The organism is Nocardia sp. NPDC051832 (assembly GCF_040681285.1).
Taxonomy (GTDB): Bacteria; Actinomycetota; Actinomycetes; order Mycobacteriales; family Mycobacteriaceae; genus Nocardia.
Genome location: NZ_JBFAYL010000004.1, coordinates 53,872 through 109,166, shown reverse-complemented (window position 1 = coordinate 109,166; position 55,295 = coordinate 53,872). Strand labels below are relative to the sequence as shown.

57 protein-coding genes (2 of these 57 only partly in view) are annotated in these 55,295 nt (G+C 68.2%); 29 read left to right on the top strand and 28 right to left on the bottom strand.

All coding sequences use genetic code 11. The features are described 5' to 3' along the window. Positions 1-783 carry the 3' portion of an acyl-CoA dehydrogenase family protein gene (locus AB0M14_RS26115; RefSeq protein ID WP_364999291.1) on the top strand. The gene continues 480 nt to the left of window position 1, outside the view, so 783 of the gene's 1,263 nt are visible here — the last part of the coding sequence; its start codon lies off the left edge, out of view; it ends in the stop codon at positions 781-783. Between the two features lie 326 nt (positions 784-1,109). After that, positions 1,110-1,772, top strand: a complete 663-nt coding sequence (locus tag AB0M14_RS26110; protein WP_365000482.1) for a cutinase family protein — start codon at positions 1,110-1,112, stop codon at positions 1,770-1,772. 58 nt (positions 1,773-1,830) lie between these two features. Here the strand turns inward: AB0M14_RS26110 and AB0M14_RS26105 are convergent, their stop codons facing one another. Continuing rightward, on the bottom strand, positions 1,831-3,855 hold the full coding sequence (locus tag AB0M14_RS26105) for an SDR family oxidoreductase (RefSeq protein ID WP_364999289.1): 2,025 nt from the start codon (positions 3,853-3,855) through the stop codon (positions 1,831-1,833). A 313-nt stretch (positions 3,856-4,168) separates the two neighbouring features. On the opposite strand from AB0M14_RS26105, the gene AB0M14_RS26100 reads away from it, so the two are divergent. Then, a complete protein-coding gene (locus tag AB0M14_RS26100; RefSeq protein WP_364999287.1) occupies positions 4,169-4,648 on the top strand; it encodes a hypothetical protein in 480 nt (159 codons plus the stop codon). A gap of 5 nt (positions 4,649-4,653) precedes the next feature. On the opposite strand, the gene AB0M14_RS26095 is transcribed toward AB0M14_RS26100, so the two are convergent. From AB0M14_RS26095 to AB0M14_RS26050, 10 genes are all read right to left on the bottom strand, one after another. Next, on the bottom strand, positions 4,654-5,760 hold the full coding sequence (locus tag AB0M14_RS26095) for a glycosyltransferase (protein WP_364999285.1): 1,107 nt from the start codon (positions 5,758-5,760) through the stop codon (positions 4,654-4,656). Continuing rightward, a complete protein-coding gene (locus AB0M14_RS26090; protein WP_364999284.1) occupies positions 5,760-7,118 on the bottom strand; it encodes a glutamate-1-semialdehyde 2,1-aminomutase in 1,359 nt (452 codons plus the stop codon). The genes AB0M14_RS26095 and AB0M14_RS26090 overlap by 1 nt, the downstream gene beginning before the upstream one ends. A gap of 179 nt (positions 7,119-7,297) precedes the next feature. Next, positions 7,298-8,692 (bottom strand): GNAT family protein, encoded by a 1,395-nt coding sequence (locus AB0M14_RS26085; RefSeq protein ID WP_364999282.1) that lies wholly within the window; start codon positions 8,690-8,692, stop codon positions 7,298-7,300. Positions 8,693-8,695: 3 nt separating this feature from the next. Beyond that, positions 8,696-10,054: a glycosyl hydrolase family 28-related protein gene (locus AB0M14_RS26080; protein ID WP_364999280.1), complete on the bottom strand. Its 1,359-nt coding sequence runs from the start codon at positions 10,052-10,054 to the stop codon at positions 8,696-8,698. After that, on the bottom strand, positions 10,051-11,334 hold the full coding sequence (locus tag AB0M14_RS26075; RefSeq protein WP_364999278.1) for a protein tyrosine kinase: 1,284 nt from the start codon (positions 11,332-11,334) through the stop codon (positions 10,051-10,053). The genes AB0M14_RS26080 and AB0M14_RS26075 overlap by 4 nt, the downstream gene beginning before the upstream one ends. Next, positions 11,325-12,701: a hypothetical protein gene (locus AB0M14_RS26070; RefSeq protein WP_364999277.1), complete on the bottom strand. Its 1,377-nt coding sequence runs from the start codon at positions 12,699-12,701 to the stop codon at positions 11,325-11,327. The genes AB0M14_RS26075 and AB0M14_RS26070 overlap by 10 nt, the downstream gene beginning before the upstream one ends. Further along, on the bottom strand, positions 12,698-13,714 hold the full coding sequence (locus tag AB0M14_RS26065; RefSeq protein ID WP_364999275.1) for a glycosyltransferase: 1,017 nt from the start codon (positions 13,712-13,714) through the stop codon (positions 12,698-12,700). Before AB0M14_RS26065 ends, AB0M14_RS26070 begins: the two co-directional genes overlap by 4 nt. Next, positions 13,711-15,057, bottom strand: a complete 1,347-nt coding sequence (locus tag AB0M14_RS26060) for an oligosaccharide flippase family protein (protein ID WP_364999274.1) — start codon at positions 15,055-15,057, stop codon at positions 13,711-13,713. Before AB0M14_RS26060 ends, AB0M14_RS26065 begins: the two co-directional genes overlap by 4 nt. Continuing rightward, positions 15,050-16,177, bottom strand: coding sequence for a glycosyltransferase family 4 protein (locus AB0M14_RS26055; RefSeq protein ID WP_364999272.1), 1,128 nt, complete (start codon positions 16,175-16,177; stop codon positions 15,050-15,052). Before AB0M14_RS26055 ends, AB0M14_RS26060 begins: the two co-directional genes overlap by 8 nt. Further along, on the bottom strand, positions 16,174-17,241 hold the full coding sequence (locus AB0M14_RS26050) for a glycosyltransferase family 4 protein (RefSeq protein WP_364999270.1): 1,068 nt from the start codon (positions 17,239-17,241) through the stop codon (positions 16,174-16,176). Before AB0M14_RS26050 ends, AB0M14_RS26055 begins: the two co-directional genes overlap by 4 nt. 282 nt (positions 17,242-17,523) lie before the next feature. Here AB0M14_RS26050 and AB0M14_RS26045 point away from each other — a divergent pair, with 282 nt between their 5' ends. Next, entirely contained in the window at positions 17,524-18,870 is a 1,347-nt protein-coding gene (locus tag AB0M14_RS26045; protein ID WP_364999269.1) for a polysaccharide pyruvyl transferase family protein, read from the top strand. Between the two features lies 1 nt (position 18,871). Beyond that, positions 18,872-19,705 carry a glycosyltransferase family A protein gene (locus AB0M14_RS26040; RefSeq protein WP_364999267.1) on the top strand — a complete coding sequence of 278 codons (834 nt, stop codon included), beginning with the start codon at positions 18,872-18,874 and terminating at the stop codon, positions 19,703-19,705. Positions 19,706-19,755: 50 nt separating this feature from the next. Here the strand turns inward: AB0M14_RS26040 and AB0M14_RS26035 are convergent, their stop codons facing one another. Both AB0M14_RS26035 and AB0M14_RS26030 read right to left on the bottom strand, forming a co-directional pair. Next, on the bottom strand, positions 19,756-20,385 hold the full coding sequence (locus tag AB0M14_RS26035) for an MspA family porin (protein ID WP_364999265.1): 630 nt from the start codon (positions 20,383-20,385) through the stop codon (positions 19,756-19,758). Between the two features lie 170 nt (positions 20,386-20,555). After that, positions 20,556-21,644 (bottom strand): methyltransferase domain-containing protein, encoded by a 1,089-nt coding sequence (locus AB0M14_RS26030; protein WP_364999264.1) that lies wholly within the window; start codon positions 21,642-21,644, stop codon positions 20,556-20,558. A 31-nt stretch (positions 21,645-21,675) separates the two neighbouring features. Here AB0M14_RS26030 and rfbC point away from each other — a divergent pair, with 31 nt between their 5' ends. Continuing rightward, complete coding sequence (gene rfbC, locus AB0M14_RS26025) at positions 21,676-22,236, top strand: dTDP-4-dehydrorhamnose 3,5-epimerase (RefSeq protein ID WP_364999262.1); 561 nt, start codon at positions 21,676-21,678, stop codon at positions 22,234-22,236. Here the strand turns inward: rfbC and AB0M14_RS26020 are convergent. Genes AB0M14_RS26020 through AB0M14_RS26005 form a run of 4 tightly spaced genes read right to left on the bottom strand, consistent with a single transcriptional unit; the run spans position 22,214 to position 25,964 of the window. Continuing rightward, positions 22,214-23,248 carry an SDR family oxidoreductase gene (locus AB0M14_RS26020; RefSeq protein WP_364999261.1) on the bottom strand — a complete coding sequence of 345 codons (1,035 nt, stop codon included), beginning with the start codon at positions 23,246-23,248 and terminating at the stop codon, positions 22,214-22,216. The genes rfbC and AB0M14_RS26020 overlap by 23 nt on opposite strands. Continuing rightward, positions 23,249-23,896 (bottom strand): PIG-L family deacetylase, encoded by a 648-nt coding sequence (locus tag AB0M14_RS26015; protein WP_365000480.1) that lies wholly within the window; start codon positions 23,894-23,896, stop codon positions 23,249-23,251. Further along, positions 23,896-24,672: a glucose-1-phosphate cytidylyltransferase gene (locus AB0M14_RS26010; RefSeq protein WP_364999259.1), complete on the bottom strand. Its 777-nt coding sequence runs from the start codon at positions 24,670-24,672 to the stop codon at positions 23,896-23,898. The genes AB0M14_RS26015 and AB0M14_RS26010 overlap by 1 nt, the downstream gene beginning before the upstream one ends. Then, positions 24,669-25,964 (bottom strand): class I SAM-dependent methyltransferase, encoded by a 1,296-nt coding sequence (locus tag AB0M14_RS26005; RefSeq protein WP_364999258.1) that lies wholly within the window; start codon positions 25,962-25,964, stop codon positions 24,669-24,671. Before AB0M14_RS26005 ends, AB0M14_RS26010 begins: the two co-directional genes overlap by 4 nt. Before the next feature lie 491 nt (positions 25,965-26,455). Between AB0M14_RS26005 and AB0M14_RS26000 the strand changes: the two genes are divergently transcribed. The 4 genes from AB0M14_RS26000 (at position 26,456) to AB0M14_RS25985 (ending at position 31,098) form a co-directional block, all read left to right on the top strand. Continuing rightward, on the top strand, positions 26,456-27,970 hold the full coding sequence (locus tag AB0M14_RS26000) for a sugar transferase (RefSeq protein WP_364999257.1): 1,515 nt from the start codon (positions 26,456-26,458) through the stop codon (positions 27,968-27,970). Beyond that, positions 27,970-30,105, top strand: coding sequence for a bifunctional SDR family oxidoreductase/aminotransferase class I/II-fold pyridoxal phosphate-dependent enzyme (locus AB0M14_RS25995; RefSeq protein WP_364999255.1), 2,136 nt, complete (start codon positions 27,970-27,972; stop codon positions 30,103-30,105). The genes AB0M14_RS26000 and AB0M14_RS25995 overlap by 1 nt, the downstream gene beginning before the upstream one ends. A 69-nt stretch (positions 30,106-30,174) precedes the next feature. After that, positions 30,175-30,423: a hypothetical protein gene (locus tag AB0M14_RS25990; protein WP_364999254.1), complete on the top strand. Its 249-nt coding sequence runs from the start codon at positions 30,175-30,177 to the stop codon at positions 30,421-30,423. 96 nt (positions 30,424-30,519) lie between these two features. Next, the gene (locus AB0M14_RS25985; protein ID WP_364999252.1) at positions 30,520-31,098 is read left to right on the top strand and encodes an ABC transporter permease; all 579 of its coding nucleotides are present in this window, start codon (positions 30,520-30,522) and stop codon (positions 31,096-31,098) included. Here AB0M14_RS25985 and AB0M14_RS25980 read toward each other — a convergent pair. Beyond that, positions 31,046-32,008, bottom strand: coding sequence for a hypothetical protein (locus tag AB0M14_RS25980; protein ID WP_364999250.1), 963 nt, complete (start codon positions 32,006-32,008; stop codon positions 31,046-31,048). The two genes, AB0M14_RS25985 and AB0M14_RS25980, sit on opposite strands and share 53 nt — an antisense overlap. Before the next feature lie 57 nt (positions 32,009-32,065). Here AB0M14_RS25980 and AB0M14_RS25975 point away from each other — a divergent pair, with 57 nt between their 5' ends. Genes AB0M14_RS25975 through AB0M14_RS25965 form a run of 3 tightly spaced genes read left to right on the top strand, consistent with a single transcriptional unit; the run spans position 32,066 to position 33,488 of the window. Then, entirely contained in the window at positions 32,066-32,704 is a 639-nt protein-coding gene (locus tag AB0M14_RS25975) for a TetR/AcrR family transcriptional regulator (RefSeq protein WP_364999248.1), read from the top strand. 10 nt (positions 32,705-32,714) lie between these two features. After that, positions 32,715-33,059: a VOC family protein gene (locus AB0M14_RS25970; protein WP_364999246.1), complete on the top strand. Its 345-nt coding sequence runs from the start codon at positions 32,715-32,717 to the stop codon at positions 33,057-33,059. A gap of 39 nt (positions 33,060-33,098) precedes the next feature. Further along, positions 33,099-33,488, top strand: a complete 390-nt coding sequence (locus AB0M14_RS25965; protein ID WP_364999245.1) for an NUDIX hydrolase — start codon at positions 33,099-33,101, stop codon at positions 33,486-33,488. On the opposite strand, the gene AB0M14_RS25960 is transcribed toward AB0M14_RS25965, so the two are convergent. Further along, complete coding sequence (locus tag AB0M14_RS25960; RefSeq protein WP_364999243.1) at positions 33,485-33,961, bottom strand: DinB family protein; 477 nt, start codon at positions 33,959-33,961, stop codon at positions 33,485-33,487. The genes AB0M14_RS25965 and AB0M14_RS25960 overlap by 4 nt on opposite strands. A gap of 11 nt (positions 33,962-33,972) precedes the next feature. Further along, the gene (locus AB0M14_RS25955) at positions 33,973-34,593 is read right to left on the bottom strand and encodes a class I SAM-dependent methyltransferase (RefSeq protein WP_364999241.1); all 621 of its coding nucleotides are present in this window, start codon (positions 34,591-34,593) and stop codon (positions 33,973-33,975) included. An 85-nt stretch (positions 34,594-34,678) separates the two neighbouring features. Between AB0M14_RS25955 and AB0M14_RS25950 the strand changes: the two genes are divergently transcribed. Further along, the gene (locus tag AB0M14_RS25950) at positions 34,679-35,272 is read left to right on the top strand and encodes an XRE family transcriptional regulator (protein ID WP_364999239.1); all 594 of its coding nucleotides are present in this window, start codon (positions 34,679-34,681) and stop codon (positions 35,270-35,272) included. Here the strand turns inward: AB0M14_RS25950 and AB0M14_RS25945 are convergent. Further along, complete coding sequence (locus tag AB0M14_RS25945; RefSeq protein WP_364999237.1) at positions 35,256-36,683, bottom strand: DUF1254 domain-containing protein; 1,428 nt, start codon at positions 36,681-36,683, stop codon at positions 35,256-35,258. The genes AB0M14_RS25950 and AB0M14_RS25945 overlap by 17 nt on opposite strands. 161 nt (positions 36,684-36,844) lie before the next feature. On the opposite strand from AB0M14_RS25945, the gene AB0M14_RS25940 reads away from it, so the two are divergent. Next, positions 36,845-37,498 carry a molybdopterin-dependent oxidoreductase gene (locus AB0M14_RS25940; protein WP_364999235.1) on the top strand — a complete coding sequence of 218 codons (654 nt, stop codon included), beginning with the start codon at positions 36,845-36,847 and terminating at the stop codon, positions 37,496-37,498. A 3-nt stretch (positions 37,499-37,501) separates the two neighbouring features. On the opposite strand, the gene AB0M14_RS25935 is transcribed toward AB0M14_RS25940, so the two are convergent. Further along, positions 37,502-38,302, bottom strand: coding sequence for an alpha/beta hydrolase (locus AB0M14_RS25935; protein ID WP_364999233.1), 801 nt, complete (start codon positions 38,300-38,302; stop codon positions 37,502-37,504). 248 nt (positions 38,303-38,550) lie between these two features. Between AB0M14_RS25935 and AB0M14_RS25930 the strand changes: the two genes are divergently transcribed. Beyond that, positions 38,551-39,276, top strand: a complete 726-nt coding sequence (locus AB0M14_RS25930; RefSeq protein ID WP_364999231.1) for a DUF4386 family protein — start codon at positions 38,551-38,553, stop codon at positions 39,274-39,276. A gap of 6 nt (positions 39,277-39,282) precedes the next feature. Here the strand turns inward: AB0M14_RS25930 and AB0M14_RS25925 are convergent, their stop codons facing one another. Continuing rightward, the gene (locus tag AB0M14_RS25925; RefSeq protein WP_364999229.1) at positions 39,283-39,474 is read right to left on the bottom strand and encodes a DUF1059 domain-containing protein; all 192 of its coding nucleotides are present in this window, start codon (positions 39,472-39,474) and stop codon (positions 39,283-39,285) included. A gap of 341 nt (positions 39,475-39,815) precedes the next feature. On the opposite strand from AB0M14_RS25925, the gene AB0M14_RS25920 reads away from it, so the two are divergent. From AB0M14_RS25920 to AB0M14_RS25910, 3 genes are all read left to right on the top strand, one after another. Further along, positions 39,816-40,172: a hypothetical protein gene (locus AB0M14_RS25920; protein ID WP_364999227.1), complete on the top strand. Its 357-nt coding sequence runs from the start codon at positions 39,816-39,818 to the stop codon at positions 40,170-40,172. 129 nt (positions 40,173-40,301) lie between these two features. Beyond that, on the top strand, positions 40,302-40,715 hold the full coding sequence (locus AB0M14_RS25915) for a hypothetical protein (protein WP_364999225.1): 414 nt from the start codon (positions 40,302-40,304) through the stop codon (positions 40,713-40,715). A gap of 56 nt (positions 40,716-40,771) precedes the next feature. Then, a complete protein-coding gene (locus AB0M14_RS25910) occupies positions 40,772-41,503 on the top strand; it encodes a ZIP family metal transporter (RefSeq protein ID WP_364999224.1) in 732 nt (243 codons plus the stop codon). On the opposite strand, the gene AB0M14_RS25905 is transcribed toward AB0M14_RS25910, so the two are convergent. After that, positions 41,504-42,097 carry a DinB family protein gene (locus AB0M14_RS25905; RefSeq protein WP_364999223.1) on the bottom strand — a complete coding sequence of 198 codons (594 nt, stop codon included), beginning with the start codon at positions 42,095-42,097 and terminating at the stop codon, positions 41,504-41,506. It abuts the gene before it with no gap. A 74-nt stretch (positions 42,098-42,171) separates the two neighbouring features. Next, complete coding sequence (locus AB0M14_RS25900; protein ID WP_364999221.1) at positions 42,172-42,993, bottom strand: alpha/beta fold hydrolase; 822 nt, start codon at positions 42,991-42,993, stop codon at positions 42,172-42,174. Positions 42,994-43,125: 132 nt separating this feature from the next. Here AB0M14_RS25900 and AB0M14_RS25895 point away from each other — a divergent pair, with 132 nt between their 5' ends. Beyond that, complete coding sequence (locus AB0M14_RS25895) at positions 43,126-43,989, top strand: helix-turn-helix domain-containing protein (RefSeq protein ID WP_364999219.1); 864 nt, start codon at positions 43,126-43,128, stop codon at positions 43,987-43,989. Positions 43,990-43,996: 7 nt separating this feature from the next. Then, complete coding sequence (locus AB0M14_RS25890) at positions 43,997-45,112, top strand: serine hydrolase domain-containing protein (protein WP_364999217.1); 1,116 nt, start codon at positions 43,997-43,999, stop codon at positions 45,110-45,112. 30 nt (positions 45,113-45,142) lie between these two features. Here the strand turns inward: AB0M14_RS25890 and AB0M14_RS25885 are convergent, their stop codons facing one another. Further along, a complete protein-coding gene (locus tag AB0M14_RS25885) occupies positions 45,143-46,069 on the bottom strand; it encodes a LysR family transcriptional regulator (protein ID WP_364999215.1) in 927 nt (308 codons plus the stop codon). A 142-nt stretch (positions 46,070-46,211) separates the two neighbouring features. Between AB0M14_RS25885 and AB0M14_RS25880 the strand changes: the two genes are divergently transcribed. Together AB0M14_RS25880 and AB0M14_RS25875 are read left to right on the top strand one after the other, a co-directional pair. Next, positions 46,212-46,958 carry an SDR family oxidoreductase gene (locus tag AB0M14_RS25880; RefSeq protein ID WP_364999214.1) on the top strand — a complete coding sequence of 249 codons (747 nt, stop codon included), beginning with the start codon at positions 46,212-46,214 and terminating at the stop codon, positions 46,956-46,958. A 43-nt stretch (positions 46,959-47,001) separates the two neighbouring features. After that, a complete protein-coding gene (locus AB0M14_RS25875; protein ID WP_364999212.1) occupies positions 47,002-48,189 on the top strand; it encodes an MFS transporter in 1,188 nt (395 codons plus the stop codon). Between the two features lie 45 nt (positions 48,190-48,234). On the opposite strand, the gene AB0M14_RS25870 is transcribed toward AB0M14_RS25875, so the two are convergent. After that, a complete protein-coding gene (locus tag AB0M14_RS25870; RefSeq protein WP_364999210.1) occupies positions 48,235-48,666 on the bottom strand; it encodes a hypothetical protein in 432 nt (143 codons plus the stop codon). Between the two features lie 81 nt (positions 48,667-48,747). On the opposite strand from AB0M14_RS25870, the gene AB0M14_RS25865 reads away from it, so the two are divergent. Continuing rightward, entirely contained in the window at positions 48,748-49,257 is a 510-nt protein-coding gene (locus tag AB0M14_RS25865; protein WP_364999209.1) for a helix-turn-helix domain-containing protein, read from the top strand. 6 nt (positions 49,258-49,263) lie between these two features. Beyond that, on the top strand, positions 49,264-49,800 hold the full coding sequence (locus AB0M14_RS25860) for a GNAT family N-acetyltransferase (protein ID WP_364999207.1): 537 nt from the start codon (positions 49,264-49,266) through the stop codon (positions 49,798-49,800). A gap of 18 nt (positions 49,801-49,818) precedes the next feature. Here the strand turns inward: AB0M14_RS25860 and AB0M14_RS25855 are convergent, their stop codons facing one another. Further along, on the bottom strand, positions 49,819-50,928 hold the full coding sequence (locus AB0M14_RS25855; RefSeq protein WP_365000478.1) for a metallophosphoesterase: 1,110 nt from the start codon (positions 50,926-50,928) through the stop codon (positions 49,819-49,821). 145 nt (positions 50,929-51,073) lie between these two features. Between AB0M14_RS25855 and AB0M14_RS25850 the strand changes: the two genes are divergently transcribed. The 4 genes from AB0M14_RS25850 to ilvD all read left to right on the top strand — a co-directional run. Then, complete coding sequence (locus AB0M14_RS25850; RefSeq protein WP_364999206.1) at positions 51,074-51,550, top strand: MarR family winged helix-turn-helix transcriptional regulator; 477 nt, start codon at positions 51,074-51,076, stop codon at positions 51,548-51,550. A gap of 73 nt (positions 51,551-51,623) precedes the next feature. Further along, complete coding sequence (locus AB0M14_RS25845; RefSeq protein ID WP_364999204.1) at positions 51,624-53,054, top strand: DHA2 family efflux MFS transporter permease subunit; 1,431 nt, start codon at positions 51,624-51,626, stop codon at positions 53,052-53,054. A gap of 26 nt (positions 53,055-53,080) precedes the next feature. Beyond that, positions 53,081-54,322 carry an SGNH/GDSL hydrolase family protein gene (locus AB0M14_RS25840; RefSeq protein ID WP_364999202.1) on the top strand — a complete coding sequence of 414 codons (1,242 nt, stop codon included), beginning with the start codon at positions 53,081-53,083 and terminating at the stop codon, positions 54,320-54,322. 10 nt (positions 54,323-54,332) lie between these two features. Then, on the top strand, positions 54,333-55,295 hold the 5' portion of the coding sequence (ilvD, locus tag AB0M14_RS25835) for a dihydroxy-acid dehydratase (protein ID WP_364999200.1). The gene runs 729 nt beyond the window's last position; 963 of the gene's 1,692 nt are visible here — the first part of the coding sequence; the start codon lies at positions 54,333-54,335; its stop codon lies beyond the right edge, outside the window.

Sequence of the window (55,295 nt, the reverse complement as noted above, 5' to 3'; positions counted from 1 at the left end):
TCCGACGCCACCCACATGACCACTACCGCGGTCCGCGCCGGTGCCGACTGGATCATCAACGGCGCCAAGACGTGGAACACCGGGGTCCACATCGCCGAGGCCGACCTGATCTTCGCCCGTACGGCAGGTGGGCCCGGCGACGGCCATGGCATCACCGCGTTCCTGGTACCGACCGATGCGCCCGGCTTCCGGATCGAGGAGTATCTGTGGACGTTCAACATGCCCACCGACCACGCGCGGATCTCGCTGACCGAGGTGCGGGTCCCCGACTCGGCGAGGTTCGGGCCGGAGGGTCTCGGGCTCGGAGTCGTGCAGCACTTCTTCAACGAGAACCGGATTCGCCAGGCCGCCTCCAGCCTCGGTGCGGCGCAGTATTGCGTCGACGAGGCCGTCGCATACGCCAAGGAGCGGAAGCCTTTCGGCAAGCCGCTGGCAGCCAACCAGGCCATTCAGTTCCCGCTGGTCGAACTGCACACACAGTGCGAGATGCTGCGCGCCCTCCTGCACAAGACCGCCTGGACAATGGACACCTACGGCACTTTCGCGGCCTCGGAGCAGGTTTCGATGTGCAACTACTGGGCCAACCGGCTGTGCTGCGAAGCCGCCGATCGCGCCATGCAGGTCCACGGCGGTCTCGGCTATTCGCGGCACAAGCCCTTCGAGCACATCTATCGGCACCATCGGCGATACCGGATCACCGAGGGGGCCGAGGAGATCCAGATGCGGCGGGTGGCCGGATATCTATTCGGGTTCATGGATCGCAGCGCGGTCAAAGGCGTGTGAGTTTGGGTACTCCTGGGAGAACGGAACTCGCCCTCGGGCAACCGGATTCAACTGCGGATTTGCTCAGGATGCGGATCGAGGGCGTCCGCGCTCCCGCTTATTGATCTTGATCGGCGCTGCCGCGCCGTCGAGAGCTTTTGGCGTGAAACGGAATTGAGCGCTGGCAAAGGCTCCGCATACAACGATTGTGTGCCAGGCGGGTCTCGCTTGGCTCCGATTGCTTGACGGTCGCTTCGCCGATTCTTACCTTCGCGGATATGGGCCGAGTGATAGTCACTGACTATCGTCACTCGGCCTCTCACAACGGCGTGAGTTGGGTGATCACGATGGTAAACCGGAAGACAATTCGTTTCGAAAGGTGGCGGCTGGTACGGGCATTCGCAGTGCTCACGTTCACAGCCGGAATCGCGGCGACGAGCCTAGGGACAACGACGGCCTTGGCGAATCCCTGTACCGCAGTGGATGTGGTGGTCGCCCGAGGTACCGCCGAGCCGGGCTGGCTCGGCGCCGCGATCGGCGATCCGCTGTATAACGCGCTCCAGCACGCACTTCCGGTGGCCTCGACGGCATACTCGGTGAACTATCCGGCGAATCTCGGCGTGCCGTCGTCGGTGAGTGACGGCACTCGCGACCTGACCGCGCACCTCGAGCATCAGGCCGCGCGGTGCCCGGATCAGCGATTCGTCCTTGTCGGATATTCGCAGGGCGCCATCGTCGTACACGGCGTGCTCGGCACGGGCAACGTGACCTCCGTGGGCGGCATCCATACCCTCCCCGGCTGGATCGAGCCGCGGGTGGCGGCGGTGCTGCTGTTCGGTGATCCCAACCGCCTGACCGGTTGGGGTGTCCCCGGAACCTACAGCTGGCGGACCGGAAACTACTGCACCGCAGGCGATCCGGTGTGCGGCGCCGGATTCGACTGGGGTGCGCACGCCGACTACGGCTGGGCCATGTGGCCCGCGGCCGGTTTGGCGGCGAGCCGGGTTTAGACCGGACCGGGAAATCCGGACAGCGGGGTCGGCCGGAGCCGGCCCCGCTGTCCGGTATCTACCAGTGCAGTCCGGGAATCACCTTGGTGACCCGAGCGGCCGGGGTCGGCAGCGCCATCAGCGGGAGCAGTACCGGCGCGAGCATCGTGAGCGGACTGCGCGAGGAGCTCGGCTGGTCTGGCGTCTTCGGCTGAACACCCTGTGCCGCACGGGATTCCCCGAACATCCGATAGCCCTGATGCAGAATCGAGCGCTTGACCGACGGCATCAGCAGATCTACCGCCTGCGCGAAAGTGCCGACCGGAGTGTCGATCCGGTGTGGACGCTGTTCCAGGGCGCGCAGCACGATCGCGGCGGCCTGATCCAAGTCGTGCACCGGCAGCGAGCGGTAGAGGTCGGTGGGCGCGATCATCGGGGTACGGACGAGCGGCATCCGGACCGAGGTGAAAGTGATTCCGGCGTCCCGGTTCTCGACGGCGGCGATGTCGGAGAAGTTGTCCAGCGCGGACTTGCTCGCGACGTAGGCGGCGAAGCGCGGAACCTTGGTCTGCACCGCGATCGAGGAGATATTGACGACGTGACCGAAACGCCGCGCCCGCATGGACGGCAGCAGGGCCAGAATCAGCCGCACCGCGCCGAAGTAGTTGACCGCCATGGTGCGCTCGAAATCGTGCATGCGATCGGTCGAGTTGAGCACCGAACGGCGGATCGAACGCCCCGCGTTGTTGACCAGGTAGTCGACGTGATCATGGTCGTGCAGCACGGTTTTGACAAGCAGCTCGACCGCTTCGGGATCGGTGATGTCGCACGGGTAGGCGAAGGCGGAACCGCCGGCGGCGCGCACGGATTCGACGGCGGCGTCGAGATCTTCGCGGCCGCGGGCGACCATGAGCACGGTGCCGCCGCGCCGGGCGACGGCGTGCGCGCTGGCCAGGCCGATACCCGAGGAAGCGCCGGTGATCAGCACGATCCGGCCCGCGAACGGATCGCCGGCGGTGGGGCGATCCCGATCGGGGTCGAGGTTCTCCCGCCAGAACTGCCAGAGCCGTTCGGCGTAGCTGTCGAAGGCCGGGACGGTCAGGCCGGAGTCCCGCAGCTGCGCCTGAGTGGAGTCCGAGACGAATTCGGCGGTGAAGCCGACATGCGGTGCGACGGCCGCGGGGATACCGGCCTGCTCGAAGAGGAAATCACGCACGGCCGGCACACCCGGCAGCTGCGCCAGACCGTTCAGGGCGAACCCGCTGCCGGGGACCACGCCGATGCCGGTCGGGCCGCCCGCCGCGGTGGCCAGCGCCCGGTACACCTCGTCGAAGGGCTGTGGTTCCGGGTTGACCAGATGGAAGGTGCGCCCGTCCAGGCCGGGGCGGCGAACCAGCTCGACCATCGCGGCCGAGACATAGTCGACCGGGACGATATTGGTGGCGCCCAGGTCCGGCAGCGGCACCGGCAGGTCGGCGGGCAGGCCGGCCAGCTTGGCGATGGCGGGGAAGAAGTAATAGGGGCCGTCGATCTTGTCCATCTCGCCGGTGCGCGAATCGCCGACCACGATCGCGGGGCGGTAGACCCGCCAGCGCACGTCGGCGGCCGCGCGGACCAGCTTTTCGGCCGCGAACTTGGTGCGGTGATACGGCGAGGTCAGCTGCTGGCCGAGGTCGAAGTCCTCCTCGAAGAACTTGCCCTTGTGGTCACCGGCGACGGCGACCGACGACACATGGTGCAGCACCGCCCCGAGCTGCCGGGCCAGCGCGATGACCGATGCGGTGCCCGCGACATTGGCCGCGTGCGCGGTCGCCTCGTCGGCGCTCATGTCGTAGACGGCGCCCAGGTGCAGCACGTGATCGGCCGCGGGCGGGTTGTCCTGCAACCCCAGGTTTTCGGCGGTCAGGTCGCCGAGCAGGGCGAAGACCCGCTCGCCGCCGTGCCAGCCCGCGGCGAGTTCGCCGAACTTCGCCAGCGACGCCTCGCGAATGAGGACGTGCACGATCGCCTCGGGGTCGGCGTCGAGCAAGCCCTGCACGACCCGTCGCCCGAGAAAACCGGTACCGCCCGTGACGATGTACGCGGTGCTTGGTGAAAGACCCATCACCCCTCCTGCTCATGTCTTGAATCGTTTTGTGGCACAACGCCGATCCGACATGCAGCAGTGGATGCGGATAAAAGAAGCCGGGGAACACCTTCGGTCCGACTGATTAGAAACTGTAATAGGTCGGAGGAGGTTGCGGCAAAACGACGCGGTGTGGAACTGGTCACCCCGTCCGCGCAGGTCAGAGGGTATGTGTGACAACGCTTTGCAGTTACCGCGTGTGCCGGGAACGGTCTCTCCTGGACTTCCGCCGTAGACTTGGCGATCGGCGGGCGGGTGGTCCGTTCGCGTCGGGTGGTACGGCGGTGGCGGTGTGAACGGGACGTCGACGACGTATCGGCAGTCGCACGCGACGCTGCTCGACTACTGGTTCTGTCTGCTCGTCGGAGCGGTATTCGCCGGTGGCGGAACGCTTGTCGTGCTCTCCGCGCTGGCCGCGATCGCCGACCGCGCCAGTCCCTCGTTCGATCACCTCGGTGTGGCCTTCGGCCTGACCCTGGGCCTGCTCTGGGCTGCCCTCGGTCTCGGCAGCCTCTGGCTCGCCCGCGAGATCCTGCGCACCACAACCCGTTTGATCATCACTCGGGAAGGTCTGACCCACATCCACGACGGCGCGGTCACCGCCTTCGCCTGGTCCGAGATCGCGCTGATCCACGCCGTCGGCCCCCGCCTGACGATCCTGCCCGGCTTACGTGAGCTCTACGCGATCCCCACCACCGACTTGCGCGCTACCCCGGACGCCATCCTGACCACGATCCGCCACTACTGCCCCACGGTGACGATCACCCGCTAGCCGCCTCAGCCGGCGAGCACGTCGTCGACCGTGGCGGCGATGCGGTTACGGAAGGTGTTGGGGGAGAAGCTGATCGCGTGATCGCGGACGGCTTCCGGGTCGTAGTCGGCGGAGCTGAACGCGGCCATGGCCTTGGCGAAGCCCTCGGTCACCGCCTCGTCGGGTCCGTGCGGCACGTGCTCGCCGCTGACGCCGGGGATGACCGTGTCCAGCGCGCCGCCCGCGCCGACGGCGATCACCGGTGTGCCGCAGGCCATCGCCTCGACCGGCACGATGCCGAAGTCTTCGACGCCGGGCATCAGCAGGGCGCGGGCGCGGCGGTAGGTGTCCAGGAGCACCTCGAAGGAGGTGGCGCCGAGGAAGGTGGTTTCCGGGCCCGCGAGCGACTCCAGGTGCTGGCGGAAGCGGCCGTCGCCGAGGATGACCAGCTGGACGCCGGCTTTCTGCGCGGCGCGGATGGCGAGATCGGCGCGCTTGTAGGGCACCAGGCGACCGGCGTAGAGAAAGAAGTCGCCGCGGGGAATCGCCGGGGCGGGGGTGAAGCGCTCGACGTGGACCGGCGGGTTGATGACCGAGGCGGGTAGGCCCCACCAGTCGTGGATCCGTTCGGCGACCGCGCGCGAGTTGGCGATGACATGCGTGAGATGCAGTGCGGCGCGCAGTTCGTTGCGCCGGGCGAACTCGCCGAGCACCGACAGCGCGGCCTGCCCGGCCCGCCCGCCCGCTTCCTGGGCCCGGAAGGCCGGGTCCCAGGCCCAGCGCGCGGGGGAGTGCACGTAGGCGATGGTGGGGGCGTCGGTGGCGAACACGGCCTGCGTGGCGAAGGCGAAGTGGCTGATCAGCACCGCGTCGAACCGGTTGCGCAGCGGCAGCTTCCGCAGCGCCCGCGGCAGCAGGGGCATGAGCGGCGCGTGCGAGCCGACGACCGAATGCGCCTTGCTCAGCCAGGTGTCGCGCACCGTGTGCAGCGGCGGCCGGACGCTGTCGGGCTCCACGATCGGGGCGAAGACTTCCGCGCGTGGCCAGTTCTCGAAGAACTGGGCGACACAGGTCTCGGACCCGCCGAGCTCGGTGAACCGCTCGTGCACGATCGCCATGCGCGGAAAACTCATCAGGATTCCAATCTTCGCGGCGCCGCGTAGCGGCGGATGGCCGGCGCCACCGGGCGGCCGATCAGCAAACCTTCGACGCTGCGCTGCTCGAGGGCTTTGCGGTAGACGATGGCGGCTTCGCGGCAGGCGGCGACGGTCTCGGCGATATCGGCCTCGGTGTGCGCCGCGGAGGTGACGAACGATTGCCCGAGCACGCCGCGGTCCAGCAATTCCTGGATGAAGAGCGTGCGGAAGGCCTGGGACGGCTGCCCGTCCGCGTCGCGCGTGGCGTAGATCAAGCACGACGGGCGGCCGAGCACCCGCAGGTAGTCGCTGATGCCGAACTCGGCCGCGACCGAATTCACGCCGTCGGCGAGCAACTGCCCGGCGCGCTCCATCCGGGTGATCGGATCGCCGGTCTCGTACTCCTGGACGACGGCGCGAAAGGCGGCCAGCGACGCCGTCTCCGGTCCGTGCGTGGTCGACATCAGGAACACCCGTTCCTGATCGGTGCGCAGACCGCCCAGCTCCATGAACTCGCGTTTGCCCGCGAGCGCCGACAGCGGGAACCCGTTGCCCATGGCCTTACCCCAGCAGGACAGGTCAGGCCGGACCCCGTAGACGGTCTGCGCCCCGCTGGCCGACCAGCGGAACCCGGTGATCATCTCGTCGAAGATCAGCAGCGCGCCGTGGGTGTCGCACAGCGCGCGGACGCCTTCCAGGAACCCGGGCTCGGGTTCGGCGAGCGCGGTCGCGGCTTCCAGCACGACCGCCGCGACCGGTGCGGCTTCCAGGGCCGCCGCCAGCGAGGTCAGGTCGTTGTACTGGAATTTCACCGTGCTGTCGGAGGCGGGAATCCCGCTGTCCATCGCGGTGGTTCCGATGAACCAGTCGTCGACCGAGAAGAACGGCTGATCGCAGATGGCGACCGCGGTGCGCCCGGTGGCGGCGCGGGCCAGCCGCACCGCCGCGGTGGTGGCGTCGGATCCGTTCTTGGCGAATTTCACCATGTCCGCCCCGGGCACGAGCCGAAGGAAATCCTGTGCGGCCAGCAGTTCCAGTTCGCTCGGCCGGCTGAAGCTGATGCCGTCGGCGATGGCCCGTCCGACGGCCTCCAACACCGGCTGGAAGCCGTGCCCGAGGGTGACCGAGCGCAAACCCATGCCGTATTCGACGTAACTGTTACCGTCGGCGTCCCAGACCCGGGCGCCTTTGCCGCGCACCAGGATCGGCGCCATCTGCTCGGGATACTGGTCCGCGCCGCGGGCGTAAGTGTGGGCGCCGCCGGGTACTACTTCGTGTAACCGGGCTTGCAGTTCGTTGCTGCGCGTGAAACGGCGCTGGCGGGCGGCGGGTTCTTCGCTGGGCGCAGATTGCATGACGGGCTCCTCCGACGGTGGGTAACGCACGCGCACTCGAATGCCCGCTGCACCAATCGCATTGTGCGCGAAGGATCTACGGACCACTGTAAACCCCGTCGGGTGACGCTGTCGTTTCGTTACCGGAACATGCGCGCCACGCGACACATAGGGGGAAACGGACCCGTGCCGGGGTCGATTCATGCCGGTGATGTCACTGCCCACAGCTCGTAATCCGCCCGGCGCCCGGTTGGTCCCACGAATTGCCGCATCCGCCCCTCTCGGATCATGCCCACCCGCTCCGCGATCCCGATGGACTCGGTGTCCGCCGGCTCGATCTCGGTAGCGATCCGGCGCAGCCCGAGCGTGTCGAAGCCATGCGAGATCAGCAGCCGCATCACGGTTTCCCGGACCCGGTCCTGGGGCGGTTCGGTCCAGACGAACAGCCGTGCGTTCCGGTCGAACATGTCCAGCTCGAAGAGGCGGGCCTCGCCGGTGTAAACCCCGTCCACCTCGATCGCCAGCACCAACCCGGCGGAGGAGTGCAATCCGGCTCGCGCACGCAGATATTCCCGAATCCAGCGCGCATATCGGTGCCGCGCACCCCATTCGGCCGTCGCGGCCCCGGGGGCTATTCGATCCCGGGCCCGCACGCGGCTGTCGCGCCAGCGCCGCCAGTCCGAGAACCGGCGGTTGCGGACCACGACCTCCGGATGCGCCGGATCGCTCAGCCGCATGCCGGAGGTCTTGCGCAACGGGTCGGCCGAGTGCAGCGTCCGGCCCGCGTAGTAGCGCGCGGTCGCCAGCGTGACGGCGGTGCGGCTGAGCGCGGCCACCTCGTTCTCCTGAACCTCGGGAATAGGCTCACCGCCGGAGTGCCGCGCGATCCAGTTCTCGGTGGCGCCTTCGGCGGGTAGGTCCGAGGCCAGGACCGCCCACAGATCGTGGTCCCGGCGCTCGCCGCCGACATCGAAGTAGCGCGCCATCAGCGCTTCGCGCCGCATGCCCAGCGCGGCCGCGCCCGCGGCCGTCCCCTTGTTGGCGGGCGAGATCGGCGCGGTGATCCGGTGCAGCCCGGCTTGCCGGAACCCGAAGTCCAGCATCATCGCCACGGCGAGTCCGCCGATGCCGTGCCGCGCCAGCCGCGCGTCCACCCAGATACCCAGTTCACCGCTGCCGCCGCTGCTGCTGCCGTCACCGCTGCTGCTGCTGCTGCCGCCGCTGTTGCTGCTGCCGCCGCTGCTGTCGCTCCGTTGCGGCGGAGGTGTGGGGGCATTCCCCACTGCGATCGATCCGAGTTCGATCTGTCCGGCGAAGCGGCCGTTCACCTCGATCACCATGCCCAGCCGCCGGCTCGCGCGGGCGTCGGCCCGGCTGTCGAAAACCTCACGCACCCAGAGCTTTCCGGTGTGCCGCTCGGCCCAGTCCAGGGGCGAGGTGGTCCAGAACGGCTCGATGTAGCGTTGATCGCGCAACCGGATCCGGCGCCACTCGGCGTAGTCGTCGATCCGCGGCGGCCGCAGCACGACCGTCGCGTTGTGCAAGCGCACCGGACCCAGCCGGATCCGGGACAGCGCCACTTCACCGTTGGGCACGGCTCACCCCCTGGGTCGCTGGCGGCCTAGCGGCGAGGTGCCCAGCGCACCGTCGGCGGACACGGTCAGCCGCCAGTAGCTCCCGGCCGGGTCCTTGAGCACGACACCGGCATCGGGCCGGTCGGAAAGCCAAGCGCCGCTGGATAATACGGCGGCGCGCACGGTGTTGTCGGGGCCCTGGGCCTGGAAGATGTCGGCGTCGCTGGCGCCGGCCCGGCCGACCATGGTCCCGGCGAAGAACGGCGTGCGCATGCTGTCGCGGCTGATCACCGTCCAGCCGTCGGGGAACATGCCGGGTTCCAGATCGTCGGTATTGGTGGAGATCAGGTTGATCGCGGTGCCTTCCGGGCAACCGGTGTGATCGACGCGAAGGTCGGTGGGCGCCTTGTCCATATCCTTGTCGAAGATGACGTTCGCCAGATACGGCTGGCGGCAGTAGATCAGATCCAGGCCGACCGTGCGGGCGGCGACCTTGCAATTGATCATGCCGAACTGCGACGGTCCGCCGCGCTTCAAATCTCCGATGGAGAGCGCGATTTCGGCCCCTTCGAACCACACATTGGTCAGCCACCAGTCGTTGGACGCGCCGTCGACGCGAATGTGGTTGACGGTGGTGCGCGGATCCCGGTCGGACACGAATTCCACATTGGTCATGGCCAATCCGGCATTGTGATCGTTGCCGGTGCCGAGCACGCCCACGTAGTTGCTGGTCAACTTGGACGAGGTCACGTAATTCTGAATGCAGGAAGTGACGATTCCGGTTCCGAAATTGTTGATGTCGCAGTTGATGAACGCGGTGCCGCCGGTGTCGCCCTCGAGCACCACCCCGCGCTGCTGCACGAACTTCGGATGGTTGTCGCTGAGGTGGTTGCCGCGCAGCACCACCGCGTCGAAGGAGCACCGGAAACAGTTGGATAGCAGCACAGCCGTGGAGGCCGGCCCGGACATGAAGATGCCGAGCCGGGAGAACCGCACCCGGTTCTGCTTGCGTAATTCGATGAGCACGACGTCGGATTCGCAGGTGATCAGCGAGACGTCGCCGCCGTCGCCGAGCACCGTCGCGTAGTCGGGCAGCTTCGGGAACGAGGTCACCCGGTATTTGCCCGCGGGCAGATACAGCACCAGCGACGCGTCGCCGACGTCCGCGGCCCGCGCGATGGCCGCCGTGTCGTCGGCGAGGCCGTCGCCGATGGCGCCGAAATCCTTGACGTTGCGTGCCGAGGGTGCGTCCGTCACGTGCGGCGACCGGAATTCGAGGCCGGGAGCATCGGAGGACGTACAGGCCGCCAGGGGTAGCGCGGCGGCAGCACCCAGCGCGGTGGCGAGCATTCTGCGGCGGCCGACACCATCACCGTCTGTCATCTCCGTGTTGTCTTCCCCATCAACCGTTTCAGGCCGTTGCCCGGCTTGCTGTACGCTACCGCGCCGGAAAGCCGATCGGCACCGAATGTGGCGACAGCGCCGCGCAATTGGGGGATATTGGTGGCACCGAGTTCGACAATGCCCAAACTTTGCTCACACAGGGGTGCGACCGCGATCGCGTCCGCGGCGTGCGCCACCGGCGCCACCTCTACCAGCACATGGTCGAAATCGGTGCGCAGTTTGGCCAGGGTGCCGGCAAACCGGTCGGAGGCGAGCAGGTCGGGAGTCTGGCCGTCGACCGCGCCCAGCGGCAAGACCGTAAGCCCGGTTTCCGGCCACGAGGTGAGCGCCTCGGGGACGGGGGTCGAACCCCGCAGCACCGCGGCCAGGCCCGGGCTGGAGTCCGCCCGGGAACTGCCGGCGCCCGAGGTGTCGGCGTCCACGAGCACCACATTGCGCCCGGTGTCGGCGAACGATTTGGCCAGGCCCTCGGCGACTTCCGGGCGCGAGTCCGACCCCAGACTGGTCATCAGCACGGTGCTCGCCTCGCCGTCGCGCAGCAGCCGGGTCCGCAGCCGGCGGATCTCGCCGGGCGCGCCGGGCCGGCCCTCGTCGATGATGCCGAGAATCGGAATCCGGCCGCCCAGTACGCCTTCGAGATCATTGGACGTGCGCAGGGTCCGGTCGGTGCGATCGCGCAGGAACGCCGCCAGTCCGCCGAACGCGAGGCCCGCGAGCAGCCCGATCAGATAGATCCGGGTGCCCTGCGGTCCGGCCGGGGTGGTGGGCAGTTCGGCCTTGTCGACGACTTCCACCCGGGCGGCGGGCGCGGCGGTCTTCTCGATCGTCTCCAGTTCGCTGACCAGCCGGCGGAAATGCGCGACGACGGTGTTGGCCAGGTCGCGCGCCAGCTGCGGATTCTCGTCGGTGACCGAGATGATGATGGTGGCGGTGGCGGGCGGCGAGGACGCGGTGATCTTGCCGCGGACCTCCTCGACCGACATCTTGATGCTGAGGTCGTCGATGACGCGTTGCGCGACCGTGGCGCTGGTGGCCAGACCCAGGTAGGACCGCACCCGGCCCTGGGCGGCCAGTCCGCCCTGATAGGAGTCGTTGACCGAGGTTCCGGTCGCCATCGAGACGTAGGTACTGGTGGAGGCGACATAGGTGGTGGGCTGGCCGCGCAGGTATGCGGCGGACGCCACCAGGCACACCGCCAGCACGGCGACGATGATCAGCCAGCGCCGCCGCGCGATCTTCAGATAATCGGTCAATCCCATTGCGCGGAACCTCTTTTCCCTACAGATACAGCTGGAACGTTGGGGGCTGGCCGCAGCGGTTTCGCGCGCCGCCGGAATTCCTTGACAGCCAGATAGATCAGCCAGGCCAGCACGGCCGCCTGCAGGAATTTGCCCAGGTTCTCCATGCTGCCGAGGAAGCCGCGTTCGAACAGCGCCGAGGACCCGGTCATGGCCAGCGCCAGGATGACGAGCGGGAAAAAGCGCGAGTACAGCGCTTTCGCCCAGGCGAGCAGCAGCAGGAAAGTGAATCCGACACCCAGGACCACCCCGGCGTAGCCGCCGATCACATAGCCCTCGTTGATATTGCCCTCGGCCAGGGACACCGACACCTGGCTCATGTCCACCGAGGCGCCGCGGATGTCGTTGGCCCAGGCCACGCCCGATTGGAACTTCTGGACGCCGAGCAGCTGGCCGGGGATCAGGTTGAGCAAGCCGTGCCGCAACACCTCTTCGGAGGTCAGCCAGTAGTCCGGCCCGTGATAGTAGGCGTCGGTGGCGGCTTCGAGCAGATCGAAGCGCCGCAGGATGGACAGGAACGGCCGCACCAGCGCCGGATACTGCGAATCGGTCAGGGCGGCTTCGGATTTGGCGAACTCGGTGGTCTTGAAGGACTGTAGCCAGCCGAAGCCCAGGATGCCGACGACGCCGATCGCGCCGACGCCGTACGCCTTGGCGCGGTTCCAGCCCACGATCGCGAACCGCACCGCCACGGCCATCGCGGCGCCCAGGATCGGGGTCTTGGATTCGACCACCACCGTCCACATCAGTTCCACCGCGAGCAGTGCCCCGAGTACCAGCACCGTCGTCTGCTGCCGCGCCGGACGCAGGAAGATGATCAGTCCCATGGCCGCGATGGTCGCGAGAATGGTGACGAAGCTCAGGATCGGATTGGCGGTGCCGACATCGCCGGCCTGACCGACCGACCCGGTGGCGATCGTGGCGCCGCGTCCGAGCAGGCCCACGACGTACATGGTGGCCAGGGCGGGCACGAAGTCCGGGTTCGCGGTGAGCGCGGGCTCGGCGGGCACCGGCCGGCGGCGAGCCCAGAGCGCGTAGGCGACGACGAGCCCGGCATACACCCACAGCCCGAAGACCACGTGATCGAGCACCAGCGCCATCACGCGGTCGTAGCCGAGGTCGGCCAGGCGCGGGTCCGGCACATTGTCGCCGTAGTGGGTCTGGGGCTGCACGATCAGCAGCACCACCGGCCGCGCCACATACGACAGCGACCAGAAGGCAGCCTGACCGATCAGGAAAACCCGCGCAACGCCCGGAATCCGCAGTGCGGCAAGGACAATGGTGATCAGCGCGAGCGCGATCAGGACGACATCGGTGGCGGCGCTCATGAACCGCTCCGGCCCAGCGCGCCGACGATCTCCCGAGCCCGGTCCAGGTAGCGGTGCCCGTCGCCGCTGATCCGCTGGTAGCCGGCCTCGGCGATGGCGGCGGCCTTGTCCGGATGCGTGGCGCACCAGTCCACGATGCCGCGCAGTTCCTCCGGGCCGGTGAACAGGAAGCATTCGACGGTGTCGCGCAACAGTTCCGCGTGCTCGTCGGTGCGTTCGCCGACGAAAAGCCCGCCCGCGGCGGGGACTTCGAAGGTGCGGCAGGTGTGGGTGTCGCGGTTGCCGGAGTTGAGCAGCACCAGATTCGCGGTGATGCCCGCGACCACGGTGGAGTACTGCTGACCGTAGACCGGCCCGCCGACGGTCGCGCCGGTAGTGCGCAGTTCCGGTACCCGGCGCCAGCCGGGGCCGCGCACGAGCATCCGATCGCCGTAATATCTTGCGAGATCGACCAATTGGCCGCGGCGGTCCGGGCGGCACACCCCGATGAATCCGGCCAGATGCGCCCCGGTGCCGCGCCGCGCGGTGCGATGGTGCCAGGCCGGGTCGTAGGCGCTGCGCACGAACAGCACCCGGGCCGCGCCGCGCTGTTCGAGTTCGGGCACGTTGTGCCGCTTGGTGGTGACCACCAGATCCCATTCGGCTTCGTGCGCAAGGTATTCGGGGCTGATGTTCTCCGGGTTGGCGACGTCGTCGGGGCTGTAGTGGACCCGCAGGCGCGCCGGAGTGTCCAGCAGCCGCCGCTGATCCAGGTGCACGCCCTTGAACACGAAGAGCACGTCCGGCCGGAATGCCGCGGCAGCCCGGTCGATCTCGGCGTGCATCCGCTCGACCTGCCACGGCGCGCGCCGATCGGTGACCTTGGCGTACACCCACGGCGCCGAACCCCGGGCCGGGAGCGTCACCGGCGTCGAATCGACCACCACCACCTCGTGCCCGGCCTGCCGGAACCCGTCGGCGAGCGAGCGCGCGTTGCTGCCCACCCAGTCGTCGCCGATGTAGAGGATTCTCATGGCAGCCCCTCCTGCAACGGCGCGGTCACCGGCGCCGTGCGCTCGCGCACGATCAGCCAGCGCACTCGCACGAGATACCAGGCCGCGACGGTGAATTCGATGACGACCGTCCCGTAGATCAGCGTCCACACCGAATGCGTGCGGAAGGCGATCCCCAGCGCGACCGCCGCGACGCAGGTGCCCAGGATCGCCCCGATCAGCACGCCGGTGGTGTCCTGCCGCACCGGCAGCAGCGCGGTGGTGACGAACGAGGTCACCGTGGTGGCGGGCAGGATGAACACCTCCACCCGCAACAGCGCGATGGCCGAATCGAATTCGTCGCCGAACACCAGGTGGATCAGCATCGGCGCGGCCAGCCACACCACGCACGCCGCGATCGTCGCCGCGCCGACGCACAGTGCCAGCGCCCGCAGGGCGTGCCGCCAGAACTGCTGGTCGGTGCTGCGCCGGGCCATGCGGGGGAGCAGTGCGAAACCGATCGGGTCCAGGGTGGACTGGATGGCGCGGACCAGGCGATCACTGGCCGAGTAGAGGCCGAGCGCCACCGTGTTCAGCACCGCGGAGTAGACCGCCGCCGCGCCCTGCCCGTACAGGGTGACCAGCAGTCGCGAGGTGAGAACCGGTGCGCCCGTGCGCAGGACGCCCAGGAACAGGTGCGGCGGGGCCGGCTTGCCGTATGTCCGGATCGAATCCCACCAGGTCAAGGCCACCGTCGGAATGGAGGACACCAGCAGGCACAGCAGCGCCAGCTGCGCGCTCGGAAACCGGGGCAGCAACGCGACCAGCAGGATCAGATAGCCGATTCGCCCGACCGCCTGATACGCGGTGGAGGTGCCGAACCGGCCTTGGCCGATCAGCAGCCAGTCCTCCGAGACCGACCAGAAACCGCCCGCGAACAGGCCCAGCACGATCATGTCGACGGCTTCGGGCAGCCGGACCACCAGACTCAGCAGCAGGGCCGTGCCGAGCACGGCGAGGATGCTGGCCCGGATGGCGAGATAGTCGCCACGCAACTGGTTGATGTGCGCGTGCCGCTCCGCCCCGGTGCGCCCGTCGGACTCGTCGTGCACGCGCGCGGCGAGGAACTGGGTGATCCCGAGATCGACGAGCAGCGACCCGAGGAAGTACGACGACATACCGATGGCGAGCAGGCCCATGCCGTGCGCGCCGAGCACGCGGGCGATCAGCGGCACCGTGACAATGGTGATCAGGTACTGGCCGTACTTGCCGAACATGACGTAGCCGATATCGCGGAGTAGACCGACCGCGCCTTGCGAGCGGTGTGCCCCGCCGCCGGCGGGGCCGCGGACTTCGTCGGTTCTACGATGCTTGGGTTCAGTCATGGCGCAGGTGCTCCAGAAAAGAGGCGACCGTGCGCGCCGTCGCGCCGATTGCGAAGTCAACGGCGCGTATCCGGCCCGCCGCGGCGAGCTGGGTACGCAGATCAGGGTCCCCGAGCAGAGTGTCCAGGGCGGCGGTGAGCTGCTGCTGATCGCCGCCGGTGACGAGGAGCCCGTTGACTCCGTCGGCCACGATCTCCTCGGGACCGCCGGGCCCGGAAGCGATCACCGCGCAGCCGGCGTGCATGCCTTCGACCACGACCTGGCCGAAAGGTTCCGGCAGCACCGAGCAGTGCACCAGCACATCGGCGTCACGCAGGTACGGCCCGGGATCGTCCACATGGCCGGTGAACCGTACCGGCAGCGCGAGTTCGGCGGCGAGGCGTTCGAGTCCGGCGCGGTACGGCTCCTCGTCGAAGAAGGTGCCGCCGACCAGGAACACTTGGCGCGGTGGTGTTTTCGTCTCGGCGAGCGCGCGCAGCAGGAGATCCTGGCCTTTCCACGGGCTCAGCCGGCCGACGACCGCGACAACGGCGTCCTCCGGTTCGCGCTGCGCGGTGCGGGGCAGATCCGCGCCGAGTTCGACACCGGGATAAGCGACTACGGCGGGCTTGCGGCCGGTGGACAGCGTGGCCAGGGTGGCTTCGCTGTTGGCGAGGTACCCGTGTGCCACCAGCCGCCCGAGCAGCCGGATCACGAATGTCGGCAGCCGCCCGAAGTAGTCGGCCGCGATCCGATCATGGACCTGCCACACCAACGGGATTCGGGCCCGGCGGGACGCGACGATCCCCATCACCAGCGCCTTGGTGCTCTCCGCGACCAGGACATCCGCTTCGCGCGCCGCGCCTCCGACCGACCAACCCAGCCGCAGCAGCGCCACGAACCCGGCCAGCAAGCGCAGCGGCCCGGACCCGATGGTCATCGCGCGGCTGTCGAAGGCACCGCGCAGCACACGGGTTCGGACCCCGCGTCTTCGCATGCGCTCGACCATCGGCCCGTCCTCGGTATAGATCACGCTCGGTTCGAACTCAGGCAGCGCCCCGAGCGCCGAGACCAGCCGCATAGTGGCCAGCTCGGCGCCGGAGGGGGCGGCAGTATGCGCCAGGAATAGAACCCGAGTCATCGTCTGATATCCCGGTACATCGTCAGATGACGCTCTGCTGTGACATCCCACGAAAAACTTTCCGCGTGTGCCCGGCATTTCGCGGATTCGGGCAGGTCACCGCCGAGCGCGTTGACGATTCGTGCACCCAGCGCCGCGGCGTCGCCCGCCGGGACGACCAGCGAAGGGTCCAGTCCGCGAACCGAATCCGGTAGTCCGCCGCAATCGGTGACGATGGGCGCCCGGCCCGCCGCCAGCGATTCCAAGGCGATGAGTCCGAAGCCTTCCAGTGCGACGGTGGGCACGACGGTCAGTTCCGCCGCCGCGTACAGCGCGGTCAGTTCGGCGTCGTCGATGTGCCCGGCGAAGCGCACCGAATTGCCCAGAGGTGCGGCCTGGGAACGCAATTCGGCCTCCGCGGTGCCGGTGCCGACGATCACCAGCCGGGCCGCCGGGTGCGTGGCGAGCACTTCCGGCCAGCACCGCAGCAGATTGTCGATGCCCATGCGCCGTTCCAGCCGGCGCACGCACAGCACGGTCCGGAACTCGGCGTCGCTCGGCGGCGGTGCCGCGGTGAACCGGGACAGGTCCACACCGGGAGGTATCACCTCGATGCGATCGGCCGGAACCCGATAGTCATTACTGAGGACATCGCGAAAGTAGTGCGACAGCACCACGAACCGATCGGCCCGCTGATACCGCAGGCGCTCCACGAGATACTTGGCGCGCGTGGCGAATTCGCGTTGCCCGGTGAGCCTGCTCTCGGCCGCCCAGGGCCCGTGGAAGTGCACCACCAGCGGCAGCCCGCCGCGCCGGTCCACCGCGGCCGGACCGTACAGGCAGAAATGGCGGTCCAGCACGGTCTCGGGACGCAGGTCGCGCCGATCCAGGAAAGCGGTTCGGGCCCGGTGCAGCGTCGAACCGCCGACCGGTCCCCAGGATTTCGCGCCGGGCAGTTCGGGCGCGGCCCCGAAAGCCGCCGCGGAAACCGACGCTTCGGGATTGCGGGCAAGTGCGAGAAATAGGTCGGTAAAATACCGGTTCAGTCCCCCGGGGGCCGACGCGAACCATTCCGAACCCGTCATATGGACAGAAACAAACCCGGGCCCTGCCGACACCCCAGCCCCCTAATTCCCTCGCATCGATCGTCCCTGCGTGCGGACGTTTTCGCAGCACAATGCCGAACTAGCTTCCCGCGCAACAGTCTAGGTGAATGCGGCGCGCGCGGGTCCACAACAAGGGAGTCCGAGTACTCTGGCCTGCGAGAGCTTCGCAGGTGTAAATTGCACAGCGAGTTCGAGCTCGCTGGCGAGCCGACCCGCGGGGGGCCAGCGGGAGGATCGAAGACTTTGGGGACTGGAACGTCTGTGGCAGAGCGCACCGACGTCGCCGAGCGCGAAATACGCGTGCTCGTCGAGAACGGTGAGTACTGGCTGCGCAATCGTGGCGACATCGCGATGATGTCGGTCACCGTCGAACGGCTGCGCGCGCGCTGGCCGCATGCTCGCATCGGTCTGCTCACGCACCAGCCGGCGGTCCTGCGCGGACTGCTGCCCGAGGTCGAGCCGATTTGCGGGCCGGACTGGAGCTGGGGCTCCGACAGCTGGCTGACCCGCACCACCGCCACGAAACTGGTCGGTCCCGCCGCCCTCTGGTGGCGGGCGTCCACCGACGGCCCCAAGGATCGGCTGCGCGCCATGCGGTCCGCCGGCCGTAATGCCGCACCGGATCCCGGCGATGACATCGAGGAGATTCCAGAGGAGGAGTTCCCGGTGCAGATTCCCGACGCGGTGCGCGAGGCCTCGCTGGTCCTCGCCCTGGGCGGCGGCTATCTCACCGACGTCGACCGCTACCAGGCGCACCGGACCATGGATCTGCTGGAACACGCACGCGGACTGGGGATTCCGACTGCCCTGGTCGGTCAGGGTCTGGGCCCGATGCACGACAAACAGCTCTGGCGCCGGGCCGGTGAGGTCTTGCCGGGAGTCGACTTCATCGGTCTGCGCGAAGCCCGCCGCGGCCCGGAACTCCTCGCGCAACTGGGTGTTCGCCGTCAGCAGGTGCTGGTGACGGGAGACGACGCCGTCGAATTCGCCTACCGGCTGCGTGATCCCCGGATCGGCGCCGATATCGGCGTGTGCCTGCGCGTCGCCGACTATTCGAAAGTCAGTGCCGCCGCGCAGGACACCCTCGGCACCGTGGTGCGTGCCCGCTCCGCCGAGCTCGACGCCGGGCTGATCCCGCTGATCATCTCCGAATACGCCTCCGAGGACCGGCTTTCCACGCTGCCGCTGCTGGCGGGCGCGGAGCGCGCCCGGCCCCCGGTCGGCCGTGGCGCCAACGCCCATGACGTGGCCCGTCAGGTCGCGCGCTGCCGGGTCCTGGTGACCAGTGCCTACCATCTCGCGGTATTCGCGCTGTCCCAAGGGATTCCGGCCGTCGGCATCACCGCCTCGGAGTACTACGACGACAAGTTCCACGGCCTGGCCGGAATGTTCGGCGCCGGGCTGCGCGTCGTCCATCTCGACGACCCGGACCTGTCCGGTCAGCTCACCGGCGCGATCACCGAACTCTGGGACAGCGCGCCCGCCCTGCGCGACCCGCTACAGCAACGGGCGGTGGACCAAATAGATGCCAGCAGAGCTGGATTGGAGCGCGTCTTCGGATTGGTGGAGGACGGCCCGCTGCGCCCAGCGCAACGATTAGGGGGCTGAAATGTCAACGCTGTCCGTGGTAGTCCCGGCCTACAACGCCGGGCGCACCTTGGCGACCACCCTGCGCACCGTGCTGGAGCAGGACGTCGATTTCGAGTTGCTGGTGCTCGACAACGCCAGCACTGATGAGACCGGGGAATTGGCGCACTCTTTCGACGATCCCCGAATCCGGGTGCTGCGCAACGAGACCCTGCTGCCGATCGGGGACAACTGGAACACCGCGATCCAGGCGTCGACCGGCGAACTGGTGAAAGTGGTGTGCGCGGACGACGTGCTGCGCCCCGGCGCCCTGGCCGCGCAGCTCGAGGTCATGTCCGACCCCTCGATCGCCATCTCCTCCAGCCGTTTCGAGGTGATCGACGAGGCGGGGGAACTGCTGGAAACCGATCTCGGACTGCCCGGCCTGCTGGGCCGGCAATCCCCGCGGGCTCTGGCCCGGGCCATCGTCCGCCGCGGTCCCGCCGACTTCGGCCCGACCGCCGCGGGCATGTTCTATCGCTCGCATTTCGACAAGGTCGGCGGGCTGCGGGGCGATCTGGTCTTCCCGATGGATGTCGACCTCTTCGCCCGCGTCGCTTCATTCGGCGTCTTCTTCGGCATGACCGAGATCCTGGCCGCCTGGCGCAATTCGTCGTTCAACCTGTGCAGCCAGACTTCGACGGTGAGCAAGCTGACCGACATGCTGAAGTTCCACCACCGGCTCGCCGGCGACTATCCGGAGCTGGTCAGCCGCGGCGACGTGCTGACCGGCGACACCCGGCTGGCCCGCCAAGCCCTGCATCGTTTGCGGGTGCGCACCGTGGCGACGGTACGAAATCGCCCGGACCTCTTGTAGAGATCCGGGCGATGCCTTCGGTCATCCCGCGGCGTGCTTTTCCGCCGGGATCAGATGGTCCAGAGCCGTCCGTAGGTGATGACGGTGTCGCCGCCGGAGCTGGTCACCGCGACGAAGGGCCGAATGTTGGTCGGCCCCAGCACTCCGGTCACCGTGCCGTGGAACGCGCCGAGCCGGATGAACCCCTCATGTCCGGACACGGAGCCGCTGGCTACCTCGATCGTCTTGATGCCCGGCCCGAAGCCGACCTCCAGCTCGACCCCCAGGCGCGGAATCAAGCTGTCGATCTTCAGTACCGAATCGTCGCCGAGGTCCAGACCCAGACCCGGTGTCGAATATTCGAACCGGAGTCTGCCGTTGAGCGTGGCCGGGAACCCGACCTGGTAACCGATGGTGATCTTGCCGCTCCACTTGTCGGCGTTCGGGCCGGTGATGCGGTAGGCCGCCTCGCCGTGATGGAACCATTCCCGGGTCAACGGGTTTCCATCCAGCGGCGGCACGAAATCGATGCGGGTATCGGACTGGATCGCCTCGACCGTGCGCGAACTCTGGTCGACGATACTGTTGCTACTGTCGATCGCCGCGGCGGCCGACCCGTTCCCGATCGCCAATCCTGTTGCCAGGACCGAAGCCAACGCGAACATACGCACACTCCGAGCCCGGAGCTTGGTTTCCCTCATCTGAATCCCCTTTATATCCCCGCGCCCCGATGAGCGCCTGACGGTCAAGCGCGCGAGGCAACATTCCATCGTCCAGCTTCATCAGGGTGACAGTAAATAGTTGGTGTCATATCAACAGATCTGAGCCGAGCGAGCAACAAATCCGCTGCGACGCAGCGAATTCAGGGCGATCATACTCCTTTCACTGGTCCGTCCGGGTCGTCCAGAAACCATCGGCCCGCGAGTTCTGGAAAGCGCTCGCGGACCTCGGGTAGCAGGTCCGGAAGCGTCAGCAAGACCGAATCCGGCCGCGCCGCGAGCAATTCGGCGGGCGCGACGATCGGAACATCGGTGCCGGGCATGCGGCGGCCCTGCTTGGCCGGGGACGCGTCGGCCACCGCGGTGAGCACGCCGCGGTGCACGCCGGCGAGGCTGAACAGCGCGACCGCGCGCGATGCGGCGCCATAGGCGTAGACCCGAAGCCCCTGTGCGGATTGCGATTCCAGCCAGCCGCGCAGTGCCACGGCATGGGTGTCGGTGACCTGTTGCAGGCGGCGCAGCCCGTCGAGATCGAGCGGCCGGGACTCGGCCGCCAAGACAGCGCGCACGGAGTCGTCGGGTTCGGCGTCGCCGTGCACCGCCGCCAGCAGTACGGTGCCGCCGTAGAGATCGAACTGCCAGGCGGCGACGACGCTCATCCCGGCGTCTGCCAGCAACCGCAGCAGCGCCGCCAGCGAATAATAGGCAAAATGCCCGTGCCGCAACGCATTCCATTGACCGGAAGCCACGATGGTTGCCAGCGAGTGGTATTGCAGCAGCAGCATCCCGCCTGGCGCGGTCGCCGCCGCGCGGTGGGCGAACGCCGCGCGCTGGTCCGGTTCGTGCATGATCCCGAAGCAGTCGAGCACCACGTCCGCGGCGCCGCGCACCTCGCGGAACCCGCGCGCGGTAAGCAGCGGCACCCAGGTCCCGCCGTGCGGGCTGCCGAACTCCCGGACCGTCTGCCCACGCAGCAGCCCGGACACCCGCTCGACCGCGGCGGAAGCCTGATCCCGCAAGGCTTGTGGTTCCACCCCGCGGGGCTCCTCGGCCCGGGTGTCGTCCTCGGCGAGCTGTGCGAGCCCGCACTCGAGGCAGATGTCCATGCGCAGCGGATGCGCCGTCTCGTCCGGCCCGACCGGCGCGGCAGCGGGCGGAAAGTGGTCGGCCGCAGGCACTTTCCCCAGATCCAGGACCGGTCGCAGCGCGTCGCCGCGGCAGCCTCGGCAGACAATCACCACGGTTCCCCCTTGCTCATGCGACGATGACCCGGTGCGTATCGAGCGATGCGATCTGGCGGATGTCCTGCTGTTGATCCCACAGCCCCACCGTGACGATCGCGGCCTGTTCACCCGGACCTTCGACGCCGAGATCTTCGACGACTACTTGCAGGCCCCCGGCACCGCCGCGAGCTTCGTGCAGGACTCCCAATCCCGTTCGGCGCGGGGCGTCATGCGCGGCATGCACGGCCGCTCCGGGCGCGGCGAGGCCAAGCTGGTGCGCTGTGCCAACGGCGCCGTGCACGACGTTCTGGTCGACATCCGCCCGAATTCGCCGAGCTTCGGCCGGCAGCAGGCGTTCCGCCTCGACGACATCGACTTCCACACCCTCTACGTGCCGCCGGGGTTCCTGCACGGCTTCCAGGCGCTGTCGGTCTACGCCGATGTCTGCTATCGCATCGACCGCCCGCACGACCCGGCCGAGGACCTGGGCGTCGCCTACGACGACCCGGACCTCGGCATCGAGTGGCCGATGCCGGTGAGCATCGTCTCGGCCCGCGACGCCGCGGCTGGGAGCTGGGAACATCTGCTCAGGACCGTGTGGAGGGGCTGAGTCTGCGCATCGACTCGTCCAGCACACCGCGGTCGCGCAGCTGCTCCAGATGCGCGAGCCGGGTGAAGCGCTGAAAGAAGTCTTCGCTGGTCAGTCCGCGCGCGGTGTACTCCTGAGCGAGCTGGGCCGCGCCCGCAGGCACGCTCCACCAGGCCTTGAAACCGAGCTCCCGGCGCGCGGCCGAGAAGTCGACCCGGTAGGAGCGCGGGTCCGCGCCGCTCTCACCGGTGATCAGCAACGTGGACCCGGGCACCGCTTCCACCACCGCCTCCGCGATCTGCGCGACCGTCAGGTTGTTCTCCTCGGTGCCGACGTTGTACGCCCGGCAGTGGATCGCCTCGATCGGCGCGGTGAGGCAGGCGGCGAACGCCCACGCGATATCCCCGGCGTGCACCAGCGGCCGCCACGGGGTGCCGTCGGAGAGCACCTTCACCTCGCCGGTGAGGACCGCGTAGCCGACCAGATTGTTCAGCACGATGTCCGCGCGCAGGCGGGGCGAGAAACCGAAAGCCGTAGCGTTGCGCAGGAATACGGGGGAGAAGCTGTCGTCGGCGATGGCCGCGACGTCGTCCTCCACCCGCACTTTGCTCTCGGCGTAGGGCGTGAGCGGACGCAGCGGCGCGTCCTCGGCGACCAGGTCCGCGCCGCCGGCCCCGTATACCGAGCAGGTCGAGGCGTACAGGAAGCGCCGCACGCCGGCCGCTTTCGCCAGCTTCGCCAGCCGCACCGAGGCGTGGTGATTGATGTCGTAGGTGATCTGCGGTGCCAGCGCGCCGAGCGGATCGTTGGACAGCGCGGCCAGATGGATCACCGCGTCGAAGCCTTGCAACTGCTCCGCGGTGACATCACGCAGATCCACCGCGATCCCGGGTGGATCGCCGGGTAGCTCGCCGAGTACGCAATCCTCGAAGTATCCGGTGTCCAACCCGACCACGTCGTGGCCCGCGGCGCGCAGCACCGGGACCATGACCGTGCCTAGATATCCCTGGTGTCCGGTGACCAAAACCCGCATTCACTTGCCTCCCAACGCGATAACAGCTTTCTCCACGACGAACGCTTCGGCGTGCTGGGCGTGGCACTGCACCCCGCGCAGCCGGGACAGCCCGGTGAACGCCTGTTCGTCGAACCAATCCCGGCCGGCCTGGGACGGGTAGTGCTTGTGCAGGAGCCGCGCCTTCTCCTCGGCGACTTCGGTGGTCACCGGATGGAAAACGGTCGGCCGCGGGGTATCGGTCTCCCACTTGAGGATCTCGTAGCCCAGGATCAGGTGATCCCGGAACTCCGTCGGCGCCAGCTCGGCGAGCAGCCGATGATCCTGGTGCGCGTCCTCGCGATGCGGCGCGAACACCAGATCCGGATCGGTGCGGTCGCGAAAAGTACGCAACGCGTTCTTGATTCGATCCCAGTGCGCGGGCGCGCGGCCGTCGGGCACGTCGAGTACGGTCAAGGTGAGGTCGGCGTCCGGGCAGAAGGCCCGCAACGCCGACAGCTCCTCGTCCGCCCGCGGCGTCCCGGCGCCGGAGAGCACCAGCGCGCGCACCCGCAGGCCCGGCGTAGACCGGGCCAGGGTGAGCAGAGTCGCGCCCATGCCGATCGCGATATCGTCGCAATGCGCGCCGAGCACCGCGATTTCCGCCACGGGCGCGGCGGAAAGCGACATCACCTGTGCTGCTCCCACACCATCCACGGCCGCTTGCCGGTGCGGTAGGCGTCGTCGAGTTCGGCGCGTTCCTTGAAGGTGTCGGCCGGTTTCCAGAAGCCCAGATGCTGGTAGCCGAACAGCCTGCCCTGGCCGGCCAGCGCGCCACAGGCGTCGGCCACCAGGTCGCCGCCGCGCGGCAGCAGGTCGAAGACCTCCTGGGTGAGCACGAAGTAGCCGCCGTTCTCCCACAGCGGCATCCGCGAGACCGGCATGATGTCCTTGACCTCGCCGTTGGGGGTGAGATCCACGCAGTGGAACGACTGCTGCGGCGGCACCACCATCATCGAGGCGGCGGCGCCGGACTCCTCGAACTTGCCGATCATCGTGTCCAGCGGTGCGTCGGTGAGCACGTCGGCGTAGTTGGCCAGGAAGCGCTCGTCGCCGTCGAGGTAGGTGCGCACCCGCCGGAGCCGTTCGCCGATGGCCGATTCCACGCCCGTGTCGACGAAGGTGATGGACCAGTCGCTGATGTCCTCGCGGAGCAACTCGACCTGGCCGTCACGGATGACGAAGTCGTTGGAGACCGACTCGTCGTAGGTGCGGAAGAAGTTCTTGATGTGCGTGGCGCCGTAGCCCAGGCACAGGATGAACTCCTTGTGCCCGTAGTGGGCGTAGTAGCGCATGACATGCCACAGCAGCGGCCGCGGACCGACCAGCTGCATCGGTTTGGGCAGCAGGTCGGAGCCGTCGCGCATCCGCATGCCGTAGCCGCCACAGAAGAGCACTACCTTCATTCGTCTTCCCTCCCCGGGAAATGGGTGATTCCGGTGGACCCAGCACCGGTGGATTGGTCGGCGTTGACCGTAAGGTCCGCGTGATGCACTGTGGGCAGCGGATACACGAGCTCGCCGCCCCAAGCACCGACATGCCGCAGCTGCGCGGTGATCTCGGTTTCCAGGTTCCACGGCAGCACCAGCACCACATCGGGCCGGTCCACGTCGATCCGCTCGGGCGCGTGGATCGGAATCCGCGTGCCGGGCGTGAATCTGCCGTGCTTGTAAGGGTTTCGGTCGACTGTGTACTCCAGCAGGTCCGGGCGGATCCCGCAATAGTTGAGCAGCGTGTTGCCCTTGCCGGGCGCGCCGTAACCGACCACTCGTTTTCCGGCGGCGCGCATGTCGAGCAGGAACCGCAGCACGTCCTGCCGGACCTGCTGAGCGTGCGGGGCGAAGCCGGCGTAGCCCGCGGGGGAGTGCAGGCCGGCCGCGCGCTCCAGCGCCAGGACTTCCTCGACCGAGGCGTCCGGTTCGGCGACCGCGTCCGGCCGCGCCCACAGCCGGATCGAACCACCGTGTGTGCCAAGCAGTTCCACCTGGACCACGGTCAACCCGGCGGTCGCGAGCGCGCGCTGCGCCGCGAGCACCGTGTAGTACTGGAAATGCTCGTGGTAGATGGTGTCGAACTGGCCGAGCCGAATCAGGTTGTAGGCGTGATGCACCTCGATCGAGAGCCAGCCGTCGTCGGCCAGCAGCGCCCGCAGCGACCGGGTGAAGCCGCGCAGGTCGGGGACGTGGGCGTAGACGTTGTTGGCGACCACCAGGTTCGCCGGCCCGTGTGCGTAGCGCACTTTCGCCGCCGAATCCTCGTCCAGGAACGCGGTTTCGGTCGGCACGCCGGCCGCGCGGGCCGCGGCCCCGACATTCACCGAGGGCTCGATGCCCAGGCAGGGGACGCCCGCGGCGACCAGGTGCCGGAGCAGGTAGCCGTCGTTGCTCGCGGCTTCCACGACGAAAGACTCGGATCCCAGGCCCAGCTTCGCGATGGCCTGCTCGACGAAGGATTCGGCGTGGCGCACCCAGCTTTCCGAATACGACGCGAAATACGCGTACTCGGTAAATGTTTCCTCGGGGGTGATCAGCGCGGGGATCTGCAATAACAGGCAGTTCTCGCAGAGGCGTAGGTGCAGTGGGTAGGTCGGCTCGGCAAGATCGAGTTCCGCCGCCGTCAAGAACTTTTCGCACGGCGGTGTGGCACCGAGGTCGAGCACGCTCGACACCCGCTCGGAATCACACAGTCGACAACGCATGCAGCACCCACCATCGCCGGAGAAGTTTCTACGCCCGGCGCATCGCCGGCACGCCCGTTAGTTCGACCCGATCCAGTGAGACGTTACAACGAATGCCCTGCTTGGCGGGGGCGAAATCAACTGGGAGGTAGCGGGTTCCGGACGAGTTGGGGGTGGTTCTGACCGGTAGCATACCGACCGCTACCCCGATACCCACCGCACCCAGCCCCTATTGCCTAGGGGCTTCGGACCGCCGAAGATCTGTCACCAGGCCATTTCTCGCGCGAAGATCATTCTCCGTGGGGGAGTAAACCGACCGGCCGAATTTTAGCTACCCTACGGAATACTCTGCGCCCCAGATGAATCCGTAGGTGAACCCGATTGTGTTCTGTAACAATTACCGGTTGGCCGCCGAATGACCGAACACCCCAGGCGGTTGATGCTTGCCGCGGGGACCGATCGACGGTGATCGGGGGTGACAATTCTCTCTCCCAGGGGGAGGTGCGTGTTCCATGAGCTTCGAGCTCACCGACGACGACGATCTCGAGGAATCGAGACGCTCGCGAATCGTGCCGCGTTCGGATCGTGAACGCTGGCAGGCTGAGTATGTAAGGCGCTTGGGCGCAACGGATTTCGCCGTCATCGCGGCTGCCGTCGGGCTAGCGCAGATCATCCGCTTCGGCGGTCCGGCGGCCGAGCCGCTGGCCATGCCGCTGCCCTACGAAGTCGGCTACACCGTGGTCTCGGTGCTGCTGGCGCTGGCCTGGATGGTTTTCCTGGCCAGCAGCAATACCCGATCGCCGCAGGTGGTCGGCAGTGGCACCGAGGAATACCGGCGCCTGGTCTCGGCGACCCTGCGGCTGTTCGGCCTGATCGCGATCCTGTCGCTGATCATGCATGTCGAATTTGCCCGCGGGTATCTGGCGATCGCGTTGCCGCTCGGCCTGTTCGGGCTGATGCTCAGCCGGCTGGGCTGGCGGGTGCACGCGCGCCGGCGGCGGCGCGAACGCGGCGAGTACCTGGCCTCGGTGCTGGTGGTCGGTTCGCCGGCGGCGGCCAAGGCGATGGCGGTCGCCTTCTCCGAGGACCCGGCCTCCGGGTATCGCGTTGTCGGCGTGTGTATCCCGGACGGTCCCGCCTCCACCACCGAATACGCCCTGGCGGCCTCGGGGCGCAGCTTCTCGGTGGTCGGGGACGATCGCTCGGTGCTGGAGGCGGTGCGGCACAGCCGCGCCGACACCGTCGCGGTGACCGCCACCGACTATCTCGGCCCCGCCGAACTGCGCCGCATGGCCTGGGAACTCGATCCGCTCGGCGTCGAGCTCATCGTCACCCCGGGCGTCGTCGACATCGCCGGCACCCGGCTGACCAACCGGCTCGTCGCGGGCATGCCGATGCTGCACATCGCCAAACCCCAGTACGACCGCGCCAAGTCGACCGGCAAAGCGGTGTTCGACGTCTGTTTCGCGGGCGGTGTGCTCCTGGCCATCGCGCCCGCGCTGCTGACGATCGCGCTGCTGGTGAAGCTCACCAGTTCCGGACCGGTGTTCTACCTGTCCGAGCGAATCGGGCGGGGCGGCAAGCCCTTCCAGATGATCAAGTTCCGCAGCATGTACGTCGGTGCGGAGCGCGAAGCCGCAGCACTCATCGAGCAGCAAGGCGGCAACCCGCTGAACTGGAAGATGAAGGAAGATCCGCGGATCACCCCGTTCGGCAAGGTGATCCGCAAGTTCAGCCTGGACGAACTGCCGCAATTCCTGAACGTGCTGCGCGGCGACATGAGCGTCGTCGGGCCGCGGCCGCAGGTGCAACGCGAAGTCGACACCTACGACAAGGAGATTCGCCGCCGGTTGCTGGTCAAGCCGGGAATCACCGGGCTGTGGCAGGTCAGCGGGCGTTCGGATCTCAGCCCCGAGGACTCGGTCCGGCTGGACCTGTCCTATGTCGAGAACTGGTCGATGGTGCTGGATCTGCTGCTCATCGCGCGCACCATCAGCGCGGTCGCCAAGGGCGAGGGAGCGTACTGATGATCCTGGTCACCGGCGCGGGCGGGTATCTGGGATCGGTGCTGGTGCCGCGGCTGCTCGCCCTCGGGCATCCGGTGACGGCGGTCGACCCGGGCTACTTCGGCGACGTGCTGGCCGCGCATCCGCGGTTGCGGATCCATCGTGGGGACGTGCGGCACCTGGCGCCGGCGCTGCTCGACGGGGTCGAGGTGGTGATCTCGCTGGCGGCGATCAGCAATGATCAAGCCGGGCGGTTGAATCCACGCTGGACGACCGCGGTGAACGAGACCGCGGTCGCCCGGCTGGCGGGGCTCGCGCGCGCGGCCGGGGCCCGGCTCTTTCTGCACGCCTCCACCTGCGGGGTGTACGGCGCGGCCGATGTGCTGCTGGACGAGTCCGCGCCGCTGGCACCGCTGTCGGAATACACCCGGTCCAAAGTCGCCGCCGAGCAGGCACTTACCCGCGCGGCCACGCCGGAATTCCGGACGGTGTCGCTGCGGCTGGGGACGCTGTGCGGGCTGGCGGCGCGGATGCGGGTGGATCTGGCCGTGCACAACATGACCCACCACGCGCTTACCCAGGGCGCGGTCGGGATCGACGGGGAGGGCGCGCAGTGGCGGCCGTTCCTGCACGTGCGCGACGCAGCGGCCGCGTTCGTCACCTGCCTGGACCTGGCGCTGGCGCACGCGGTCTACAACGTCGTCGGGCAGAACATGCGGGTGCGCGATCTGGCGGAGCTGGTGTCCAAGCAGTTCGACGGCATCGACGTGCGCAGGCGCAGCAGCACCAACGACAACCGGAATTATCGCGTCTCAGGTGAGCTGTTCACCGCCGAAACCGGTTTCGCCCCGGCGTATTCCGTGGCGGACGCGATCAAGGAAGTGCGGGGGTATCTGGAGATCCCGGAGCAGCTCGCGGCGGTGCGGGAGGCTCGTTTCTCGACCGCGGCCACCATGGAACGCATCCTGGTCACCCCGGCGATCGCGGGCGGCGAGCCCGTCCGGCGCGAACCGCTTCCGCTGGCGGTGCCGCTGATCGGGGCCGCCGAGGAAGCCGAGGTGCTGGATACGCTGCGCTCCGGGTGGCTCACCACCGGCCCGAAAACCCAGCGTTTCGAGCGGATGTGCGCGGATTACCTCGGAGCCGGGCACGCCATCGCCACGAACTCCTGCACCGGGGCGCTGCACGTCGGGCTGGCCGCCGCGGGGATCGGGCCCGGTGATGAGGTGATCACCTCGCCGATCACCTGGCCGGCCACCGCGAATGTGATCGTGCACCTCGGTGCGACACCGGTTTTCGCCGACGTCGAACCCGATACCGGCAATATCGATCCGGCCGCGGTGGCGGCCGCGGTGAGTCCTCGAACGAAAGCCATTGTGCCCGTGCATCTTGCCGGTCAGCCGTGCGATATGGACGCGCTGGGCGCGCTGGCCGGGAAGCACGGCCTGCTGGTGCTGGAGGACGCCGCCCACGCCATCGGAGCGGAGTACGGCGGCCGCAAGATCGGCCGGCTCAGCGACCTGACGGCGTTCAGTTTCTATCCGACCAAGAACATGACCACCATCGAAGGCGGTCTGCTGGTCACCGAAGACGACCGCCTCGCCGACCGGGCCCGGATGCTCAGCATGCACGGCATCAGCCGCGACGCCTGGAAACGGCACTCCGCCACCGGATCTCCGCACTGGCAGTTGTTCGAACCCGGCTACAAATACAACATGCCCGACATCTCGGCGTCGCTCGGCCTGCACCAACTGCCGCGTCTCGATGACTTCATCCGGGTGCGCGCCGGCTACGCCGCACGCTACGACGAACACTTCGCCGACCTGCCCGCGATCACCACGCTGGCCCGGCGCGCGGGTTCCCGGCATGCCCATCACCTGTACGTGATCGCTCTCGAACTCGATCGCCTGGCGCTGGACCGCGACGAGTTCATGGCCGCGCTGCGCGCCGAAAACATCGGCAGCGGAATTCATTTCAACTCCCTGCACCTGCAACCCTACTTCCGTTCGCGCGGCCTCACACCCGACGCCTGCCCGAACGCCCGCGACCTCTCCGGCCGCATCCTCTCGCTGCCGCTCTACCCCAAGATGTCGCTCGCGGATGTCGACGACGTCGCGGCCGCGGTCACCAAACTCGCCCGCACCTACCAGCGCTGATCTGTACCGCGGTTTGCGGTGGTCGTCAGGGGGAATTTCGAACCCCCGCGAGCGAATGGAGACGGCCCCATGTCCGAGATGAACAAGCGCAATCTCATCTACTTCGAGAATCCGTCCATGCGAGGCTTGTACGACACCATGGAGCAGTGGCAGCATGCCAACGGCCGCCGGCTGCTGTCGATCAGCGTCCAGCCCGACGGCGACAACTACTGCTGCATCGCGCTCACCAACCCGACCGAAGTCGTGATCACCAGCGAGGACGGTCACAACCACGCGAACGTCAGCCGCTTCGGCATGCTGGCGGTCGACGCGCAATAGCCACCGCTGAGACGCTGGGACATGGGTTCGAGAGTCTCGCTCATGGAGGCGCGAGCACCTGCGGGGTTCTACTTGTCTCGACCCACAGGAGAACCCATGACTCAGAACAATCGTCCCTCGTACCTGAGCTTCGGCCTGGCCTGGCTACTGGGCTACGGCGCATTCGCTCTCAGCTACGGCTCCGACCCGCCAGTGCCCGCCGCGCTGGCCGGCGCCCTCTTGTTCGGCGGCCTCGTGCTGGCCCTGGTCATCACCGGAGTCGGAGCCGCCCGCGCACTGCGCGGCGCGCACGGCCGCGACGCCGTCATCGGGAAGTTGCTGGCCGCCGCTTGGCTGATCGGCTTCGGCGCGCTGTCGATCCTCATCCAGGCCGCGAGCACGGCGCTGGACGAGCCCGAGGTTCAGACGTTGCTGTGGCCGACCGGAGCCGGTCTGGTCGTCGGAATGATCTATCTCGCAGGCGGGGTCGCCTACCGCGATGCCCTGCAATACGCCCTCGGCGCCTGGCTCGCCCTGCTCTCCTCGGCCGCCCTGTTCCTGAACGGAGCGAACCTGTACTGGGCTCTGGCCGTGATCGGCGGCGGCGGATACCTGGTCGCCGCAGTGCTGGAGCCGCGGCGGTCTACCGCCGAGTCCGGGCACGCAGTGCGCGATCCAGCTGTGCGTAGCCGATAACGACCGCGGCCAGGACGGCGCACTGGAAGCCGATATTCGCCCAGTGCCCGTCCACGGCCACCAGCAGAAGTCCGAACAGCGCGCCCGCCATGCTCGCCCCGAAACAGAGGGCGAGCTGGTGCCGCGGCGACCAGGCTCGACGAATCCATCGCCGCACCAGCAAAGCCGCTGCGGCGGCGAACAGCAGAGCGCCGACGGTCCACCACACGAACGAGATCGGGCCGCCGATGAAGGCGACCAGGAACAGCGCGAACCAGCCCAGGCCGGCGGCCAGCCCGAATAGGCCCAGCATCCTTCGACTCGGCATTCGGCCCGTCCGTGCGAACCTTCCGACGCACTTCGAACTCGCCCAGATCAGCACCGCCACCGCGGCGATCGTGGCAGCCCCGGGTAGCCAGGGCAACCGGAAGTCCGACCGCAGCAGCGAGACCATCAGGAATATGGCTGTGCCACAGGCGAACACGAGGCTGAGTGCGGCGGCCGAGCGTCGGGTCAGCCACGGTGCGCGGCTGCTGGCCGGAAAGGCGAGATGGACGACCGCGATGGGAATCAGCACGCTCCACACGACGTGGTAACCGCACACCACGACCGCCCAGAACCAGTTGACGCCCAGCGCATTTCCATACACCGGCGTGCCGTCCATGCCGACGGGATTGAACACCGTCTGGAGGGCGATCCCCTCCTCGACCAGCGCGAAGGCGCAGCCGAGCAGCACGAGTCCCCAGCCGTTGATATCCCAGCGTTGGGCCAGCTCGCGGATCAGCACCACACCGGCCCCGTAGAAACACGCGATCCCGAGCACGCGTAGCGGCTCACCGAAATAACTCAATCGCAGTGACGCACCGAGGACTTCGCCCAGCGCGGGCGCGAGAACGAACAGTGTGAGTACGGCGTACCGCTTCTCTCGCATGCCGCGACATTAACAGAGTGGCTACTCTAATAACTATCCGTCTCTAGGATGACTTCCGTGCCGCGCCCCATCGATCCCGAGCGCCACCGCGCCCGCCGCCTCCAGATCATCGACGCCGGTCTGACCGCTTTCGCCGAACACGGCTACGCCGGCGCGACGACCGCGATCATCTGCCGCACGGCCGGCATCGGCTCGGGCACGTTCTTCCACTACTTCCCCACGAAAGACGCCCTGCTGGTGGCGATCGTCGACCACAGCACCGCCGAAACCCGTGAATTCTTCGACCAGCACGCCGCCACCCCCGACCCCCGCACCGTGCTCTTCGGCTACCTCGACCACGCCGTCGCCGGCCTCCTCGACCCCCGGGCCGCCGGTTTCATCTCGGTCGTCGGCGGGCTCACCCACCGCCCCGAAATCGCCCGCGCCCTGCACCTCGACAACGAAACCGCCCATGCCGCCTTGCGATCCACCCTGCGCGCCGCCCAGCAGCACCACCGTGTCCGCACCGACGTCAACGCCGAACGCCTCGCGGACTGGATCCTGCTGTTGCTGGACGGTTTCGCCGCCCGCGTCACCACCAGCCCGAACTTCGCCGCCGCCAGGGAAACCGACATGCTCACCGAACAGGTCACCTTCCTGCTCGCCGGTCCGCCGGGCGAGACTGGGACCGGTCCGACTTTCGAGGCTATCGATTAGGAGTGGGCAGATGGACCTGCACAGCGTCATGTGTGTACGGGATCGCGAGCAGGCCGCAGTCTGGTACGAGAAGTTCTTCGGGCGAGCCGCCGACGAGGTAATCGGCGAGGAGTATCTCTGGCAAGTCGGCGAGAACGCGTGGATCGTGGTCGATGATCAGGCGGTGCGGCAGCCGCGGGTGGGCACGGCGATGGTGACGTTCGGGGTGACAGATCTCGATGAGATCCTCGCGCGGCTCGCGGACAACGGAATCGAGCACGAGCCGGTGGAGACATACGGCAACGGAGTACGGCACGTCGAGGTGCTCGACCCGGATGGGAACAGCCTGTCGCTCGCGCAAGGGCCCGCCGAGTAGACCGCCGAGGTGGCTGGCCCGCGATGCCATGATCATCGGATGAGCGAGAAGCACTTGGTGTACTGCCGGATCGAGCGTGACGGCGCGGTGCTGCTGATTCGACGGGCTCAGGGAGTGTTCCTGGCGGGCCGCTGGGAGTTGCCGGGCGGCGGCATCGAACCGGGAGAGCGTGCCGAGCAAGCCGCGGTCCGGGAAGTGGCGGAAGAGACGGGGCTGGCGGTCGAGGTCACCGGCGAACGGTCCGCGCACTCCTGGATGGATGTGGCGGGACGGCCGCTACGGATCCATGCGCGGGTCTTCGACGTGTCCGAAAGCGGCAGGGGTGCGGTGACTCTCAATCCAGCGGAGCATGACGACCACGCTTGGTGCACGGCGGAACAGGCGGTAGCCCTCGACCTTGCCGAGCATTTCCGGGGCGCGCTGCGCTAGCGCCCGGTCGCCCCGTCGATCAGCTCGCGGAGGATGTCGGCGTGGCCCGCGTGGCGGCCGGTCTCCTCGATCATGTGGGTGAGGGCCCAGCGGACGCTGGGGGCACGGCGGTCCGGCCGGAGCGGTGCGCCGAGGTCGGTGCACTCGCCGAGGGCTTTGTTGGCGTGCTCGACCGCGGTCCGGTAGCGGGCGACGACGTCGGCCACGGTGTCCGACGGGGCGGCGTGGAAGGTAGCCTGCCAGTCGGTGACCTTGTCCCCGAGGAACATCGAGCGCTCGACGTGTGTCAGGTGCTCGAGCAGACCGAGCAGATTCGTGCCCGATGGCACTCCAGCTGTGCGGACCTGCGGCTCAGGGGCGTCGTCGACCTTCGCGGCGATGGAGTTACGCAAGTAGTCGAGAAATCCGCGGAGCACCTCGATTTCGCTGCTGCCGGTGCGCGGGGGCGGGGCGTCGCGGTGACGGGTGGGCATGATCGGTCTCCTTACGCGGTGCGGCGGATGAGCAGGACGTGGTCGGTGACCTCGGCGGTGCTCCCGTCGGGTCCGGTCGCGATTCGCCGGGGTGCGTCGGCCCGCTCGACGGTCCACGCCGAGGGGTCCAGTGCGATCCCCGCGGCGACCTCCGCCGGGGTGGGGAAGTGGATATCGGAGTCCTGGTGCCACGACCACGGCGCGGTGGACCCGTGGTCGACGACCAGGAGCAGGCCGCCGGGTCGCAGCGCGTGCGCTGCCGTGCGCAGGACCGTCGACCGGTCCAGATCGAAGGGGGTGTGCAGGTAGTGGGCCGAGATCAGGTCGAAGACGCCCGTGGGGAACGAGTCGCGCAGGTCGTGCCGCCCGGCGGTGATTCGATCGTCCAGCCCGCTGGTGCGGGCGTGCTCGGCCAGTCGCTGGACCGCCACGGCCGAAATGTCGACCGCCGTGACCCGCCACCCTCGCCGCGCGAGCCACAGCGCGTCCCCGCCGCCACCGCATCCGATATCCAGCGCGGTACCGGGCTTGCCCGTAATCATCTCGGTGAGAACGTGATTCGGCTGCGGGTCGTGCGTCGGCCGGTTCGCGTAGACATTGTCCCAGAATGCGACCGCATCGGTGATTGTCATCGAGGCTCCTTTCGTCGGATGCCCCAGTCTCGCCATACCCGCCACGATCTGGCACGCAAACTTGCGGTTCCGGCAAGATGGGCTCGTGGACCCTGAGACGGAGAACGTGCTCGACTCGGTAGGCCCGCGCCTGCGCGCACTGCGCCGGGACCGCGGCATCACCCTCGCCGACGTCGCCGCGACGACCGGAGTGTCGGAAAGCACCCTGTCCCGCCTGGAGAGCGGCCAGCGCCGAGCCAGCCTGGAACTACTGCTGCCGCTGGCCCGCACCTACAACGTCCCGCTGGACGATCTCGTCGGCGCCCCGCGCACCGGCGACCCCCGGATCCACCTGAAACCGATCCACCGCTACGGGATGGTCTTCATTCCGCTGTCCCGGCGGCCCGGCGGCACCCAGGCCTTCAAGATGATCATTCCGGCCGGCCCGAAACCCCTGGAGCCGACACCGCAGACGCACGAGGGTTTCGAATGGCTGTACGTCCTGAACGGCCGCCTGCGCCTGATCGTCGGCGAACGTGACCTGACCTTGTCGGCGGGCGAGGCCGCCGAATTCGACACGTCGCTGCCGCACTGGCTGGGCAGTGCGGACGGCGGCGCGGTCGAGGTGCTCATTCTGTTCGGTCTGCACGGGACACGCGCGCACGTCCACCCCGGCCGGGACGTCAACCCGCCGGCGTGAGGGCCGGAACCTGCCAGTCGCCGGCCAGCGCCCGCTGCTGCGGCGCGTACAGCCGCAGGCTGAGCGAGAATTTGCCCGAGGCGGGGATGGGCAGCCAATTCGCTCGTGGGACAGCAGGTCCCGGGTCGGCGCTCTGCACCGCGATCTCGACCGAGCCGTCGGGATTCGGGACCACCGGGGTCTCGTGCCCGATGGCGTAGATCCCGGCCGCGTTGGGCACGAGGTAGCTGTCGGCGTCGTAGGCGGTCAACGACCAGAACGCGTCCACCGGCGGCAACTGCCCGGCGGCGAAACGCAGCCGGTAGGGGATCGGGCGGCCGTTGTCGTCGGCAGTGGTGAAGATGGTCGGGTAGATGGAGTCCTCGGCGAGATTCGCGCCGAGCGCCTGCATCGCGGTGCGGGCGCGCAGCGCGTAATTCGTGCCATAGGCGCCGAGGTCGGTGGTGAACAGCCAGCCGTTCTGGTTCTCGGATTTCGGGTCCTGGTAGGACGGGATCTGCGTTTTCGCCTGGGCCGCACCGTCATTGAGGATGCCGGCGGATCCCGGATCGACGGTCGCGCCCGGCTTGATGCCGAGGGTGGCGAACCGCTCCAGTGCGGGAGCGTCGTCGGGTGCGGGTGGATTCGCGGCCATCAGCGCGCACATGCGGTTGAAGAACGCCGGACCGTCCATGGCCGCGACCTGCTTCGGCGGTGGGACCGCGGCCGGGTCCGGCGTGTACGGGCGACCGGGCGAATCGGTGTCACCCCGCTGCCAAGCGCTGAGCGGGACCAGTTTCAGCTTGTCTTGCAGTGCTCGGACGTTGCCGACGTCCTCGGCGCCCCTGACCTCGATGCGGCCGATGATCCAGGCGATGTCGGTGGGCATCCCGAGTTGGGTCATACCGTCGGGCACCTGGCCCCGCCAGCCCGGACCGGTCACTAGGTAGGTGTACGGGGGCGTGGTCGACCCCTCGCGTACCTCCGGGCGAATGTTGCTGGGATTGTGCTGTGTGTTGCTCCAGGCGTCGAGGATCTGCATCAGCCAGTAGCGGCCCGGTTCGATCGCGGGCACTTGGAGCACCAGCGGTTCGGTGTGCAGGTTCAGCCAGGCTTGGGAGTAGAGCGTGTCCAGGTTCAATCGCACCACGAGGCGCTCGGTCGGGTCCGGGAGGGAGACCGCGTTGGCGAATTGGTTGTCCGCGCCGGCCGCGGCCCGGGTCGCGTCCATCAGAACCAAGGGGTAGCCGAATGTGTAGGCCTCGGCGGCAACGTCTTTCGGATTGCCGGACGGCGTGGTCGTGGTCGAGCTCGACGAGGACGATCCGCTGTCGGAGCCGCATGCGGTGAGGGCGAGGCCGGCTACCGCCGTCGTACCGAGCAGCCAGCGCCTCGATAGCCGGCGGGGGAGCGGGTTGTTCGAGGCGTCCATTTTGTCAAGCCTTCCGTGTCGGTGCCAACGGTGATCGTCGCGGTACAGGGAGGTCTAGCAATCTGGTTGCCTGAGATTAGCAACAAGTTGGTCCGCTTTCGGCAGCTTCGCTAGCGGAGTATGGTCCCATCTATACGGCACCGTATAACAGGAGGATCGACATGGCACTTCCCCCAGGTCAACGCGCTGTCGAAGGATTCCCGCGCTTCGGCACCCACCTGCACCACCCGCCGCCGGAGGTGCCCGCCGAACCGGTCATCGAGCTCGGCGGAGCACTAACCGAGACCGTCGAGGTGGCCGAACTCGCGGGTCTGCCCCGGAAAGAACTGCGGGCGGACTTCCACTGCGTCGCGGGCTGGTCGGCGACGGGACTGCTGTGGGAAGGGATCCCCTTCGCGGCCTTCTATCGCACGCGGGTCGAACCGCTGCTCGACAGCCCGGTCAGCCATGTCATCTTCGAAGGTCTCGACGGCTTCCAGTCCATCGTGGTCCTCGAGGACGCCTTGGCCGACGACGTGCTGATCGCCGACCGTCTCAACGGGCAACCTCTCGACAGCGACCACGGCGCGCCGGTACGGCTGGTCAGCCCCAGCCAGTACGGGTTCATCAACACGAAACACCTGTGCCGCATCGAATTCCACACCACCGAGCCGCCGATCCAGGACCGCTGGTCACCGCTCGCGTCGCATCCCCGGGCGCGGGTCTGGGCGGAGGAACGCCACCGGCGTCTGCCCGGCCGGGTGGTGCGCCCGGTCTACCGATCGCTGATCGGGCCGATCCGGGCGCTCAGCGCCAAGGGGAGCCGGACCCGGTAACTCCTAGCGGGTGAACCACTCGGTGAGGATGTCGTCCACCGTCTTGGCGATCGGCAGCTGCGGGGCGGGTTCGATGCCGGGCTCCTCGGCCAGTGGGTGGGCCAGGTCGGGCACCGTGACGACCTCGGCGTCGGCGCCGTGTGCGCGCAGCGCGTGCACCAGTGCGCCGGCATCCGCCCGGAACTGCGGGAAGTCCAGCTCCCCGCTCACCACCAAAACCCTTGCGCGGTCACCGATCTCCCCGGCCCGCGCGACGAAGTCGAGCCGGTCGGCGACGGCGTTCGCCTCGGCGTCCCACGGATAGGGCTGCTCGGTCATCTTCTCGATCAGTCCCACCACCGACCGTGCGCGGATCGCCGGATTCACCAGCGCCGCCGCCCGCACCGGAACCACACCCCGCGCCAGCGTCAGCAACGCGACCCCGCCGCCGAGCGATCCGCCCACAAGGTCGATCGGCCCCGGAGCAACCGGCAACTGTTCGCACAACGCCGCCAACGCGGCCGGGAACTCCTCGGCCGCACCGCTGATCATCCGATCGGTGTAGGCCCGCAGCGAATCTCGTCGCACCAGCTCCAGCCCGGCATCCATCGTCCCGTTCACCATCCGCGCCCCACAGAACGGCATACCCAAATACACCCGCCAAGCCGGAACACCGGCCATCGGCAGCGCTGCGGCGAACGCGGCATCCGACCGCGGCGCGTCGAGCATGTGCCACGCCACCACCAGCGGAGCCGGCCCCGCAACCCCCTCCGGCGGCAACGCGGTGAACGGGACTCCTGCGGCAAAGCCGGTGATCGGTTCCATGCTCGGATCGTAGGAGTCCCTCACGACGCCCCGAAACAACTTCTGCTCTGGGCGAACTCGATGCCGCGGGAACCTGTCGCCGGTGACGCCCCCCGATCGAACCGACGCCCGCGACGCTGGACGCGTGTGCAGGTCGGCACATAGAGGTGGCCGCCGAGGCCGCGCTGCCGCCGTCGGTGACAGCACGCTGATCCGGGCTCGTGGTAGCACGCTGTCGCGTCGGCTCGGGCGGCGCGACACTGGCAGGCATGGCGACGACAGCGCTGCCGAATGAGGAAGCGGCACAACGGTTCTTCCTCGAACTGGCGGGGACGTGCGCGGTGGTCGGTGGCATCGGGTTCATCCTGGTGGGCACCGCGCACGGGGATCTCCCCGATGAGGATGTGACGGCCGCGCTGCGGTTCGTCGCCGACGATCCGCACTGGTATCTCACCCATCTCGCCGGGATCGTGTGCGTCCTGCTCTGGGTCGTGGCGTTGATGGGTCTGGCGTACTCGCTGGCGGGCCCCGCCGCGTTCGCGCTGGGCCGAACGGCGGTGGCGAGCATGGGGATCGGCGCCGCCGTGTTCGTCGTCGACTACACCATCGACGGCTATGCCTTCAAGCGCATCGCCGACGAATGGGCGGCGGCGGGCGCCTCGGCGGAGAACCAGCTAGCGGTGGCCGAGTCCATGTTCGCGGTGCTGTACGGCACGGTGACGGCGTCGGCGACATGGACCTTCGGCCTGCCCTTCCTGCTGATCGGGCTGGCGGTGGCGTTCGGGCGGGGCTACCCACGCTGGCTGGGCTGGGTTGTCGCCGTGACCGGGGCGGGCAGCGTATTCGGCGGCATCGCCACATACTTGGCCTGGCACCCGAGCGCCGGTTTCGTCGCCGCACTGGCGTTCAACGCCGCGTCGACGATCTGGCTGGCGGTAATGGGCATTCTCATGCTGCGCCGTGGATTCAAGACACGATCCACCGCGCGGCAATAACGCGAGTCAGGTCGCGACTTTCTCCTCTTCGAGCGACCCGCGAACCATCTCGAGCAACTCTTGTCCCTCCTGGTGCTGATGCACCGAGATGGCGTGCTCATAAGCGGCCCGCACAACCTCGTCTTCCTCACCGGAGATGGTCAGCGTGCAATTGGATTCACTGGGGAACCTGCGGCAGTCAGCTACTTTTCTCGTCATCGAAACGCCTCCTGAGAAGCAAATATGGTGCCAACTTCAACGGTAGACCCACTGAGCCGGGAAATGGCGAGAATGTTGCTGTGGATTTGTCACCGCGATATCTCCACATTGTCGGCACGGCTCGAACAATCCCGTGCGATAGGCTCGCGGCCGGTGCGGCGATCTGTGGGAGGATTTGAATAATGGTGTGGGGCAAGGTATTCGGATGCTGTCTGCTCGCGTTGCCAGCACTGCTCGCCTGTTCGTCCGACCCCGGCGAAGTCGGCCCCGCGGTCACATCCTCGTCAGTCGCCGCCCCGAGCTCGACGGCGCGATCCGCGTACTCGGACCCATCGACCCCCGTGCCGACGCCGGTAGCGGCCCCTGCGGAAGCCGAGCAGCTGATCGGGGCCTGGCGGTCGGTACAGGACCGGACCGAGATACGGACCTTCTACGCGGACGGCACCACAGCGGATCGAGCCGGCGCCGGCCCACCCTGGCGCGCACGCTGGGATTGGGTGTCGCCCGCGAGCGTGCCGAGGATTCCGGACACGGTCGACCGTCCGGTCCTCCGATTGATCACCATCGACGACTCGGGCACCCTCCAACCCGGCGAGGTGTATTTCTACGGCGTCACCTTTGCTGACCCGGACACCCTCTCGCTCGTCTATTTCGGCGGCCTCGGCCGGCCGCTGGATTTCACCCGTGTCCCAGCATGAGAATTCGCGGGACCGCGATGTCGCCCAGGCCGATCGAGCCGCCCGGATGGCCGAAGGCTGGTCCCGGTCTGTGCTGGCGCGTGGAAACTCTCTGGCCTGCATGCGATCTCGGTCGATAGGGTGCGGTATATGCGGAGGAGATTGCGTCGGCTGCGATTCGGCGGGCGTGAGTTCACCTGGCGCGCCGAGATCAGCACTGTCCAGGGTGACGGCGGCGATCGCCATCGCTGTATCTCCGTCCGGGTCTGGGGTGCGGGTAAGAACAGCCGGCCTGTGGTGGTGGACCTGCTGTCGAAGAGCGTGGGCGACGGATGGGAACCGGCCGCGACGGACAGCGCGTATCCGGAGGCCCGGGACATCCGGCTCGTGATCGATAGCGCCCTGGCGCTCGGCTGGGAGATCGAGGCTCGTGGCGGCCTGTTCCGGCTGGCCGAAAGCTCCGGGCTGGAGTTGCCCGAGTTCTTGATCACCGACCGTTTGTGGCGAGCGGATGCTCCCGATCCGACCGCCCGCGTGCTCGGAGCCGGTCGGGATCAGGTGTAGATCACCGCCTCGGTGTGGCTCAGCTGAGATGCCGGGACCGGTGACATGCTGGGACGATGGCGATTCTGCTGGCGGTGTTGTCCATGTGTATGACGCTGGTCGGTGGCTTGGTGGCCGTGCGGATCGGTGAGCGCAAACGCCTCGTGCTCGGACTGGCGGCCGGGGTGATGCTCGGCGTGGTCGCCTTCGATCTGATGCCCGAAGCGCTCGAGCAAGAGCAGCACGAAGCCTTCGGTGTTCCGGTGCCGCTGCTGGCCGCGGTCGTCGGCTTCCTGACGGTGCACGTCATGGAGCGCACGGTCGCCCTACACACCGGGTACGAGGACGAATTCGGTGCACACCACCACGGATTCGAATCGGTGGGCCTGCTGGCAGCCTCCGGACTGGTGTTCCACAGCATGCTCGACGGCCTCAGTATCGGCTTCGGCTTCCAGGCCGGCGCGAGCGTCGGCGTCGCGGTCGCCATTGCCGTCATCTGCCACGACTTCGCCGACGGTTTCAACACTTTCACCATCGCCACCCTCTACGGCAATCAACGCCGCCGTGGCTACATCCTGCTCGGCCTCGACGCCATCGCGCCCGTGGTCGGCGCGGTCATCGGCACCCTGGTGCGGGTGCCCCCGGAGCTGGTCGGCCTCTACCTCGGTTACTTCGCCGGCTTCCTGCTCTACCTCGCGACGGCCGACATCCTGCCCGAAGCGCACGCGGGCAAACCGGCCAAAGCCCCGCTGTTCTGCACGCTCGCGGGCGTGGCCTGCATGCTCGGCGTAGCGGCTCTCAGCCACTGATCACTCGAGTCCGGCTGCCCGCCGCGCCGTCTCCTCCAGCATGTCCCGATACTTCTGCCACCAATTCGGATCGTGGGTGGGCATGTTGTCGTTGGCGGGCCGCAGCCCCGCCGCGCCGTCGAGCAGCTCACGGATGATGTCGGCATGCCCGGCGTGCCGATTGGTTTCGGCGGTCACGTGCACGAGGATCTGATGCAGTGTGACCACTCGATGATCGGGATCCCACCACGGAACCGCCCCTGCCGCGCCGATATCGAGACTCTCGATCGTGGCGTCGGAATGTGCCCAGGCCCGGTGATAGAACGCGACGATCTCCGCCCGCGTCTCGTCGGCGGTAGCCCACATATCGGCGGTGGGATCAGCCTCGAAATCCTGCTGATTGATCGGTTCGTCGTAGCCCCGGCCGAAGGTGTCGCCGAAATACCCGAACTCCACCGACCCGAGGTGCTTGACGAGCCCGAGCAGATTCGTACCGGTGGGTGTCATAGGCCGTCGAATGTCGTACTCGGACAACCCGTCGAGCTTCCACACCATCGCTTCCCGCGCCGAACGCAGATAGCGATGCAGGACCGATTTCGAGTCGGAGTCAGTCATGCCGAGCATTCTGGCAGGAACCGTCGGACTCACGGTTCGAGTTGCGCTCTCCGCGATCGGTTCGACCGGGCGCGTCAGTGGCGGTGCAAGAAGGTGGTTACGGTGCTGATGTAGTCGGCGGGGCGGCTCAGCAGCAGCGAGTGCCCGCCCTCCGGGAACCTGACGACTTCGGCATCGGGGTGCAGGTCTTGCAGACGCCGAGTGTGCTCGGTGGTGATGAGGGGATCGTCGTCGGCTCTGAGGATCAACGCGGGTCCCTGCCACGGCGTCTTCGGATGCAGCTCCGCCAGCCGCTCGGCGGCGTCGAGCAGGCGCTGGTAGGAGTTGACGGTCGCCTGGTGCCCGGCGGCGCGGGTCGCGGAATCGACGCGCTCGACCCAGAACTCGGCTTCGGCGGCGTCTTTCCAGGTGTTGCGCAGGGACGCGCCGATCGCGGCCAGGGTGTCGTCCCAAGGCGTGTCACGGGTGCGGGCCACGGCGGTCTGCAACCGCGTGATGTCCTCCGGTCCGTACAACCCGGTACTGGTGAGGGCCAGCGAACGTACCCGCTCGGGTGCGCGCTGGGACAGGACCTCCGCCAGCATGCCGCCCGCGGACTGCCCGATCACTGGGGTCGAGTCGATACCTTCGGCGTCGAGTATGGCGATGAGACCGTCGGCGAGTTCTTCGAGCGTGGCGGGGCCGGGCGGGTAGTCGACGGCGAGCGTGCGGTAGCCGGGGCGCAGGGCGGGGGTCAGGTCGAGCCAGCCGATCGCGATTCCGGACCCGCCTGCCAGCAGCAGCACCGGCGTGCCGCCTCCGGCGACGTAGTAGATCCACTCGTGGCCGCCCGTGCGCAACGTCTTCTTCTGGTGGTCACGTTCGAACGCGGCGGCGCGGTCACGGATTGAGGTCATGTCGATCCTTCTGGAAGACAACAGGTTCAGGTGAACACATTCCACCGCGCAGAATATGCATACATTGCTATGTATGCAACCAGTTGGTCGCCCTTAACGGTTGATCCGGCAGCCCTTCCGTAGCCTGGACGAGTGGAGTTCGGTCGGGAGTCTGAGGCGGAGTGGGATTTCGCGGGTCCGGTCGACGCGGGGCCATTGGGCGCCACGATCATCGGCTACCGCGACACGGGTGGCGCCGGATTGGATCTACGCGTTGCCGGGACGGCCGCGGTCACCGTGGTGATCGAATTCGGGGGTCGCGACGTGATCGTCGACGACACGAACGGGCAGCGCCACCTCGGTGCTTTCGTTGTCGGGCTGCCCGTCGACGCTTTGCGTGTGCGGGCCGAACGGGCGGCATGTGTCGAGATTCGAATGTCGCCGATCCAGGCGTATTCGCTGCTGGGTATCGCGCCGGGAGATCTGGGCCGAAGCGTGGTCGCGCTGGACGACCTCTGGGGCGAGCGGGCACAGCGCCTGCGTGCCCAACTGGCCTCCGCCCAGACCTGGGAAGAGCGCTTCGCGTTGACGAAATCGTTTCTGGCGCACGGTGAACGGTTGCGACGCACGCCGGACCCAGAGGTCCTGGCAGGCTGGAACCGCATACTCGGCTCGCACGGCCAGGTGAAGGTCGGTGCGCTCGCCGAATCCGTCGGCTGGAGCCATAAGCGGCTGTGGGCGCGGTTCGAGTCCCAGATCGGCCTGACACCCAAGCGGGCGGCGATGCTGGTCCGGTTCCGGCACGCGGCAGGGGGACTGCTGGCGGGACGGCCCGCGGCGGAGGTCGCGGTGGAGTGCGGGTACACCGATCAGGCGCATCTGAGCCGTGACGTGTCGATCTTCGCCGGCCAGACGCCCGGGGCGCTCGCGGCGCACTACATGCCCGCCATCGCCCGGCAGCGGCACCAGGTGTGGGGAAGATTTTTCCAATACCCGGCGGGGGCGCCCGCTCGATAGTGGGCTGGTGACCAACACATTCGATCCCGCGAAACTACAAACCGCCCTGGAGACCGTCCATCAGGCGGGCATGCCCGGCATTTTCGCCGAGGTGCGCGACAACAACGAAACCTGGCGCGGCGCGGCCGGAGTCGCCGATCTCGCCACCGGCCGGCCCGTCACCCCCGACATGCGCCACCGCGTCGGCAGCATCACCAAGACGTTCACCGCCGCCGCTGTCCTGCACCAGGTCGACCTCGGCACGGTGGACCTGGACGCACCCATCGGCCACTACCTGCCGCAACTGGTTCCCGGCGAACGAGGTGCGGCGATCACGGTCCGGATGCTGATCAACCACACCAGCGGGCTCACCGATTTCCTCCCGTACGCCTACTCGTCCCTCGCGGGCTTCCCGGACCCGGCCAAAATGACCCCGGAGAGCCTCGACGACAACCGGTTCACCAGATTCGATCGGACCGAGCTGATCGAGCTGGGGGTCTCCGCGCCTGCCGCCGGGACTCTCGGTGGCACGCCGGGCGTGTATTCGAACACCAATTACCTGCTCATGTGCCAGCTTCTGGAGCTGGTCACCGGCACCTCGGCGGAGCAGGCCATCACCCGCGACATCATCGAACGCGCCGGCCTGCACGGCACCGAACTCCCGCTCGGAACCGAAATCCACGGACCGCACGCACTGCACTACGAAGCGTGGTTCGGCATGATCGACCCGCCGCGCGACTTCAGCGTCTTCGACATGTCGTGGACGGGACCGGCGGCTTCCCTGATCTCGACGGTCGCGGACCTGAACCGCTTCTTCGGCCTGCTGCTTGCCGGTGAGATCATTTCCGAATCGTCCCTGGCGCAGATGCAGCACACGGTTCCGGTCATCGCCTTCGACGGAAAGACCATCGACTACGGCCTCGGCTTGCAGAAGCTGACCATGCCCGGCGGCGGAACGTATTGGGGCCATGAGGGTTCCGTCTGGGGCGGCGGCGCGATGTCGATGACCAGCGCCGACGGCACACGGCAAATGTCCATGGCGGTCAACTTGCAGCGCTGGAACCGACTGGACGCCACAGGTAGACCCCAGCCCCATCCCATCGACGCCGCACTCCAAGCCCTCACCCAGCTGGCACTGGGTTAGACCATGATCGTTGGCGCCTTGGGGCGCTGACTAGGCAGGGGACGGCTGGTCTGTGGGAGCGGTCCAGCCGGTGATTTTCTGGACCTCGGCGATCATTCTGGCGATGAGTGGCTGGCGTTTCCGGTCGGTCCAGACGAGGGCGAGGTCGGAAGTGGCCGCGTCCTTTACCGGACGCCACTGGATCGTGGAGGCAGGGATCCAGGCGCTCAGCGGTTCGGGCGCCAGCCAGACGCCCTTGCCGCGGGCCACGGCCATCAGGGCGTCCTCGACCGTCGTCAGTTCCGGGCCGCGGCGGGCGGGGGAGCCGTCGGGGCGCGGGTCGGCGATCCAGTGGCACAGATTCTCTTCGGAGAGAAAGATATCCGGGCGCAGGACCGGCTCGTCGGCCAGGTCGGCGAGGGTGACGGCCTCCTGGTCGGCGAGTCGATGTCCGGCCGGTAGCGCCACCGCGCGCCGGTCGCTGCGGACAGTCGCGTGTTGGAAGTGGTTGTCGCCCAAAGGAAGCCACATGAAGGCGGCGTCGACCTCGCCCGCAAGCAACAGTGCCCGCTCCTCGGGCGGGGTACGCACCGTGGTCAATTCGACCTCGAGGCCCGGGACTGCGGCCTCCATCGCGTCGGCCACCTCGGTGGCGAACAGCGCGGTCGCGTAGGGGCAGCAGGCGATGCGCAGCGTGCCCAGGCGGCCCTGGTCCGCGGCCCGCACCCGTTCGGTGAGCTCCCCGATGTCGGAGACCACTGCGCTGCCGCCGCGTTCCAGTTCCGCGCCGGCCGGGGTGAGCAGCACCCCCCGGGAGGTCCGGACCAGCAGCGTCACACCCATCGCGCGTTCGAGCTGCTGGATTTGGGTGGACAGCGTCTGCTGGCTGAGATGCAGCCGGGCCGAGGCGCGGGTGATGTTGAGCTCCTGGGCCACCACCAGGAACGACTGCAGCTGGCGGATATCCAGGTCGACCATGCCGATCACGGTAGCCGACCGGCGGTGTGCAGCGGCAACCGAGAACGCCGGTGGCAGGCACCGGAATCTTCTGTTTCCGCTCACGCGGCCGGCCCAGCAGGCTGGGGGCACAGCACCGACCTCCGGAAAGGGCCGCCACTCAATGACTTCCACACTCTCGGCACGCGATCTCGAGGGCAAGGTCGCGTTGGTGGTCGGTGGCAGCCGCAATCAAGGCGCGGCGTGCGCCGAACTGCTGGCGGCGCGCGGCGCGACCACGGTCATCAGCTACTCCCACGGTGAGCATGCGGCGGCCAAGACCTTGACCGCGCTCGATCGCCACGGAGTCACCGCGGAGGCCGTCCGCTCCGACGCCACCCGGTCCGCCGACGTGAACACGTTGTTCGCCGGGGTGGTCGCCCGGCACGGACGGCTCGACATCGTGGTCCACACCGTGGGCACGGCGCTGGGAAAGCCGCTGGCGGACAACACCGACGCGGAGTTCGACCGGCTCATCGACCGCAATACCCGCAGCGCGTTCAACACGCTGCGCGCCGCCGCTCGTCACCTCGCCGATCACGGCCACTATGTGGCGCTGACCAGTGCGCTGGCCCTCGGTGCGCCCGCGGGGCTGGGGTTGTATTCGGCGGCGAAGGCCGCCGTCGAGCGGCTGGTGCGCACCGCCGCGCACGAGCTGGCGGCGCGGGATATCACCGTCAACGCGGTCGCGCCGGGACCGGTGACCGATTCTTTCTGTCCCGGTGTGGATGCCGCGAGCCTGATACCCCGGTATCCGCGGGGACGCCTGGGTCAGCCGGAAAACACCGCGCGAGTGGTCATGTGGCTCACCAGTGCTGCCGCGGACTGGGTTTCCGGGCAGGTCATCCGCGTCGACGGCGGACTCGAGTGATCTTCCCGCTCATCTCTCATCGTCACAATCAAGGAGTATTCGCATGTCTCTCGCTGTGCCCGCACCTGTCGATTCCGCTCCGGAGCGAGTTCCGTTGCGGCGCTGGTTCGCTGTCGGGGCGGTCGCGCTCGGCACGTTCGCGGTGGTGACCTCGGAGCAGCTGCCCGTCGGCGTGCTGCCCGCGGTCGGCGGCGCGCTGCACGTCTCCGACGGCACGGCCGGTTTGATGGTGACCGTGCCCGGCCTGGTCGCCTCCGCGACCGCGCCGCTGCTGCCGGTGGCGATCGGGCGGCTGGATCGCCGCATCGTGCTGCTCGGCCTCATCACCCTGATGGTGGCGGCGAATCTGTTGTCCGCCTTCGCTCCCAGCTTCGCGGTGCTGCTGGCCGCGCGTTTTCTGGTGGGGATCGCCATCGGCGGATTCTGGGCGCTTGCCGCCGGGATCGCCGTGCGCATGGTGCCCGGACAGTACGTTCCGCAAGCCACCGCGATCGCGTTCGGCGGTGCGACCGCCGCCAACGTGCTCGGCATTCCGGCCGGAACGCTGATCGGTGAGCTCGCCGATTGGCGTGTCGCCTTCGGCGTGCTCGGCGGTCTGGGCCTGCTGGTGGTCGTGGCGTTGCTGCTGCTGTTGCCGAATATGCCTGCCACCGAACCGGTCCGGCTGCGCACGTTGGGCGAGCAGTTCGGCAATCCGGTCGTCCGGGCCGGTGTGCTGGTCACGTTCCTGCTGGTGAGCGGGCACTTCGCCGCGTTCACGTTCGTGAGTCCGATCCTGGCTTCGCACACCGGAATCGACAAGCAGCTCATCGGCGCGGCGTTGCTGGCCTTCGGTGTCGCGGGCATCATCGGCAACTTCGTCACCGGCGCGGTCGGTGGACGCGACATCCGCCGCACCCTGATCGTCATCAGTGTCTTGCTCGCCACGGTGCTGGCGGTGATCGCACTCGCGGGCGGCACGCCGATCACCGGCGTCGCGCTGCTGCTGGCCTGGGGCGCGGCCTTCGGCGGCATCCCGGTCGGCGTGCAGACCTGGATCCTGCGCGCCGCACCGGATTCCACCGAAGCCGCCACCGCGCTGAACACCGCCATGTTCAACCTGGCTATTGCGCTGGGTGCGCTGTTCGGCGGACTCCTCGCCGACAACGTGGCGCTCACCGCGGTGTTGTGGTTCGGCGCCGCGCTCAGTGCCCTTGCGGCGCTGGCGGTTTGGCGCACGCCACGCTCCTGAGTGCCGCATCGGCCGGGCGCTGTCGAAGCGCCCGGCCGATGTCGTTCAGCTGGACACCAGGGCGACGATGTCCTCGATCCGCACGATCTCCCCGCGGGCGCCCCAGTTTCCTTCCGGAATCTCGTTGATGTGTACCCAGGCGCTGCCGGCCTCGGTGAAACGTGCCGGGTCCTCGTCGGCCTCCGCGAGCACCCTGGTGACCCGGGCGACGATGTCGCGGCGCTTGTCGTCGTTCATCGACCCGGCCGGAACACCCACTCGCACTACATATCTCGGCTTCTCCCCGGCAGGGAGACGCCGACCGCCCACGAACCAGGCATCGATCTCGTTGACCACCAGCCACGAGATGGCGCGGGCCGCCTCGGTGTCGGGCGCGCCCTCGGCGAGCATCACCTCCGACACCAGCTTGCCGCCGATCTGCTCCCGGCGTTCCTGGTCGAGAGAGTCCTTGGGCACGAACAATTCTACGAACGGCATCAGTTAGTCCTTTCATTGAACTCTTCCGGAGATCACCGTAGCCCTAGTGAGTTCAATCAATCAACCCTCTATGCTGAAGGCATGCAACGGACCAGCTTCGCGGAGATGCACTGCTCGATCGGGCAGTCCCTGGAGCGGGTCGGGGAGTGGTGGACGCCGTTGATCGTCCGGGACATCCACCTCGGCCTGCACCGATTCGACGACCTCGCCGAGAATCTCGGGATCTCCCGGAATCTGCTCACTCGACGCCTGGAGGCCCTGGTCGCGGACGAGATCGTGGAGCGCCGGGCCTACCGGGAGCGGCCGCCGCGCTACGAGTACCACCTCACCGCGGCCGGTCGTGAACTCGTCCCGGTGCTGATGGCACTGATGGCCTGGGGTGACAAGTGGGCCACCCCCGCCGGCGGCCCACCCGTCCGGTTGGTGCACGACGACTGCGGTGCGCACTTCACCCCGCAGGTCTGCTGCTCGGCATGCGGCGAATCGGTCACCACGGAGAATGTGACGGCGTTGCCCGGACCAGGAGCGGCATCCGGGCCGGGCACCAAGGTGCTCGCGCGCCGCAGCGCCCTCGCCCAGCACGCGGAGTAATTCCGCGTGACAACGGGACTGTCGGCGTTCAAGCTGTCCGGCATGCCTATTCGTAGCGGCGGCGTCGCGGACGTCGACGAGATCGCGGCGCTGCACGCCGCCAGCTGGCGATCCGCCTACGCCGGAATCATGCCGGACGAGTACCTCGACGGCCCACTGGAGGCGGATCGAAAAGCCCTGTGGGACAACCGCCTCCGCGAAACTGTCGAGCCCGGCCTGTTCGTCGCCGAGGACGACGCGCACCTCACCGGCTTCATCTACCTGCGACCGATCGACGACCGCGTGCTGCTGGACAACCTGCACGCCCGGCCCGGGCGGCGGGGCCGGGGCATCGGAACCCGGCTGATCGACGCGGGGCTGGCCTGGGCCGCGACCACCTACCCGGGTCGGCCGGTCTACCTGGAGGTGCTGCGCGACAACACCTCCGCGATCGCGTTCTACGAGCGCCGCGGCTGGCGGCGAACCGCGTCCGGCGACGCCCGGTTCGAGGCCGGTTTCGTCCTGCCCGAATACGAATACACCTGGATGGGTCCGCCCGCCTGATTCCGCTCGCGGTCGAGGTCAGCCGCGGCGGAGGGTGAGGATCGCGATGTCGGGGCGGGCGCCCACGCGGACCGGCGGGCCCCAGGCGCCGACGCCGCGGGTGGTGAAGAGTTGCATGCCGTCTACTCGGTCGAGGCCGGCCACCGTGCCGTTGACCCAGCCGACGACGTAGTTCAGTGGCCAGATCTGGCCGCCGTGGGTGTGGCCGGAGACCTGCAGGTCGATTCCGCGGGCGGCGGCTTCGGGAGCCTGCCGGGGCTGGTGGGCGATCAGCATGAGGAAGCGGTCGGGGCGGTGGCCGGCGACGGCCGCGTCGACGTCGGGGCCGTAGGGGTCGGGTGCGTCGTAGTCGTAGACGCCTGCCAGTTCCAAAGTCGCGCCGTTGATGGGGATTTCGGCGCGCTGGTTGCGCAGGGTCCGGAGGCCGAGGGTTTCCCAGAAGTCCATCCAGTCGGCGACGCCGTCGACGTAGCCCTCGTGGTTGCCGGCGACCGCGAACTTGCCGTACTTCGCGGTGAGGCCGGCGATCGGCGCGATGTCCGGGCCGACGAGTTCGACCGAGCCGTCGATGAGATCCCCCGGCAGCACGATGACATCGGGCTGCTGGCGGTTGACCAGGTCGACGACCCGCTGCGTGAAGGCCGGCCCGCGCGCCGCGCCGACGTGAATATCCGCGACGACCGCCACCCGCACCCCGTCGAGCTCGGCGGGCAGCTTCGGCGAGCGCACCTCGGCCGACACGACATGCGGGTTGTCGGCCTCGTACACGCCGTAGGCGACAGTCCCGACCGCCGCGACGACCAGCACGGCCGAGAGGACGCGCAGCAGTAGCAAGCGATTCGAGAACTGCGCGAGCCGGGCGATCAACAAGATCAGGCCGATGACGAGGAGACCGAGCAGCAGATAGAACATCACGGCGGACCAGGTCAATCCGAACCACACGATCGGCCGGATCGGCTCGGGGGAGTAGAGACTGCCCGCGCTGAACGCGACGACGAGGGCCAGCCACAGCACCACCAGAACGCCCGCCGCGACCGTCTTGGCGGGCCCGGGTACTCCCGTGGCCCGGATGAAGCGACGGTAGAACAACCAGTGAACCAGAGCGAGCACGATGCCGCCGATGATCATTCGCAGCACAGGCCGCCCTTTCGGAATCCGACTCCTGGTCGATAAGCGTAGTTCGCGCGCGTCGCCCAGCGCCCGCTGGACTCGCCGAAGACGGTCCAAGATGTGGCTTGGTGCAGATTATCTGTAACAAAACTATGATGGTGGCATGACTGCCCTGGCGCCGAAGCGGGATGAGCCCGACCTGTCGTTCCTTCTCGATCACACCAGCCACGTGCTGCGCACCCGGATGGCGGCGGCACTGGCCGAGATCGGCCTGACCGCGCGGATGCACTGCGTGCTGGTGCACGCGCTCGAGGCGGAGCGGACGCAGATCCAGCTCGCCGAGCTGGGGGATATGGACAAGACCACGATGGTGGTCACGGTCGACGCGCTGGAGAAGGCCGGGCTGGCGGAGCGGCGGCCGTCCAGCACGGATCGGCGGGCGCGGATTATCGCGGTGACTCCGGACGGGGCGAAGGCGGCCAAGCGAAGTCAGAAAATCGTCGATGGGGTGCATCGCGCGGCGCTGGAGGCGCTGCCGAAGGACGATCGCGAGAACCTGCTGCGCGCCTTGAATTCCCTGGCAGCGGGACATCTCGCGGCGCCCGCGGAGGCGTCGGCGGCGCGGCGCGCCCGCCAATAGTCTGCTTGGATATTGTCTGCAACGGAACTATCTAGTACGGTCTCTCTTGTTGATTTCGAACGGGAGCAGATCCATGACAATGTCCAAGCGCCTCGCCCTCGCCGTCCTGTCGGCGGCGACGTTGATGACCATCCTCGACGGCAGCATCGTCACCGTCGCGATGCCCGCGATCCAGAACGACCTCGGCTTCACCGCCGCCGGCCTGAGCTGGACCGTGAACGCCTACCTCATCGCCTTCGGCGGCTTGCTGCTGCTGGCCGGGCGGCTGGGCGACCTGATCGGCCGCAAGACCATGTTCCTCACCGGGAACGTGGTCTTCACCCTCGCCTCGCTGCTCGCCGGTGCGGCCACGACGCCGGGAATGCTGGTCGCCGCCCGCTTCTTGCAGGGCGTGGGCAGCGCGATCGCCTCGTCGGTGGTGCTGGGAATCCTGGTCACTTTGTTCACCGAACCCCGGGAACGGGCGAAGGCCATCGGGATCTTCAGTTTCACCGGTGCGGCCGGCGCCTCCATCGGCCAGGTGCTGGGCGGGGTGTTGACCGACGCGCTGAACTGGCACTGGATCTTCCTGATCAACGTGCCGATCGGCGTGGTGACCGTCGCGCTGGCGATCAAAGCCCTGCCCGCCGACCGCGGTATCGGCTTGGCCGCGGGGGCGGACGCGCTCGGCGCGCTGCTGGTGACCGGCGGACTCATGCTCGGCATCTACACGGTGGTCAAGATCGAGGAGCACGGCTGGACTTCCGCGCACACGCTGGGTCTCGGAGCCATCGCCGTCGCTATGCTCGCCGCCTTCGTGCTGCGCCAGCAGACCGCGCGGACGCCGCTGCTACCGCTGCGTATCTTCCGCTCCCGCAATGTCTCCGGCGCCAACCTGGTGCAGATGCTGACGCTGTCGGCCATGTTCGCCTTCCAGATCATCGTCGCGCTGTACATGCAGAAGGTCCTCGGCTACAGCGCCCTGGCCACCGGTCTGGCCATGCTGCCCGCGGCCGTCGCCATCGGCGGGGTGTCGCTGTTCGCTTCGGCGCGGTTGATCACCCGCTTCGGTGAACGTGCGGTGCTGGTCGCCGGTCTGGTCCTGCTGCTGGCCGGAATGGGCTGGCTGACCAGGCTTCCGGTGGAGGCTACCTATGTGGTCGATCTGCTGCCGATGATGGTGCTGGTCGCCGGTGGCGGCCTGGTGCTGCCCGCGCTGGCCACCCTGGGCATGTCCGATGCCGAAGCCGGGGATGCCGGGCTGGCCTCCGGCTTGTTCAACACCACGCAGCAGGTCGGCATGGCGCTGGGTATTGCCGTGCTGTCCACGCTCGCCGCGTCGCGCACTGGGAGCCAAGTGGTTTCGGGCGCTTCCGAAGCCGAGGCGTTGACCAGCGGTTACCGCTTGGCGTTCACCGTCGCCGCCGGACTGCTCGCCGCTGCGCTGGTGGTGACCCTGACCGTGTTGCGCCGGCCCGCCGTCGCCGTCGCCGCTCCTGCGGAACTCGCCGCTCCCGCTCTCTGATCCCTGCTGCTGAACGGACTTTCGTCATGCGTCTTCTTCGGGCCCTGGTGGCCGGACTCTTCCTTCTCGTGGCCGTCGTCACCGCGCAGGCGGCGCCCGCCGCCGGACCGGGCTGGACCGCGGTGTGGGCGACCTCGCCGCAAAAGCCCAGTAAGACAATGGGACCCAGCTGGTCCACCGAGGGGTTCACGAATCACACTCTGCGACAGGTGATCCGGGTCAGCCAGGGCGGCGCGGCCACCCGGGTGCGGCTGACCAACCGGTACGGCGCCGAGCCGCTGGCGATCGCCGGGGCCACCATCGCGGTCACCGAGTCCGGCGCGAACATCCGCCCGGACACCCTGCGGCCCTTGACCTTCGGCGCCGCCTCGGAGTTCCGCATCCCCGCCGGGGCCGATCTCACCACCGACCCGGTGCTGCTTCCGGTCGCGCCGTTCCAGTCCCTGACCATCACCCTGCACCTCGCCGCGCCGACCGGTCCCGCGACCCACCACGCGCAGGCCCTCGCGACCAGCTATCGCGCCACCGGCGACCATCGCGCCGATGCCGCCGGCGTCGCTTTCACCGAAACCACCCAATCCTGGTACTACCTGTCCGGTGTCGAGGTCTTCGACCTGCTCCCGCGCCGCTCCGGGGTGATCGCCTTCGGCGATTCCATTACCGAGGGCATCGGCTCGACCTCCGGCACGGACAACCGCTACCCCGACGAGCTAGCCGAACGCCTTGCCGCCCAGGGCAATCCACGCGCCGTCATCGACCAGGGCATCGGCGGCAACCGGGTCACCGTCGACTCGTCCTGGCTGGGCGACAGCGCGCAACGCCGCTTCCGCACCGACGTCCTCGACCAGCCGGGCGCGGGCACCGTCATCATCCTCGCGGGCATCAACGACATCGGCCTCAGCGCCGCCGGGGCGGGCGCCGCCGACACCGTCGTCCCGGTCTCCACCGAACAGCTCATCGCCGGTCATCTCGATCTGATCCGCCAGGCCCGCACCAAAGGCCTGCGCGTCATCGGGGCCACCCTGACCCCCATCCACGGGTCGCCCTACTATTCACCCGCCGCCGAAGCCACCCGCCAAGCCTTCAACGAGTGGATCCGCACGGCGGGCGCCTACGACGCCGTCGTCGATTTCGATGCCGCCCTGCGCGATCCAGCAGACCCGCAACGCTTCGCCCCGCACTTCGACAGCGGAGACCACATCCACCCCAGCGACGCCGGCTATACCGCGATGGCGGCGGCGGTGAACCCCGCTGATTTCGGGTCGTAGACTTGCGCCCATGGCACACGACTCCGACCGGTCGTTCGACATCAAGCCCCGCTCCCGCGACGTCACCGACGGTCTCGAGCGCGCCGCCGCCCGCGGCATGCTCCGCGCCGTCGGTATGGGCGACGACGACTGGGTGAAGCCGCAGATCGGTGTCGCCTCCAGCTGGAACGAGATCACGCCCTGCAACCTCTCGCTCGATCGCCTCGCGAAGGCGGTCAAGCGGGGGGTGCACGCGGGCGGCGGCTATCCGCTGGAGTTCGGCACGATCTCGGTGTCCGACGGGATCTCGATGGGACACGAGGGGATGCACTTCTCGCTGGTCAGCCGCGAGATCATCGCCGACTCCGTGGAAACCGTCATGATGGCCGAGCGCCTGGACGGTTCGGTGCTGCTCGCGGGGTGTGACAAGAGCCTGCCGGGCATGCTGATGGCCGCCGCGCGGCTGGATCTGTCGAGTGTGTTCCTCTACGCGGGTTCGACGCTGCCGGGCAATGTGGACGGCAAGGACGTCACCATCATCGACGCTTTCGAAGCGGTCGGCGCCTGTATCAAGGGCCTGATCACCCGCGAGGAGGTCGACCGGATCGAGCGGGCGATCTGCCCGGGCGAAGGCGCGTGCGGCGGCATGTACACCGCCAACACCATGGCCTCGGCCGCGGAGGCGCTCGGGATGAGCCTGCCCGGGTCGGCCGCCCCGCCCGCCCCGGACCGTCGCCGGGACGAGTACGCGGTGAAATCCGGCGAGGCCGTCGTCGAGCTGCTGCGCCGGGGCATCACGGCCCGCGACATCATGACGCTGGAGGCGTTCGAGAACGCGATCACCGTCGTCATGGCGCTGGGCGGGTCCACCAACGCCGTCCTGCATCTGCTGGCCATCGCCCGGGAGGCCGGTGTCGGCCTGACCCTCGCCGACTTCAACCGCGTCGGCGACAAGGTGCCGCACCTGGCGGATCTGAAGCCGTTCGGCCGCTAC

Coding starts and splice junctions, on each gene's coding strand:
- AB0M14_RS26110 (WP_365000482.1), top strand. CDS start 1,110: ATGGTAAACCGGAAGACAATTCGTTTCGAAAGGTGGCGGCTGGTACGG.
- AB0M14_RS26105 (WP_364999289.1), bottom strand. CDS start 3,855: ATGGGTCTTTCACCAAGCACCGCGTACATCGTCACGGGCGGTACCGGT.
- AB0M14_RS26095 (WP_364999285.1), bottom strand. CDS start 5,760: ATGAGTTTTCCGCGCATGGCGATCGTGCACGAGCGGTTCACCGAGCTC.
- AB0M14_RS26090 (WP_364999284.1), bottom strand. CDS start 7,118: ATGCAATCTGCGCCCAGCGAAGAACCCGCCGCCCGCCAGCGCCGTTTC.
- AB0M14_RS26080 (WP_364999280.1), bottom strand. CDS start 10,054: ATGACAGACGGTGATGGTGTCGGCCGCCGCAGAATGCTCGCCACCGCG.
- AB0M14_RS26075 (WP_364999278.1), bottom strand. CDS start 11,334: ATGGGATTGACCGATTATCTGAAGATCGCGCGGCGGCGCTGGCTGATC.
- AB0M14_RS26070 (WP_364999277.1), bottom strand. CDS start 12,701: ATGAGCGCCGCCACCGATGTCGTCCTGATCGCGCTCGCGCTGATCACC.
- AB0M14_RS26065 (WP_364999275.1), bottom strand. CDS start 13,714: ATGAGAATCCTCTACATCGGCGACGACTGGGTGGGCAGCAACGCGCGC.
- AB0M14_RS26060 (WP_364999274.1), bottom strand. CDS start 15,057: ATGACTGAACCCAAGCATCGTAGAACCGACGAAGTCCGCGGCCCCGCC.
- AB0M14_RS26055 (WP_364999272.1), bottom strand. CDS start 16,177: ATGACTCGGGTTCTATTCCTGGCGCATACTGCCGCCCCCTCCGGCGCC.
- AB0M14_RS26050 (WP_364999270.1), bottom strand. CDS start 17,241: ATGACGGGTTCGGAATGGTTCGCGTCGGCCCCCGGGGGACTGAACCGG.
- AB0M14_RS26040 (WP_364999267.1), top strand. CDS start 18,872: ATGTCAACGCTGTCCGTGGTAGTCCCGGCCTACAACGCCGGGCGCACC.
- AB0M14_RS26035 (WP_364999265.1), bottom strand. CDS start 20,385: ATGAGGGAAACCAAGCTCCGGGCTCGGAGTGTGCGTATGTTCGCGTTG.
- AB0M14_RS26020 (WP_364999261.1), bottom strand. CDS start 23,248: ATGCGGGTTTTGGTCACCGGACACCAGGGATATCTAGGCACGGTCATG.
- AB0M14_RS26015 (WP_365000480.1), bottom strand. CDS start 23,896: ATGTCGCTTTCCGCCGCGCCCGTGGCGGAAATCGCGGTGCTCGGCGCG.
- AB0M14_RS26010 (WP_364999259.1), bottom strand. CDS start 24,672: ATGAAGGTAGTGCTCTTCTGTGGCGGCTACGGCATGCGGATGCGCGAC.
- AB0M14_RS26005 (WP_364999258.1), bottom strand. CDS start 25,964: ATGCGTTGTCGACTGTGTGATTCCGAGCGGGTGTCGAGCGTGCTCGAC.
- AB0M14_RS26000 (WP_364999257.1), top strand. CDS start 26,456: ATGAGCTTCGAGCTCACCGACGACGACGATCTCGAGGAATCGAGACGC.
- AB0M14_RS25995 (WP_364999255.1), top strand. CDS start 27,970: ATGATCCTGGTCACCGGCGCGGGCGGGTATCTGGGATCGGTGCTGGTG.
- AB0M14_RS25990 (WP_364999254.1), top strand. CDS start 30,175: ATGTCCGAGATGAACAAGCGCAATCTCATCTACTTCGAGAATCCGTCC.
- AB0M14_RS25985 (WP_364999252.1), top strand. CDS start 30,520: ATGACTCAGAACAATCGTCCCTCGTACCTGAGCTTCGGCCTGGCCTGG.
- AB0M14_RS25980 (WP_364999250.1), bottom strand. CDS start 32,008: ATGCGAGAGAAGCGGTACGCCGTACTCACACTGTTCGTTCTCGCGCCC.
- AB0M14_RS25970 (WP_364999246.1), top strand. CDS start 32,715: ATGGACCTGCACAGCGTCATGTGTGTACGGGATCGCGAGCAGGCCGCA.
- AB0M14_RS25965 (WP_364999245.1), top strand. CDS start 33,099: ATGAGCGAGAAGCACTTGGTGTACTGCCGGATCGAGCGTGACGGCGCG.
- AB0M14_RS25960 (WP_364999243.1), bottom strand. CDS start 33,961: ATGCCCACCCGTCACCGCGACGCCCCGCCCCCGCGCACCGGCAGCAGC.
- AB0M14_RS25955 (WP_364999241.1), bottom strand. CDS start 34,593: ATGACAATCACCGATGCGGTCGCATTCTGGGACAATGTCTACGCGAAC.
- AB0M14_RS25945 (WP_364999237.1), bottom strand. CDS start 36,683: ATGGACGCCTCGAACAACCCGCTCCCCCGCCGGCTATCGAGGCGCTGG.
- AB0M14_RS25940 (WP_364999235.1), top strand. CDS start 36,845: ATGGCACTTCCCCCAGGTCAACGCGCTGTCGAAGGATTCCCGCGCTTC.
- AB0M14_RS25935 (WP_364999233.1), bottom strand. CDS start 38,302: ATGGAACCGATCACCGGCTTTGCCGCAGGAGTCCCGTTCACCGCGTTG.
- AB0M14_RS25930 (WP_364999231.1), top strand. CDS start 38,551: ATGGCGACGACAGCGCTGCCGAATGAGGAAGCGGCACAACGGTTCTTC.
- AB0M14_RS25925 (WP_364999229.1), bottom strand. CDS start 39,474: ATGACGAGAAAAGTAGCTGACTGCCGCAGGTTCCCCAGTGAATCCAAT.
- AB0M14_RS25915 (WP_364999225.1), top strand. CDS start 40,302: ATGCGGAGGAGATTGCGTCGGCTGCGATTCGGCGGGCGTGAGTTCACC.
- AB0M14_RS25910 (WP_364999224.1), top strand. CDS start 40,772: ATGGCGATTCTGCTGGCGGTGTTGTCCATGTGTATGACGCTGGTCGGT.
- AB0M14_RS25905 (WP_364999223.1), bottom strand. CDS start 42,097: ATGACTGACTCCGACTCGAAATCGGTCCTGCATCGCTATCTGCGTTCG.
- AB0M14_RS25900 (WP_364999221.1), bottom strand. CDS start 42,993: ATGACCTCAATCCGTGACCGCGCCGCCGCGTTCGAACGTGACCACCAG.
- AB0M14_RS25885 (WP_364999215.1), bottom strand. CDS start 46,069: ATGGTCGACCTGGATATCCGCCAGCTGCAGTCGTTCCTGGTGGTGGCC.
- AB0M14_RS25880 (WP_364999214.1), top strand. CDS start 46,212: ATGACTTCCACACTCTCGGCACGCGATCTCGAGGGCAAGGTCGCGTTG.
- AB0M14_RS25875 (WP_364999212.1), top strand. CDS start 47,002: ATGTCTCTCGCTGTGCCCGCACCTGTCGATTCCGCTCCGGAGCGAGTT.
- AB0M14_RS25870 (WP_364999210.1), bottom strand. CDS start 48,666: ATGCCGTTCGTAGAATTGTTCGTGCCCAAGGACTCTCTCGACCAGGAA.
- AB0M14_RS25865 (WP_364999209.1), top strand. CDS start 48,748: ATGCAACGGACCAGCTTCGCGGAGATGCACTGCTCGATCGGGCAGTCC.
- AB0M14_RS25855 (WP_365000478.1), bottom strand. CDS start 50,928: ATGATCATCGGCGGCATCGTGCTCGCTCTGGTTCACTGGTTGTTCTAC.
- AB0M14_RS25850 (WP_364999206.1), top strand. CDS start 51,074: ATGACTGCCCTGGCGCCGAAGCGGGATGAGCCCGACCTGTCGTTCCTT.
- AB0M14_RS25845 (WP_364999204.1), top strand. CDS start 51,624: ATGACAATGTCCAAGCGCCTCGCCCTCGCCGTCCTGTCGGCGGCGACG.
- AB0M14_RS25840 (WP_364999202.1), top strand. CDS start 53,081: ATGCGTCTTCTTCGGGCCCTGGTGGCCGGACTCTTCCTTCTCGTGGCC.